This is a genomic window from Prescottella subtropica, from assembly GCF_005434945.1.
Classification (GTDB): Bacteria; Actinomycetota; Actinomycetes; order Mycobacteriales; family Mycobacteriaceae; genus Prescottella; species Prescottella subtropica.
Genome location: NZ_SKCH01000026.1, coordinates 1 through 52,004 on the forward strand (window position 1 = coordinate 1; position 52,004 = coordinate 52,004).

Annotated in this window: 47 protein-coding genes and 1 tRNA gene; 15 read left to right on the forward strand and 33 right to left on the reverse strand. The window is 69.4% G+C overall.

What is annotated here, in order from left to right; all coding sequences use genetic code 11:
- Positions 1-291 precede the first annotated feature (291 nt).
- Complete coding sequence (tyrS, locus tag E0497_RS17510; protein WP_137726080.1) at positions 292-1,569, reverse strand: tyrosine--tRNA ligase; 1,278 nt, start codon at positions 1,567-1,569, stop codon at positions 292-294.
- Positions 1,562-2,206 (reverse strand): DNA-3-methyladenine glycosylase, encoded by a 645-nt coding sequence (locus tag E0497_RS17515; RefSeq protein ID WP_241665949.1) that lies wholly within the window; start codon positions 2,204-2,206, stop codon positions 1,562-1,564. The genes tyrS and E0497_RS17515 overlap by 8 nt, the downstream gene beginning before the upstream one ends.
- A gap of 117 nt (positions 2,207-2,323) precedes the next feature.
- Here E0497_RS17515 and E0497_RS17520 point away from each other — a divergent pair, with 117 nt between their 5' ends.
- A complete protein-coding gene (locus E0497_RS17520) occupies positions 2,324-3,052 on the forward strand; it encodes an ABC transporter ATP-binding protein (protein ID WP_137726081.1) in 729 nt (242 codons plus the stop codon).
- Positions 3,049-3,810, forward strand: a complete 762-nt coding sequence (locus E0497_RS17525) for an ABC transporter permease (RefSeq protein ID WP_137726082.1) — start codon at positions 3,049-3,051, stop codon at positions 3,808-3,810. Before E0497_RS17520 ends, E0497_RS17525 begins: the two co-directional genes overlap by 4 nt.
- A gap of 4 nt (positions 3,811-3,814) precedes the next feature.
- On the opposite strand, the gene E0497_RS17530 is transcribed toward E0497_RS17525, so the two are convergent.
- The 10 genes from E0497_RS17530 to argC all read right to left on the reverse strand — a co-directional run bounded on the left by E0497_RS17530 (position 3,815) and on the right by argC (position 15,754).
- Entirely contained in the window at positions 3,815-4,030 is a 216-nt protein-coding gene (locus E0497_RS17530; protein ID WP_137726083.1) for a Trm112 family protein, read from the reverse strand.
- A 50-nt stretch (positions 4,031-4,080) separates the two neighbouring features.
- Positions 4,081-7,044, reverse strand: coding sequence for an acyl-CoA synthetase (locus E0497_RS17535; protein ID WP_170313005.1), 2,964 nt, complete (start codon positions 7,042-7,044; stop codon positions 4,081-4,083).
- 109 nt (positions 7,045-7,153) lie between these two features.
- Positions 7,154-8,578 carry an argininosuccinate lyase gene (gene argH, locus E0497_RS17540; protein WP_137726084.1) on the reverse strand — a complete coding sequence of 475 codons (1,425 nt, stop codon included), beginning with the start codon at positions 8,576-8,578 and terminating at the stop codon, positions 7,154-7,156.
- A 3-nt stretch (positions 8,579-8,581) separates the two neighbouring features.
- Positions 8,582-9,781 (reverse strand): argininosuccinate synthase, encoded by a 1,200-nt coding sequence (locus E0497_RS17545; protein ID WP_137726085.1) that lies wholly within the window; start codon positions 9,779-9,781, stop codon positions 8,582-8,584.
- Between the two features lie 51 nt (positions 9,782-9,832).
- Complete coding sequence (locus E0497_RS17550; protein WP_137726119.1) at positions 9,833-10,348, reverse strand: arginine repressor; 516 nt, start codon at positions 10,346-10,348, stop codon at positions 9,833-9,835.
- Positions 10,345-11,286 (reverse strand): ornithine carbamoyltransferase, encoded by a 942-nt coding sequence (argF, locus tag E0497_RS17555; protein WP_137726086.1) that lies wholly within the window; start codon positions 11,284-11,286, stop codon positions 10,345-10,347. Before argF ends, E0497_RS17550 begins: the two co-directional genes overlap by 4 nt.
- A gap of 4 nt (positions 11,287-11,290) precedes the next feature.
- A complete protein-coding gene (locus tag E0497_RS17560) occupies positions 11,291-12,508 on the reverse strand; it encodes an acetylornithine transaminase (protein ID WP_137726087.1) in 1,218 nt (405 codons plus the stop codon).
- On the reverse strand, positions 12,505-13,428 hold the full coding sequence (gene argB, locus E0497_RS17565) for an acetylglutamate kinase (protein WP_137726088.1): 924 nt from the start codon (positions 13,426-13,428) through the stop codon (positions 12,505-12,507). Before argB ends, E0497_RS17560 begins: the two co-directional genes overlap by 4 nt.
- A complete protein-coding gene (argJ, locus tag E0497_RS17570; protein ID WP_137726089.1) occupies positions 13,425-14,675 on the reverse strand; it encodes a bifunctional glutamate N-acetyltransferase/amino-acid acetyltransferase ArgJ in 1,251 nt (416 codons plus the stop codon). Before argJ ends, argB begins: the two co-directional genes overlap by 4 nt.
- Positions 14,672-15,754 (reverse strand): N-acetyl-gamma-glutamyl-phosphate reductase, encoded by a 1,083-nt coding sequence (gene argC, locus E0497_RS17575; RefSeq protein WP_137726090.1) that lies wholly within the window; start codon positions 15,752-15,754, stop codon positions 14,672-14,674. Before argC ends, argJ begins: the two co-directional genes overlap by 4 nt.
- 93 nt (positions 15,755-15,847) lie before the next feature.
- On the opposite strand from argC, the gene E0497_RS17580 reads away from it, so the two are divergent.
- Positions 15,848-17,488: an acyl-CoA dehydrogenase family protein gene (locus E0497_RS17580; protein ID WP_137726091.1), complete on the forward strand. Its 1,641-nt coding sequence runs from the start codon at positions 15,848-15,850 to the stop codon at positions 17,486-17,488.
- A gap of 4 nt (positions 17,489-17,492) precedes the next feature.
- Here the strand turns inward: E0497_RS17580 and E0497_RS17585 are convergent, their stop codons facing one another.
- Together E0497_RS17585 and E0497_RS17590 are read right to left on the reverse strand one after the other, a co-directional pair.
- Positions 17,493-17,828, reverse strand: coding sequence for a PspA/IM30 family protein (locus E0497_RS17585; protein ID WP_241665950.1), 336 nt, complete (start codon positions 17,826-17,828; stop codon positions 17,493-17,495).
- Between the two features lie 163 nt (positions 17,829-17,991).
- Positions 17,992-18,537 (reverse strand): MarR family winged helix-turn-helix transcriptional regulator, encoded by a 546-nt coding sequence (locus E0497_RS17590; protein WP_137726092.1) that lies wholly within the window; start codon positions 18,535-18,537, stop codon positions 17,992-17,994.
- A gap of 117 nt (positions 18,538-18,654) precedes the next feature.
- On the opposite strand from E0497_RS17590, the gene E0497_RS17595 reads away from it, so the two are divergent.
- Positions 18,655-20,142, forward strand: a complete 1,488-nt coding sequence (locus E0497_RS17595; protein WP_137726093.1) for an MFS transporter — start codon at positions 18,655-18,657, stop codon at positions 20,140-20,142.
- Positions 20,143-20,285: 143 nt separating this feature from the next.
- Here the strand turns inward: E0497_RS17595 and pheT are convergent, their stop codons facing one another.
- The 6 genes from pheT to infC form a co-directional block, all read right to left on the reverse strand.
- Entirely contained in the window at positions 20,286-22,775 is a 2,490-nt protein-coding gene (gene pheT, locus E0497_RS17600) for a phenylalanine--tRNA ligase subunit beta (protein WP_137726094.1), read from the reverse strand.
- A gap of 40 nt (positions 22,776-22,815) precedes the next feature.
- Positions 22,816-23,886 (reverse strand): phenylalanine--tRNA ligase subunit alpha, encoded by a 1,071-nt coding sequence (pheS, locus tag E0497_RS17605; RefSeq protein WP_137726095.1) that lies wholly within the window; start codon positions 23,884-23,886, stop codon positions 22,816-22,818.
- A 120-nt stretch (positions 23,887-24,006) separates the two neighbouring features.
- Positions 24,007-24,807: a TrmH family RNA methyltransferase gene (locus E0497_RS17610; RefSeq protein WP_137726096.1), complete on the reverse strand. Its 801-nt coding sequence runs from the start codon at positions 24,805-24,807 to the stop codon at positions 24,007-24,009.
- Between the two features lie 23 nt (positions 24,808-24,830).
- Positions 24,831-25,220 (reverse strand): 50S ribosomal protein L20, encoded by a 390-nt coding sequence (rplT, locus tag E0497_RS17615; protein WP_137726097.1) that lies wholly within the window; start codon positions 25,218-25,220, stop codon positions 24,831-24,833.
- 64 nt (positions 25,221-25,284) lie between these two features.
- Positions 25,285-25,479: a 50S ribosomal protein L35 gene (gene rpmI / locus E0497_RS17620; RefSeq protein WP_031938928.1), complete on the reverse strand. Its 195-nt coding sequence runs from the start codon at positions 25,477-25,479 to the stop codon at positions 25,285-25,287.
- Positions 25,480-25,534: 55 nt separating this feature from the next.
- Positions 25,535-26,179 carry a translation initiation factor IF-3 gene (infC, locus tag E0497_RS17625; protein WP_137726098.1) on the reverse strand — a complete coding sequence of 215 codons (645 nt, stop codon included), beginning with the start codon at positions 26,177-26,179 and terminating at the stop codon, positions 25,535-25,537.
- A 357-nt stretch (positions 26,180-26,536) separates the two neighbouring features.
- Here infC and E0497_RS17630 point away from each other — a divergent pair, with 357 nt between their 5' ends.
- Complete coding sequence (locus E0497_RS17630) at positions 26,537-26,911, forward strand: DUF1844 domain-containing protein (RefSeq protein WP_137726099.1); 375 nt, start codon at positions 26,537-26,539, stop codon at positions 26,909-26,911.
- A 331-nt stretch (positions 26,912-27,242) separates the two neighbouring features.
- Here E0497_RS17630 and uvrA read toward each other — a convergent pair whose 3' ends face one another.
- Positions 27,243-30,188, reverse strand: a complete 2,946-nt coding sequence (uvrA, locus tag E0497_RS17635; RefSeq protein ID WP_137726100.1) for an excinuclease ABC subunit UvrA — start codon at positions 30,186-30,188, stop codon at positions 27,243-27,245.
- A 182-nt stretch (positions 30,189-30,370) separates the two neighbouring features.
- Between uvrA and E0497_RS17640 the strand changes: the two genes are divergently transcribed.
- From E0497_RS17640 to E0497_RS17650, 3 genes are all read left to right on the forward strand, one after another.
- Positions 30,371-31,063 (forward strand): MBL fold metallo-hydrolase, encoded by a 693-nt coding sequence (locus E0497_RS17640; RefSeq protein WP_137726101.1) that lies wholly within the window; start codon positions 30,371-30,373, stop codon positions 31,061-31,063.
- Between the two features lie 95 nt (positions 31,064-31,158).
- Positions 31,159-31,884, forward strand: coding sequence for a DoxX family protein (locus E0497_RS17645; RefSeq protein WP_137726102.1), 726 nt, complete (start codon positions 31,159-31,161; stop codon positions 31,882-31,884).
- Between the two features lie 100 nt (positions 31,885-31,984).
- Positions 31,985-34,270, forward strand: a complete 2,286-nt coding sequence (locus E0497_RS17650; protein WP_137726103.1) for a HelD family protein — start codon at positions 31,985-31,987, stop codon at positions 34,268-34,270.
- A gap of 22 nt (positions 34,271-34,292) precedes the next feature.
- On the opposite strand, the gene E0497_RS17655 is transcribed toward E0497_RS17650, so the two are convergent.
- From E0497_RS17655 to uvrB, 3 genes are all read right to left on the reverse strand, one after another.
- On the reverse strand, positions 34,293-34,745 hold the full coding sequence (locus E0497_RS17655; RefSeq protein ID WP_137726104.1) for a universal stress protein: 453 nt from the start codon (positions 34,743-34,745) through the stop codon (positions 34,293-34,295).
- A gap of 104 nt (positions 34,746-34,849) precedes the next feature.
- Complete coding sequence (locus E0497_RS17660; protein WP_137726105.1) at positions 34,850-35,719, reverse strand: SCO6745 family protein; 870 nt, start codon at positions 35,717-35,719, stop codon at positions 34,850-34,852.
- A 31-nt stretch (positions 35,720-35,750) separates the two neighbouring features.
- Positions 35,751-37,907 (reverse strand): excinuclease ABC subunit UvrB, encoded by a 2,157-nt coding sequence (uvrB, locus tag E0497_RS17665; RefSeq protein ID WP_137726106.1) that lies wholly within the window; start codon positions 37,905-37,907, stop codon positions 35,751-35,753.
- A 73-nt stretch (positions 37,908-37,980) separates the two neighbouring features.
- Between uvrB and E0497_RS17670 the strand changes: the two genes are divergently transcribed.
- Positions 37,981-38,502 (forward strand): ribonuclease FAU-1 family protein, encoded by a 522-nt coding sequence (locus E0497_RS17670; RefSeq protein ID WP_137726107.1) that lies wholly within the window; start codon positions 37,981-37,983, stop codon positions 38,500-38,502.
- Positions 38,503-38,511: 9 nt separating this feature from the next.
- Here the strand turns inward: E0497_RS17670 and coaE are convergent, their stop codons facing one another.
- Entirely contained in the window at positions 38,512-39,738 is a 1,227-nt protein-coding gene (coaE, locus tag E0497_RS17675; RefSeq protein ID WP_194150332.1) for a dephospho-CoA kinase, read from the reverse strand.
- A 130-nt stretch (positions 39,739-39,868) separates the two neighbouring features.
- On the opposite strand from coaE, the gene E0497_RS17680 reads away from it, so the two are divergent.
- Positions 39,869-40,081, forward strand: coding sequence for a hypothetical protein (locus tag E0497_RS17680; RefSeq protein ID WP_137726108.1), 213 nt, complete (start codon positions 39,869-39,871; stop codon positions 40,079-40,081).
- A gap of 250 nt (positions 40,082-40,331) precedes the next feature.
- On the opposite strand, the gene rpsA is transcribed toward E0497_RS17680, so the two are convergent.
- A complete protein-coding gene (gene rpsA, locus E0497_RS17685) occupies positions 40,332-41,804 on the reverse strand; it encodes a 30S ribosomal protein S1 (protein ID WP_137726109.1) in 1,473 nt (490 codons plus the stop codon).
- Between the two features lie 280 nt (positions 41,805-42,084).
- Here rpsA and E0497_RS17690 point away from each other — a divergent pair, with 280 nt between their 5' ends.
- A complete protein-coding gene (locus tag E0497_RS17690) occupies positions 42,085-42,933 on the forward strand; it encodes a class I SAM-dependent methyltransferase (RefSeq protein ID WP_137726110.1) in 849 nt (282 codons plus the stop codon).
- A gap of 40 nt (positions 42,934-42,973) precedes the next feature.
- Here the strand turns inward: E0497_RS17690 and E0497_RS17695 are convergent, their stop codons facing one another.
- From E0497_RS17695 to E0497_RS17710, 4 genes are all read right to left on the reverse strand, one after another.
- Entirely contained in the window at positions 42,974-43,726 is a 753-nt protein-coding gene (locus E0497_RS17695; protein ID WP_137726121.1) for an amino acid ABC transporter ATP-binding protein, read from the reverse strand.
- 8 nt (positions 43,727-43,734) lie between these two features.
- Positions 43,735-44,679, reverse strand: a complete 945-nt coding sequence (locus E0497_RS17700) for an amino acid ABC transporter permease (protein WP_137726111.1) — start codon at positions 44,677-44,679, stop codon at positions 43,735-43,737.
- A 21-nt stretch (positions 44,680-44,700) separates the two neighbouring features.
- Complete coding sequence (locus tag E0497_RS17705; RefSeq protein ID WP_137726112.1) at positions 44,701-45,597, reverse strand: ABC transporter substrate-binding protein; 897 nt, start codon at positions 45,595-45,597, stop codon at positions 44,701-44,703.
- Between the two features lie 119 nt (positions 45,598-45,716).
- Positions 45,717-46,814 (reverse strand): isocitrate/isopropylmalate dehydrogenase family protein, encoded by a 1,098-nt coding sequence (locus tag E0497_RS17710; RefSeq protein ID WP_137726113.1) that lies wholly within the window; start codon positions 46,812-46,814, stop codon positions 45,717-45,719.
- Positions 46,815-46,833: 19 nt separating this feature from the next.
- On the opposite strand from E0497_RS17710, the gene E0497_RS17715 reads away from it, so the two are divergent.
- Both E0497_RS17715 and trxA read left to right on the forward strand, forming a co-directional pair.
- Positions 46,834-47,361, forward strand: a complete 528-nt coding sequence (locus E0497_RS17715; RefSeq protein ID WP_137726122.1) for a 2'-5' RNA ligase family protein — start codon at positions 46,834-46,836, stop codon at positions 47,359-47,361.
- Between the two features lie 76 nt (positions 47,362-47,437).
- Positions 47,438-47,803 (forward strand): thioredoxin, encoded by a 366-nt coding sequence (gene trxA / locus E0497_RS17720; RefSeq protein WP_137726114.1) that lies wholly within the window; start codon positions 47,438-47,440, stop codon positions 47,801-47,803.
- A gap of 46 nt (positions 47,804-47,849) precedes the next feature.
- Here the strand turns inward: trxA and polA are convergent, their stop codons facing one another.
- Both polA and E0497_RS17730 read right to left on the reverse strand, forming a co-directional pair.
- Complete coding sequence (gene polA, locus E0497_RS17725; RefSeq protein ID WP_137726115.1) at positions 47,850-50,591, reverse strand: DNA polymerase I; 2,742 nt, start codon at positions 50,589-50,591, stop codon at positions 47,850-47,852.
- 31 nt (positions 50,592-50,622) lie between these two features.
- Positions 50,623-51,246, reverse strand: a complete 624-nt coding sequence (locus E0497_RS17730; protein WP_137726123.1) for an ANTAR domain-containing response regulator — start codon at positions 51,244-51,246, stop codon at positions 50,623-50,625.
- A 97-nt stretch (positions 51,247-51,343) separates the two neighbouring features.
- Between E0497_RS17730 and E0497_RS17735 the strand changes: the two genes are divergently transcribed.
- Positions 51,344-51,420, forward strand: a tRNA-Leu gene (locus tag E0497_RS17735).
- 76 nt (positions 51,421-51,496) lie between these two features.
- Here the strand turns inward: E0497_RS17735 and E0497_RS17740 are convergent.
- A complete protein-coding gene (locus E0497_RS17740; protein ID WP_206663652.1) occupies positions 51,497-51,856 on the reverse strand; it encodes a tyrosine-type recombinase/integrase in 360 nt (119 codons plus the stop codon).
- Positions 51,857-51,897: 41 nt separating this feature from the next.
- Here E0497_RS17740 and E0497_RS17745 point away from each other — a divergent pair.
- Positions 51,898-52,004, forward strand: a 107-nt coding sequence (locus E0497_RS17745) for a transposase (RefSeq protein ID WP_137726116.1), incomplete at its 3' end; no start/stop codon positions are given.

Consider the following 52,004-nt stretch of genomic DNA (forward strand, 5'->3'; position numbering starts at 1 on the left):
GTGAACACCAGTCAAACTCGGAGACCGTCAGGCGCTCCCCGTACAACCTCGTTTTCCCTCGCTGACCTGTGAAGATCGCGTCCGGGTCGGTGTCCGTGTCGCTCTGACCTGGAATAAGTTACGGGGCCGATCACCGCTTTGCCAAATCGCCTGGTCAGAGATGTGAATGCGGACAGCGTCGCAGCAAAACCCCAGGTAGCGCGATGGGGGCGGGACGAATCCCGCCCCCATCGGGCCGATCTACTTCTTCGTGACGCCGGACACGTCAGCTGGCGGTGCCGGGATACCGGCTCAGCCGGCGAGGGTCTTGATGCCGGCGAAGTTCTTCCGCCCGCGCCGGACGACCAGCCACTGTCCGTGCAACAGGTCGCCGGCCGCGGGCTCCCAGTCGTCGGACTCGATCCGCTGGTTGTTCACGTACGCGCCGCCCTCCTTCACCGCACGGCGCGCGGCGCCCTTGCTGTCGCACAGTCCGCTCGCCACGAGCAGGTCGACGATCGTGCGGGGCTGTCCGGCCGCGATCTCGGCGATCGACGCCTCCTTCAGTGCCGAGGCGAGCGTCGACTCGTCGAGCTCCGTCAGCTCCGCGCGCCCGAACAGTGCCCGGCTCGCCAACTCGACCGCGTCGGTGTTCGCCTGGCCGTGGACGAGGGTCGTCATCTCGGCGGCGAGGCGTCGCTGCGCCTCCCGTGCCTGCGGACGCTCGGCAGTCGCCGTCTCGAGTTCGGCCAGTTCCTCCTGCGTGAGGAACGTGAACCAGCGCAGGTAACGCATGACATCGGCGTCGCCGGTGTTCACGAAGTACTGGTACCAGGCATAGGGACTCGTCATCTCCGGGTCGAGCCACAGGCTGCCGCCGCCGGTGGACTTACCGAACTTCTTGCCGTCGGCCGATGTCACCAGCGGCACCGTCATACCGTGCACGGAGGCCGCGTCGACCTTCCGGTTGAGGTCGACGCCGGCCACGATGTTGCCCCACTGGTCGGAGCCTCCGACCTGCAGCGCACAGCCGTAGTTGCGACGCAGGTGCACGTAGTCGTTGGCCTGCAGCAGCATGTAGCTGAACTCGGTGTAGGACATGCCGTCCGATTCGAGGCGACGCTTGACGGTGTCGCGGGCCAGCATGACGTTCACAGAGAAGTGCTTGCCGATGTCGCGCAGGAAGTCGATCGCGGACAGCTTCGACGTCCAGTTCGCGTTGTTCTCGATGATCGCGCCGGTCGGTGAATCGTCGAAGTCGACGAACCGCTCGAGCTGGGCGCGGATCCGCTGCGCCCACTCGGCGACCGTGTCGGCCGAGTTCATGACCCGCTCACCCACGTCGCGCGGGTCACCGATCATGCCGGTGGCGCCGCCGGCCAGGACGATCGGACGGTGGCCGGCCCGCTGGAAACGCTTGAGGGCGAGCAGGGGCACGAGGTGGCCGGCGTGCAGGCTCGGTCCGGTCGGGTCGAAGCCCGCATACAACGTGACTGGACCGGCCTCGGTCTCACGACGCAGCGCGTCCAGATCGGTCGACTGGGCGATGAGGCCCCGCCAGGAAAGTTCGTCAAGGATGTTCTCAGTCACGCACCCGATCATCCCACCGCCCGGTTGCGGCGGGTGCGCGTGGGCTGCGCCGGTACGCGGAGACGGCCGTCGAACCGGGTACCCACAATCGCCACGGCCGATCCGCGGCGACAGCGACCCCCACCCGCGGTCCACTGCGGACGTCGTCCACCGGATGCAGTTCGAGCGTCATACCCGGGTCGGGACCGAACAGGTCGATTCCGTTGCGGTCGAGGGACAGTCCGAGCGCACTGCCGAGATTGCCGGGGCCGCGGGCGGCGTCGGACAGGCGCCGGATCGCCGGCCGCCGGGTCGCCACGACATCGTGACCGGACAGGATCTCGGCGGCCCTCATGAGCACACCACCGGCGACCCCGTCCGGGCCGTAGGAGACGTTCGCACAGAAATGCATGCCGTAACTGCGGTACACGTACAGATGTCCGGCCTCACCGAACATGACCGCGTTGCGGGCGGTGCGGCCCCGATACGAGTGCGCGGCAGGGTCGGGCCACGGACCGTCCGGGTCACCGCCGTACGCCTCGACCTCGACGAGTCGGGCACGAACGGTGCCCACGGTCAACACCGCGCCCAGTACCGCCCGGGCGGCCGTCAGCGGATGGTCGGCGTCGCGCAGGATCGTTCGTCCGTTCGAGGTCACGCTGCCGATTCTGCACCGCGGCCCGTCCCTCGTGGACCGGTCGTTGACCGCGGCCCGCCCCCGGGACGACGATGTCCTCGTGCGATGAGTTCGTTCCCCCGAGGAATCGAGGCGACCATGACCGGCCCTCCCGCCGTGGACGCTCGCGGTCTGACGGTGCGCCGCGGGGACGTCCCCGCCTTGGACGACGTGTCCGTCTCGATCCCGTCCGGGTCGATCACCGGGCTGCTGGGGCCGTCCGGCTGCGGCAAGACCACCTTCATGCGGTCCGTCGTCGGAACGCAGATCGTCGAATCCGGGGCGGTCACGGTCCTCGGCAGCCCCGCCGGGGCGTCGTCGCTGCGTCGCCGGATCGGGTACGTCACCCAGGACCCGTGCGTCTACCTCGACCTGTCGGTGCGCGACAACGTCCGCTACTTCGCCGCGGCCTACGGCGCCGACTCCGCCGCCGTCGACGAGACGATCGACGCGGTCGGCCTGACGAGTCGCACACGGCATCGGGCGTCGGATCTGTCCGGGGGCCAGCTCGGACGCGTGTCGCTCGCGTGTGCCCTGGTCGGGAGGCCCGAACTCCTCGTCCTCGACGAACCCACCGTCGGCCTGGACCCGGTGCTGCGCGCCGACCTGTGGGAGCACTTCGACGCGCTCGCCGCGGCCGGCACGACACTGATCGTGTCCAGTCACGTCATGGACGAGGCCGACCACTGCGAGGGCCTGCTGCTGATGCGCGACGGGCGCCTGCTCGCGCACCTGGCCCCGGACGATCTGCGGGCCCGGACCGGGAAGACGAATCTCGAGGAGGCGTTCCTCTCCCTCATCCGCGGCCGGGTGGGGATCGACCGATGATCGTCACACCCCGCATCTACGCGGCGAGCACCGTCCGTATCCTCCGGCAGTTGCGCGGCGACCACCGGACGGTCGCGATGATCCTGCTGGTGCCGTCCCTCCTGATGATCCTGCTGTACTTCCTGTACCAGAACGTGCCGACCACCCCGGGCGAGGTCCCGCTGTTCGACCGGATCGCGATCACGATGCTCGGCATCATCCCGTTCATCGTGATGTTCCTGGTGACATCCATCGCGATGCAGCGGGAACGCAGCTCCGGCACCCTCGAACGGCTGCTCACCACTCCCCTGTCCAAGCTGGACCTGCTCGGCGGCTACGGCACCGCCTTCTCTCTGGCCGCGGCCGCGCAGGCCGCCCTCGCGTGCGGTGTCGCGTTCGGGTTCCTCGGACTGAGCACACAGGGATCGCTCGTGTGGGTGATCCTCATCGCCGTGGTCAACGCGGTCCTCGGGGTCGCCCTCGGACTGCTGTGCAGCGCGTTCGCCCGCACCGAGTTCCAGGCCGTGCAGTTCATGCCCGTCATCGTCATCCCGCAGCTGCTGCTCTGCGGGCTGCTCGTGCCGCGCGGCCAACTGCCGCAATGGCTCGAATGGGTCAGCAACGTCCTACCGCTGAGTTACGCCGTCGAGGCGCTGCAGCAGGTCGCGGCCCACCCCGGAACCACCGGGCTGATGTGGCGCGACATCGGTATCGTGGCCGGATTCGTCGTCGCCGCCCTGTGCCTGGCCGCGGCCACGCTGCGGCGCCGGACGCCGTGACCGGTCAGGCGTCGGCGGCGGTACCGCGGGCGAGGTAGTCCGCGTGCGCGGCGTCGTCCACGTCACGGGCCTCGTCGATCAGCAGCACCGGAATACCGTTCTCGATGGGGTAGGCGCGGCGCAGGCGCGGGTTGTAGAGCACCTCGTCGCCGACCAGCAGCAACGGGCCCTTGTCCTGCGGGCACGCCAGGATGCTGAGCAGGGTCGGATCAATGGACACGTGAAATCCTCTCGGGCCGTTCGTCGATCTCGGCCGGTCCAGGGTACAAGTCACGCCGACCGCTCCCCGTACCGCGCCGCGATCGCCTTCGTGAACCGCCGGTACCGGCCGGTCTCGGTGTCGAGATGCCACGACCGGGCACTCGGCGCAGGCAGGCCCGCCGCCTGCAGCGCCGCGGAATTCGGCCGGTACGACGCACCCAGCGGAATCGTGTCGACGACGTGCACGATGTCGGGACACTGCGCGATCGGCAACTGTCCGAGTGCGGCCGTGATCTCGGCGATGCTCGGGGTCCGGCCGCCGTCGACGGTGATCGCCGCGACCGGCACCCGGTGGTCTCCCGCCGGCACCCCGTAGGCGACGGCGAGACCGACCTGCGGCATCTCCCCGAGCGCATCGACAATCGGCTGTGTGTACACCGGACCACGTTCGGCGGCGACGACGGCACGCTTGTGGTCGACGAGCCAGAAGTCGCCGTCCGGATCGCGTCGGAACAGGTTCTCGGTGGGCACCCACGCGTCGCCCGCCGCGAACACCCCGCGCATCACGCCGGGCGCGAACTCGGCGCGCGTGCCGGGACGCCCGAGCAGCAGTCCCACCTCGTCGTCGGCGCATTCCCGGACGAACCCCTGCTCGTCCTCGAGCAGACGACCCTCGATCGGGTCGTACGCGCCGATCCGCACGTCCGCACTGCCCGGCAGCGGCCGCCCCTTCGACCCCACCTTGGCGCCGGACACGTTCACGAGCACGACCTCACCCTCGGTGGAGGCGTAGAACTCCAGGACTCGGGCCGGGGCGAACCGTTCGGTGGTCCGGCGCCACAGGCCCGGCGGCATACCGGATCCGATGAACAACCGGATCGGGTGACCGTCCTCGAGCGGCAGGGTTTCGGCGTCGAGGATCTCGCGCATCATCGTCCACGTGTAGCTGACGACGGTGACGCCGTACCGGTGCACCTCCTCCGCGAACCGCTCCGGATCCAGGCCCCGCGACAACGCGATCCGCGCGCCGCCGGCGATCGCACCGCCGAGTGTCGCCATGATCCCCGACGAATGATGCAACGGGGCAAGGCAGTACACGGTGTCGCCGCGGCTCAGCGACGCGGCCGACGCGGTACCGAACGCCGACAACGCCCAGCGGTAGTTGGTGATGTACTTGGCCTCGAGGCTGCCGCAGGCACCGCTGAACACGACGAACGCCAACTCACGGGCCAGCCCCGGATCCGGCCGGTACCAGCCGGGCAGCGTCACCGTGTCGGGGTCGATCTGCTCGAGATCGACGACGTCCGGCCCGAGATCGACCGGCAGGCCGCGGGATTCGCCACCGCCGAGGACGAGGACCTTCTTGCCGGTCGCGACCGCGTCCGCGACATGGTCGGGATCGGCGACGATCTTCTCGACCAACCCCAACCGCACGGCCTCGTCCAGGTCCCGACCCGGCGGCAGCAGCACCGCGACGGCACCGATCCGGGACAGTGCCGCGATCGTGACGAGCGCGCTGGGCCGGGTCGCCATGAGCACACCGATGTGGTTGGCCGGCCGCACCCCGGAATGGACCAGGCCGCGGACGACGTTGTCGATGCGGGTGTTGACGGCGACGTTGGTGTGGACCCGGTCGTCGAACAGGAAGCATTCGCCGCCCGGCGCGTGCCGGCCCTGCTCGGCGAGCAGCAGGCCCAGCGAGATCCGCGAATGCGACTGCAACTGCCCGAGGCGGACGAGCCGCGGCAGCGCCCGCGTCGCCTCGATCGAGAGTTCCTTCGTCCCACGCACCGTGCCGGCCGCGAAATCGGCGAGACCCTTACCGAACCCGACACCGACCTCCGCGATCGACGCGACCGTGTGGGTGATCCGGTTGGTGATGCTCACACCGGTGTCGTGGCCGGACGGCTCGTCGTGGATCATCACGTCCACCAACTCCGGGCGCGGTCCGATACCCTCCCGCCAGCGCACCCACTCGCCGGTCGTCGGCCACGTGTGCGACGCCGACGCCGACCCGACGACCAGCCCGAAATGGCCGGCCCGCAACGTGGATTCGAACACCTCGGCGCGCGGGGCGGCCCGTTTGATGCCGCGCACCGCGAGCGGCTGACCGATGTCGTCGACCTCGCCGACGAACGCCAGGATCGGGCAGGTCACCTCCGCGAGGCTCACCACGGTGTCCTTGATGACGAAACCACCGGTCATCATCCGGTTGTGGACGATGAACTGCTTGAGCAGTTCCGCGACCGCCGGACCCGACCACGCGACCCAGCCGTCCTGCGACAGGAACCGGCGCTGCTGCTCGCGCGGCAGCAACGCGTCCCGGTCGTGCAACTGCAGGAGGAAATCGATCCGCGACTTCGCGGTCTTCACCGGATCCAGCAACTGGAACCCGGTGCGGGCCATCCAGCCCGCGATGGAGAACCTGTTGAACAGGTGATCGGCCAGGATGTCGGCGCCTTTGCTGGCGATGCCGGCGGGGATGTTGAACGGCAACGCCGCCAACGTGTCCACGGGGGCGCCGAACGTGACGACACTCGCGATGTTGCGGCAGCGCCGGTACGCGGCCGCCTGATAGCAGAACATGCCGCCCTGCGAATACCCGGACAGGTGCACGTCCCGGCCGGTGTGCTCGTGGACGAGGTGGACGATCTCGTCGATCGCGAGGATGTGGTCGGTGAGCGTCCGGTTCCAGCCGCCCTCCTCCGAGTCCGGGGAGCCGAAATCGACGACCCACGGGTCGAGGCCCTGCCCGTGCAGGATGCCGACCGCCCCCTGATCACGGGTGACGTCGTACACGTCCGCCGACATCATCATCGGCGGGATCAACAGGATCGGCGCACCGGCCGCGGCCGGATCGGTGTCCGGGAAGTAGCGGCGCAGCCGGTACATCGGGGCCCGCTCGACGATCTGGAACGGGGACGGGGTCGCCCCCGTTTCCAGACCGCCGAGCCGAACCACTTCGAGGCCGTTCTGTGCCGTGGCGACGGCGCGCCGCAACGAACCCACCACGTAGTCGGTACTCGGACTCACCAGTGCACTCCCCCAGCAAACCGTCGTGACTCGCGTCACATACTGTTTCGATGAGCCTCCACCCTACTGCGTGGGTGAACTCGGGGTTACACCGACTCGCGGGTCACCGCTACGCGCGCGTCCACTCCCGCAGCGCACCGGCCGACCGGCGCACGCCGCCGAGCTGTTCGGCGACCCGCACGCCCGCGGTACCGCCGCGCGCATTACGGGACGCGATCGAACCGGGCACCGTCAGCACCTCCCGCACCGCCGGGGTGAGCGCCGGGTCGACCCCGGCCAGTTCCGCGTCGGTGAGCTCGTCCAGGCCCACGCCCCGCGCCTCGGCGACCCGCACGCACGCGCCCGCCGCTTCGTGCGCCACCCGGAACGGAACGCCCTGGCGGACCATCCATTCCGCGATGTCGGTGGCCAGAGTGAAGCCCGCCGGAGCCAGCTCCGCCATCCGGTCGGTGTGGAACTCGAGGGTGCCGACCAGACCGGTGATCGCCGGCAGCAGCAGCTCGAGCTGCGCCACCGAATCGAACACCGGCTCCTTGTCCTCCTGCAGGTCCCGGTTGTACGCCAGCGGCTGCGCCTTGAGCGTCGCCAGCAGACCGGTCACGTTGCCGATGAGGCGTCCGGCCTTGCCACGGGTGAGTTCGGAGACGTCCGGGTTCTTCTTCTGCGGCATGATCGACGACCCCGTCGACCAGGCGTCGGCCAGCGTGACATACCCGAATTCCGGGGTGCTCCAGATGATGACCTCTTCGGCCATCCGGGACAGGTCGACCGCGATCATCGCGAACACGAACGCCGCCTCGGCCGCGAAATCGCGGGACGACGTCGCGTCGATCGAGTTCTCCGCGGCCGCGTCGAACTTCAGTTCCGCCGCGATCGCGTCCGGATCCAGACCCAGCGACGACCCGGCGAGCGCACCGGACCCGTACGGGGACACCGCCGCCCGCTTGTCGAAGTCCTGCAGACGCTGCACGTCCCGCAGCAGCGGATGCGTGTGCGCCAGCAGATGATGCGCCAGCAGCACCGGCTGCGCCGCCTGCAGATGCGTCTTGCCCGGCATCACCGCGTCCGGATGCGCCGCCGCCTGGGTGGCGAGCGCGTCGACCACGTCCAGGACACCGTCGGCGACCCGACGGGCCGCGTCCCGCAGCCACATCCGGAACAGCGTCGCCACCTGGTCGTTGCGGGACCGTCCGGCCCGCAGCCGGCCACCGACCTCGGGGCCGACCCGCTCGATCAGGCCACGCTCGAGCGCGCCGTGCACGTCCTCGTCGGACTCGGCCGGCCCGAACGCACCCGAGGCGACGTCCGCGCCGAGCCGGGTGAGACCGTCGAGCATGGTGGCGAGGTCGGCGTCACTGAGCAGACCCGCCTTGTGCAGGACCTTGGCGTGCGCCTGCGAGGCCCGCACGTCGTACGGGGCCAGCACCCAGTCGAAGTGCGTCGACTTGCTCAGCGCCGCCATGGCGGCGGCCGGTCCGGACTCGAACCGGCCGCCCCACAGGGCGCCCTCGTTGGTTCCGTGAGCGTCGCTCATGGCCTAGAGACCCAGGTCCCGCTTCGCCGCGACCTTGGAGGACAGGCCGTGGATGTTGACGAAGCCCTTCGCGTACGACTGGTCGAACGTGTCGCCCTCGTCGTAGGTGGCCAGGTTGAAGTCGTACAGCGACTGCGGGCTGCGGCGGCCGTTGACGGTGATCGCGCCACCGTGCAGGAACAGGCGGATGTCGCCGGTGACCCGCTCCTGGGTCTTCGCGACGAACGAGTCCAGCGCGTCCTTGAGCGGCGAGAACCACAGGCCGTCGTAGACCAGCTCGGACCAGCGCTGCTCCATCTGGCGCTTGTAGCGGCCCAGCTCACGCTCGAGGGTGAGGTGCTCGAGTTCCTGGTGCGCGGTGATGAGGACCATCGCGCCCGGGGCCTCGTAGATCTCGCGGCTCTTGATGCCGACGAGACGGTCCTCGACGACGTCGAGGCGGCCGACGCCCTGCGCGCCCGCACGCTTGTTGAGCTCCTGGATGGCCTCGAGGACGGTGACCGGCTTGCCGTCGATCGCGACCGGCTTACCCGCCTCGAAGCTGATGATCAGCTCGTCCGGGGTGTTCCAGTTCAGGGTCGGGTCCTGCGTGTAGTCGTACACGTCCTTGGTCGGCGCGTTCCACAGGTCCTCGAGGAAGCCCGTCTCCACCGCGCGGCCCCACACGTTCTGGTCGATCGAGAACGGCGAACGCTTGGTGACGTTGATCGGGATGTTGTTCTCCTCGGCGAAGGCGATGGCCTTCTCGCGGGTCCACGCGTAGTCACGGACCGGTGCGATGACCTCGAGGTCGGGGGCGAGGGCGCCGAAACCGACCTCGAAACGGACCTGGTCGTTGCCCTTGCCGGTGCAGCCGTGCGAGACGACGGTGCCGCCGTGCGCCCGCGCGGCCTCGACGATGTGCTTGACGATCAGCGGACGGCTGATGGCCGACACCAGCGGGTACCGGTCCATGTACAGCGCGTTGGCCTGGATGGTCGGCAGGCAGTACTCGTCCGCGAACTCGTCACGCGCATCCACCACGACCGACTCGACGGCACCGCAGTCGAGGGCACGCTGACGCACGACGTCCATGTCCTCGCCGCCCTGGCCGAGATCGATGGCGACGGCGACAACTTCCTTGCCGGTCTCCTTGCCGATCCAGCTGATGGCCACAGAGGTGTCCAGCCCGCCCGAGTAGGCGAGTACGACGCGATCAGCCATGGTGTGTGTGCTCCTTAGAAATTCGATGTGTTCGAGGGAAGAGTCTAGTGCTCAGGCCAGGCGCTCGATCGCGGCGGCAAGCTCGGATCCGGTGAGCGGTTCACGAGCCACCACCACGATCGTGTCGTCGCCGGCGATCGTGCCGACGACGTCGGGCAGCGACGCCCGGTCGAGGGCGCTGGCCAGGTAGTGCGCGGCCCCCGGAGGTGTGCGCAGGACGGCGAGGTTGCCGCTGGCGTCGGTGGACACCAGCAGCTCCCCCAACAGCCGGGACAGGCGGTCGGTGCCGCCGGAGACGCCCCGCACGGGCGAGCCGTCCTCCGGCACCACGTACACGCCGGCGCCGCCGTCGGCCGCCCGCAGCTTCACCGCGCCGAGTTCCTCGAGGTCCCGCGACAGCGTCGCGTGCGACACCTCGATGCCCTCCTCGGCGAGGAGACCGGCAAGCTCGGCCTGGCTGCGGATGTGCCCCTCGGCGACGAGCGCGGTGATCCGCGCCTGCCGGCCGGCACGGGTGTGCGCGACCGCCGCCGACGGGGTACGTCCGGATCCGGGGGCGGAGGTCACGGCCGCGACCCGGTGCGCTGCGCGAGCAGCCACACGAGCAGGGCCTTCTGCGCGTGCAGCCGGTTCTCGGCCTCGTCCCACGCCCCGGACTGCGGGCCGTCGAGGACGTCGTCGGTGATCTCCTCGCCGCGGTGCGCGGGCAGGCAGTGCAGGACGACCGCGTCGTCGGCCGCCTTCCCCAGCAGGTCGGCATCGATCCGGTACGGCCGGAACGGTCCGATCCGGTCGAGGCCGTCCTCCTCCTGCCCCATCGACGTCCACGTGTCGGTGACGAGGACGTCGGCGCCGACGACCGCGGCCTGCGCGTCGTCGGTGAGGGTGATCATCGCCCCGGTCTGCTCGGCGCGCACCCGGGCGGCGTCGACGATCGTCGGGTCGGGGGTGAACCCGGCCGGTGCGGCGATCGTGACGTGCATGCCGGCGGTGACGCCGCCGAGCAGCAGCGAGTGCGCCATGTTGTTGGCACCGTCACCGAGGTACGTCAGCCGCAGGCCCTTCAGGTCGCCCTTGCGTTCGGCGATCGTCTGCAGATCGGCGAGCACCTGGCACGGGTGGAACTCGTCGGACAGGGCGTTGACGATCGGGATCGTCGCACCCTCGGCCATCTGCTCGAGCCGCTCCTGCCCGAACGTGCGCCACACGACGGCGTCGACGAACCGGGACAGCACGCGCCCCGTGTCCTGCAGGGTCTCGTCGCGGCCCAGCTGGGTGCTGCGGCCGTCGACGACGACGGCGTGCCCGCCGAGCTGCGCGATACCCACCTCGAACGAGAAGCGGGTGCGGGTCGAGTTCTTGTCGAAGATGACACCGACACCGCGCGGCCCCTCGAGGGGACGGTGGGAGAACGGGTTCGCCTTGAGCTCGGCGGCCAGCGCCAGCACCTCGGCCTGCTCGGCCGGGGTCAGATCGTCGTCGCGCAAGAAGTGACGAATCGTCATGGAGTTACTTACCTTCCGTCGGCATCGCTGCCGCGGCAGCATTCAGAATGGCGGGCAGGGCCGCGATGAAGCCTTCGGCCTGTTCCTCGGTGACGATCAGCGGCGGCGCGATCCGCACGACACCCGGCTGGGCGGCGTTGACGAGATACCCGGCGTCGCGGGCCGCAGTCTCCACGGCGGGCGCGACGTCGTCGGTGAGGACGACACCGAGCAGCAGGCCCGCGCCCCGGACGTGGTCGACGAGCGGATGCCCGAGCGCCTCGATACCGGTCCGGAACACCTTGCCGATCGCGTCGGCGTGCGACACCAGATCCTCGTCGGCGATCGTCTTCAGCACCGCGAGCGCGGCAGCCGCGCACACCGGGTTGCCGCCGAACGTGGTGCCGTGCTTACCGGGGCCGAACAGCTCGGCCGCCGCACCGGTCGCGATGCACGCACCGATCGGCATGCCGCCACCGAGGCCCTTCGCGAGGGTCATGACGTCGGGGACGATCCCGGCCGCCTGGTGCGCATAGAACCAGCCGGTGCGGCCGATACCGGTCTGCACCTCGTCGAGCATGAGCAGCGCGCCGCGCTCGGCGGTGATCTTCCGGGCACCGGCCAGGTAGCCCTCCGGCGGGACGACGACACCACCCTCACCCATGATCGGTTCGAGCAGGACCGCGGCGGTGTCCGAGTCGACGGCCCGGTCGAGGGCGTCGAGGTCGCCGTACGGCACGTGCTCGACACCGGCCGGCATCGGCTCGAACGGGGCCCGCTTGTCAGGCTGGCCGGTGAGCGCCAGCGCGCCCATCGTCCGGCCGTGGAACGCCTTCTCCGCGGCGATGATCTTGCGACGTCCGGTGAGCCGCGCCAGCTTGAACGCGGCCTCGTTGGCCTCGGTGCCCGAGTTGCACAGGAACACCCGTCCGGTGACGGTACCGGTCTCCCCCGCACCGAGCTGCGACAGGAGATGCTCGGCGAGCGCGACGGACGGTTCGGACGCGTACAGGTTCGACACGTGCCCGAGCGTGGACAGCTGCGCGGTGACGGCCTCGATGATCGCCGGATGCGCGTGGCCGAGCAGGTTGACGGCGATACCGGCGAGCAGATCCAGGTACTGCTTGCCGTCGGCGTCGGTGACGACCGCGCCCTCGCCGCGCACCAGCGCCACCCGCGGCACGCCGTAGGTGTTCATCAGGGCGCCGGACCAGCGCTGTTGGAGATCCGTGGTGGCGGTCATTGCGGTCCTTCCGGGGTAGTCGGGGTGTCGAGTGTTTCGGGGGTCACCATCGTGCCGATGCCCTCGCCGGTGAAGAGTTCGAGCAGCACGGCGTGCGCGACGCGGCCGTCGATGACGTGCGCGGTGGGCACGCCGCCGTCGACGGCGCGCAGGCAGGCCTCCATCTTGGGGACCATGCCGGCGTCGAGGCTCGGCAGCAGCCGGCGCAGGGCGGTGGCGTCGATCTCGGAGGCCAGCGAGCTGCGGTCGGGCCAGTCGGTGTAGAGGCCCTCGACGTCGGTGAGGACGACGAGTTTCTCCGCGCCGATCGCCTCGGCGAGGGCCGCGGCCGCGGTGTCGGCGTTGATGTTGTGGACGACGCCGTCCTCGTCGGGGGCGATCGTGGACACGACGGGGATGCGTCCGGCGTCGATGAGGTCGAGGACGGCCGCCGGGTCGACGCTGGTGACGTCGCCGACGAGACCGATGTCGGTGGGGGTGCCCTCGACCTGCACGGTGCGGCGGGTCGCGGTGAACAGGCGGGCGTCCTCACCGGAGATCCCGACGGCGAACGGGCCGTGCGCGTTGATCAGGCCGACGAGTTCCCGACCGACCTGCCCGAACAGCACCATCCGGACGACGTCCATGACCTCGGGGGTGGTGACCCGGAAGCCGCCCCGGAATTCGCCCTCCATGCCGAGTCGGGACAGCATCGCGTTGATCTGCGGTCCGCCGCCGTGCACGACGACCGGGTGGATGCCGACGGTCCGCAGGAACGCCATGTCCTTCGCGAACGCGGCCTTGAGATCGTCGTCGATCATGGCGTTGCCGCCGTACTTGATCACGACGGTCTTGCTGTGGAACCGCTGCAGCCACGGCAGCGCCTCGGCCAGGACGTACGCCTTCTGGTTCGAGGTGAGATTTTCGATGGCCCCGCTCACGACGAGTACGCCGAGTTCTCTTCGACGTACGCGTGCGACAGATCGGTGGTGCGGATGGCGACCTCCGCGTCACCGACACCGAGGTCGATACGCAGGGCGATGTCCTCGCCGGACAGGTCGACCTCCCGGGCGCCGGGCGCGCCGACGCCGTCGATGCAGACCGGATTGCCGTTGAAGGACACCGCGATCCGGTCCGGGTCGAGGGTGATCGGGGCGATGCCGACGGCGGCGAGGACGCGGCCCCAGTTGGGGTCGGAGCCGAACAGTGCCGTCTTGACGAGGCTGTCGCGGGCGACGGTGCGGGCGGCGATCAACGCGTCCTGCTCGGAGGCGGCGCCGGTGACGGTGACGGTGACCCGCTTGGTGACACCCTCGGCGTCGGCCATCATCTGGTCGGCGAGGTCGTCGCACACGGCGAGGACGGCGGCGTTCAGTTCGTCCTGGGCGGGGGTGACGCCGCTGGCGCCGGACGACAGCAGCAGCACGGTGTCGTTGGTGGAGGTGGCACCGTCGACGTCGAGGCGGTCGAACGTCATCCGGGTGGCGTGCCGCAGCGCCTGATCGAGCTGGGCGGCGGTGGCGACGGCGTCGGTGGTGACGACGCACAGCATCGTGGCGAGTGACGGGGCGAGCATGCCCGCCCCCTTGGCCATGCCGCCGACGTTCCACTTGCCGCCGTGGTGCAGGGCCGCCTGCTTGGGGACGGTGTCGGTGGTCATGATCGCGTACGCGGCGTCGGTGCCACCGGAGATGCCGCCGGCCAGTTCGTGCACGATCTCGGTGACGCCGGCGAGGATCTTGTCCATCGGCAGCCGGTCGCCGATCAGGCCGGTGGAGCACACCGCGACCTCACCGGCGCCGGTGTCGGTGCCCCAGTCGGACAAGGCGGCGGCGACGTGTTCGGCGGTGGCGTGGGCGTCCTGGAAGCCGGGGGCGCCGGTGCAGGCGTTGGCGCCGCCCGAGTTGAGGACGACGGCCCGCAGCGCCCCGGCCGTCAGCACCTGCTGCGACCACAGCACCGGCGCGGCCTTGACCTTGTTGGCGGTGAACACGCCGGCCGCCGCCAGATCGGGACCCTCGTTGAACACGAGCGCGAGGTCGGAGCGGCCGCTGGCCTTGATGCCGGCCTGGATGCCGGCGGCCCGGAACCCGGCGGGTGCGGTGACACCCTGGCTGCGGATCAGCCGGCCACCGGCGGTCTCGACGGCGTCGCTGAAGGCGGAATCGGTTGTCGGTTCGGTGGTCACGGGGCCACTCCCACGGTGCTCAGGCCGTCGGTCTCGGGGAGCCCGAGAGCGAGGTTCATGGATTGGACGGCACCGCCGGCGGTGCCCTTGGTGAGGTTGTCGATCGCGGCGATCGCCACGAGCAGTCCGGCGTCGGCATCGACGGTGACGGCGATCTGGACGGCGTTGGAGCCGACGACCGCACCGGTCTGCGGCAACTGCCCCTCGGGCAGCACGTGCACGAACGGCTCGTCCCGGTACGCCTTCTCGTAGACGGCGCGGACCTCGTCGGCGGTCGCGGTCGTCGGGGCGGTGCAGGTGGCGAGGATGCCGCGCGGCATCGGCGCGAGGACCGGCAGGAACGACACGGTCACGTCGGTGCCGGCCGCGGCGGACAGGTTCTGCCGGATCTCCGGGGTGTGCCGGTGGGCGCCGGCGACACCGTAGGCGCGCACCGACCCCATCACCTCGGAGCCGAGCAGGTCCGCCTTGGGCGCCTTGCCCGCACCGGACGTGCCGGACACCGCGACGACGTTGACCCGCGGCTCGACGATCCCGGCCGCGACGGCCGGGGCCAGCGCGAGCGACGACACCGTCGGGTAGCAGCCGGGCACCGCGATGCGGGTGGCGCCGACCAGCTTGTCGCGGCCGCCGGGCAGCTCGGGCAGGCCGTACGGCCAGCTGCCGGCGTGCGGGCTGCCGTAGTACTTCTCCCATGCGGCGGCGTCGGTGAGCCGGAAGTCGGCACCGCAGTCGATGATCACCGTCGATGCGGGGAGCTGCTGCGCGATCGCCGCCGAATGGCCGTGCGGCAGGCCGAGGAAGACGACGTCGTGGCCGGCGAGGGTCTCGACGTCGGTGGCCCCGAGGATCCGGTCGGCGAGCGGCAGCAGGTGCGGGTGGTGCGAGCCGAGGGTGCTGCCGGCGTTACCGCCCGCGGTGAGCGCACCGATGACGAGCGAGCCGTCACGGTAGGCGGGGTGCCCGAGGAGCAGGCGCAGGATCTCGCCGCCCGCGTACCCACTCGCTCCCGCGATCGCGACCTTGATCGGCGGCCGCTGCTCGGCCGTCGCTGCTCCAGCGTCTCCAGAAGTACCCATGCGGATGATTATGCACCATCATGCAAGAACATTCACAGTGGGTTTCGGGGGTACATCGGGCCGTCGGTTCTAGATTGGGCACAGGAGGTCACCATGCCACACGGTCACCGTACGCACGAGGTGTTCAACCAGGCCCCGCCACGGGCGGGAATCGACGAGTTCACGTCCAATATCCCCCTGGTCGACGCCGTCACCCGCTACGACGCCGACTGGGCGATCCCGCACCTGACCGAGGTCGGAACCCTCGTCGGGACGGCGGAGTTCCAGCATGCGGCCGACCTCGCGAACACCGAACTCCCCCGCCTGCGCACCCACGACCGGTACGGGAACCGCATCGACGAGGTCGACTACCACCCCGCCTACCACCGGGTGATCGCCGCGGCCGTCGAACACGGCGCGCACACCGCGGCATGGGCACAGCCGCGGGCCGGCGCCAACGTGGCCCGCGCCGCGACGTTCATGCTGTTCGCCCAGATCGAGGCCGGGCACGCGTGCCCGATCTCGATGACGCACTCGGCGGTGCCGTCACTGATGCTCGCCCCGGATCTCGCGGCGCGCTGGCTGCCCCGCGTGTACTCCCGCGGCTACTCCGGCGACCTCGCCGCGCCCGCCGACAAGCCCGGCGTCCTGTTCGGGATGGCGATGACCGAGAAGCAGGGCGGCTCGGACGTGCGCGCCAACACCACCGTCGCCCGTCCACTGGCCGACGGGACGTACGCGCTCACCGGGCACAAATGGTTCTGTTCGGCGCCGATGTCGGATGCGTTTCTGGTGCTGGCGAACTGTTCTGACGGCCTGTCCTGTTTCCTGGTGCCGCGGGTGCTCGAGGACGGCACCCGCAACGTGTTCCGCATCCAGCGACTCAAGGACAAGCTGGGGAACAAGTCGAATGCGTCGTCGGAGATCGAACTGGACGGCACTCTCGGGCATCTGGTCGGGGAGGCGGGCCGCGGGGTGCGCACGATCATCGAGATGGTGGCCCGCACCCGCCTGGACTGCGTGTACGGGTCGGCGGCCGGGATGCGGCAGTCGGTGGCCGAAGCGTTGTGGCACGTGCGGCACCGGTCGGCGTTCGGGGCGACGCTGATCGACCAGCCGGCGATGACGGCGGTCGTCGCGGATCTGGCGCTCGAATCGGAGGCGGCGACCGCGACGGCGCTGCGACTGGCCCGCGCGCACGACGACGACGCGTCCGACACGGAGAAGGCGCTGCGGCGGCTCGCGACGGCGGTGAGCAAGTACTGGATCTGCAAACGCGGACCGCACCACGCGTACGAGGCGCTCGAATGTCTCGGCGGCAACGGCTACACCGAGGACTTCCCACTGGCCCGCCGCTACCGGGAACAGCCGGTGATGGCGGTGTGGGAGGGCTCCGGCAACGTCATCGCGCTCGACGTGCTGCGGGCCATGACCCGGGAGCCGGAGTCGGTGGCCGCGTTCGACGCCGAACTGTCCCTCGCCCGCGGAGCCTCCGCACTGTTCGACGCCCACCACGACCGGATGCGGTCGCTGCTCGGCGAGCTGGCCGGACTCGACGCCGCGGCAGCCCAGTCCCGGGCGCGTCGGGTCGCGGCCGCGATGGCCCTCGCCCTGCAGGGGTCACTGCTGCTGCGGACCGCACCCACGCCCGTCGCCGAAGCATTCCTGGCCGCCCGACTCGGCCCCGACCGGGACCTCGAGTACGGCTCGCTGCCCGCCGGAACGGATCTCGCGGCGATCCTGAAGCGGCACTGAGCGGCTAGTCGTTCTTCATCGAGCGGCGGATCTCGTCGAGCTTGTCGCGGGCCGCTTTCTCCCGTGCCTCCCACTGCTCGTCGAGGTCCCGGCCGGAACGGCTGTCACGGCCCAATTCCTCGGCGCCTATCGCTGTTCCGAGGCGTTCCTCGATCTTGTCGCGGACCCGCTCGAACGTCGGCACACCGGCCTCCGTGTAGTCGGGGACGATCGTCAGCGGCGGCGGCACCTCCGGTGTCGCGGCCGGACGCGACGGGTCCGGCGGAACGTTCGTGGTGGCACGGCCATTCTCGTTCGACTCAGCCTGGTTCGGGTCCGAACTGCTGCCCGCCTCCACCATGAAGAACTCCTCTCGCCACCCCTGCCCAGAGTACCGAGAGGAGGCCTGCGGCGGCGAGGTCGATGCCGGTCTCGACTTCCCCTCCACCATCCGCGACACGGTCACCCGTTCCCGCACCGTCCGGCGAAAAGACCGGCCCAGCACGACACCTCGCTTCAGTGCGTCACCGGCCGTCGCGGGGAGGCTGCAGAGTCTGGTCACCGGGGTCCTGGAGGGAGCGCGGTATCGCCGAGTCCTGCTCCGAGAGGTAGGTGTCCAGAGCGGAGCTCAGGTCGGCCATGACCGACTCGAACTGTTCCAGGAGTTGCGGCGGGTAGTGCGACATCGCGGCGTCGAGGCGGCGGGCGATCGGGTCGAAGAACTCGTTCGCCCGCTCCTGGATGTGCCCGCCACCGCGCAGGGTGACGATGCGCCGGTCGGAGTGTTCGCGGACGCGGGTGATGTGCCCTGCGGCTTCGAGACGGTTCAGGAGCGCGGTGGTGGCCCCCGTGGACAGGGCGATGCGCTCACTCAGTCGCGTCGGCGACAGTGGGGTGCCGCGTTCTTCGGCGGCAGCGATCTCCAGCACCGCGGTCGCGTCGGTGGAGTGCAGGCCCAGCCAGACGGCGAAGCGCCGACCGAGCTCGGCGTAGTGGCCGCCGTAGATCCGCAGTGATTCCATCAGCCGTTCACGCTGCGCTGCGCCGTCGTCGTTCATCGCGTCCTCCACCGAAGCCCTCCGTCCGTCTCCCCTGCCGTGCGGTTCGCGTCGGCGGCTTGTTTTTGACAACTTACCGTCACCACTTTACCTTCATCGTGAAATTACTTCACGATGGAGGTATCTGGTATGCGTGATCCGTCCCGGACTCACGAGAAGACCACCGAGCCCTACCGGTGGCGGTGGCTGATCCTGGCGGTGATGCTCGTCGCGGAGATCATGGATCTCCTGGACGCCACGATCGTCAACGTGGCCGGTCCGGACCTGGAGAGATCCCTCGGCGCCAGTTCCGTCGGCCTGCAGTGGGTGATCGGTGGCTACGCCCTCACTCTGGGCGCAGGACTCGTGCTCGGCGGCAGACTCGGCGACCGCTACGGACGACGCCGCATGTTCCTGCTCGGCCTGACCGCCTTCACCGCCATCTCACTGATGTGCGCGCTGGCGCCGAACATCGAGTCACTGATCGTCTTCCGGCTGATGCAGGGCGCCGCCGGGGCGATGCTCCTACCGCAGGGTCTCGGCCTACTGCGGGAGAACTTCTCCGGTCCGGAACTCACCCGGGTCTTCGGGATCTTCGGCCCGGTCCTCGGGCTCGGCGGCATCATCGGCCCGGTCCTCGGCGGCTTCCTCATCGAGGGCGATTTCTTCGGCCTGGGCTGGCGGTCGGTGTTCCTGGTCAACGTGCCCATCGGCCTCGCGGCGCTGATCGTCGCCGCGCAGTGCGTGCCGAAGAAGGCCGGCGACCACACGGTGCGCGTCGACACGGCCGGCGCGGCGCTGGTCGTGGCGTCCTGCGCGCTCCTCGTCCTGCCACTGAACCAGGGGCAGGAGGACGGCTGGCCGCTGTGGACGTGGCTGTGCATGGCAGCCTCGACCATCGGGTTCGCCCTGTTCGCGCTGCACCAGCGCCGTACCGCCGCGTCGGGCCGTGAGCCGCTGGTCACCCCCGGCCTGCTGCGCAAGCCCGCCTTCACCGTCGGACTCGGCGGTATCGCCCTGTTCTTCGCCGGGCTCATCGGCATCCAACTCGTGCTGACCCTCTACCTCCAGATCGGCCGGCACTTCACCGCCGGCGAGGCGGGACTCGGCAACCTGCCGCTCGCGGTGGGCACGGCCATCGGCGGCGCGGTCAGCGGCGCTGTCCTCGCCGACAGGATCGGCCGCAAGGTCCTCCAGATCGGCCCGCTCGTCCAGCTCGCCGGCACGGCACTGCTCTGGTTCGAACTCGACGGCCTGTCCCCGGTCTCGTTCTCGATCTGGGACATCGCCCCCGGCGTGGCCGTCTCCGGCATCGGCGCGGGCATGGTCATCGCCGCCCTGTTCAGCTTCATGCTGGCCGCCGTCGACGACCACGAGATCGGCTCCGCCTCCGGAGTCCTGTCCGCCGTCCAGGCCCTCGGCGGCTCCATCGGCGTCGCCGTGTTCGGCTCCGTGTTCTTCGCCCAGGCCGAGACCGGCGACTTCACCAGCGGCTTCCACTACGCCCTCATCGTCCAGGCCTGCCTGCTGCTCACCTTCCTCGCCATCACCTTCCTGCTGCCCCGGCAGGGACGCCCCGAGGACGAGCAGCACGGCATCGCCGACGTTTCCTCCGACACCGCGCCGGCCGCCGTGTGAACCCGGGAGTATCGCCACAGGCACGTATCCGGATGTTTCGGCAGGCCGCGTGACGGTGGCGACCACGACGCCCGATTTTCCTTCCCACACGGCAGGAGCCCCCGGACCACGACGGTCCGGGGGCTCCTGCTGTCTACGTGCGCCTAGCCGCGCAGGACCGCGCCGACGGCCTCGGTCGCGGCAGCGACCGCGGCGTCCCGGGCAGCACTGGCCTCGTCCTCGGTGAGGGTGCGGTCGGCGGCGCGGAAGCGCAGCGCGAACGCCAGCGACTTGCGGCCCTCGCCGACCTGCGCGCCCTCGAACACGTCGAACAGGCGGATGTCCTCGAGCAGGTCGCCGCCACCGGACCGCAGCGCGGCCTCGACCGAGGCTGCCGGTACGGCCGCGTCGACGACCACGGCGACGTCCTGCAGGACGGCCGGGAACGGCGAGATCCTCGGCGCCGGAAGCACTTCGGTGACAGGGAGGGCGTCGAGGTCGATCTCGACCGCGCACGTGCGGGCCGGCAGACCGGCACGCTCGAGGACCGCCGGATGCAGTTCACCGGCATGACCGACGACGGTACCGTCGAACACAACCTCGGCGCAGCGACCCGGATGCCACGGCAGGTGCTGCGCGGCACGCAGTTCCACCGCCACCCCGGCGGCGTCGGCGATCGTCCGCACCGCGGCGAACGCGTCGGACGCGTCGGCGGCGCGTCCGGCACCCCACGGACCCGACGGCTCCCGCAGACCCGACAGCACCACCGCGACGTGCAGCGGCTGCGCGGGCAGCGACGTCAGCAGCCGCGTGATCTGCTCGTCGGTGGGGCGACGGTCCACCGGCAGCGCCTCGACCGTCGCGGTGTCCGGGCCGGGCTGCACGACCTGCGCGATGCCGTACAACGCCAGATCCCGCTGGCCACGGGACACGTTGCGGGCCAGCACCTCCAACATGCCGGGCAGCAGCGTCGTCCCGAGTTCGGGACGATCGGATTCGAGCGGATTGAGCACCGTGGTGGTGTTGCGGCGCGGATCGTCGGCGCCGAGACCCCACGTGTCGAACACGGCGTGCGGCAGGAACACCGGCGGCAGGATCTCGACGTGCCCGGTGGCGGCGAGCATCCGGCCGACGGCCCGGCGGCGACGCTGCTGCGGGGTCAGGCCGCGTCCGGCCGGGGCGTGCGGCAGCACCGACGGGATCTTCTCGAGCCCCTCGAGTCGCAGCACCTCCTCGACCAGGTCGGCGGGCTGCGTCAGGTCCGGGCGCCACGACGGCGGCGTCACGACCAACTGTCCGTGCCCGGTCTCGCTGACGCCGACCTCGACGGCGCAGCCGATCTGCGTCAGGCGGCGGGCCGCGGTGCCGTTCGGGTAGGCGACGCCCGCCACCCGGTCCGGCAGATCGATGTCCATCCGGATCTGCCCCGACGGCACGACACCGCCGACATCGGTGAGGGTCGGTGCGATCGTGCCACCCGCGATCTCGACGAGCAGCGCGGCCGCCCGGTCGAGCGCCGGCAACGCCACCGCGGGGTCGACGACGCGCTCGTACCGCTTGCCGGCCTCGCTGGTCAGCTTGTGCCGGCGCGCCGTCCGGAAGACGGCCAGCGGATCCCACGTGGCAGCCTCGAGCAGGATCTCGGTGGTCCCGGCGTGCACCTCGGTGGAGGCACCACCCATCACACCGGCGAGCGAGACGACCCCGGAATCGTCGGCGATGACGACGTCCTCGGGATCGAGGGTGCGCTCGACCTCGTCGAGCGTGGTCAGCGTCTCCCCCGCCTGCGCGCGGCGCACGACGAGCCCGCCGGACACCTTCGCGGCGTCGAACGCGTGCAGCGGCTGACCGAGTTCGAGCATCACGTAGTTGGTGACGTCGACGGCCGGCGAGATCGGGCGCACACCCGAGAGCAGCAGCCGCCGCTGCAGCCACCACGGGCTGACGGCGTTCGGGTCGATACCGGTGATCGTGCGGGCCGTGAACCGGGTCGCCTTCGACTCCGGGTCGAGCCGCACCGGCCACGCCTCGCCGTCCCCGGCGGGCAACGGCGCCGCGTCCGCGGGATCGGCGAACGGCAGGTCGAAGCCGCAGGCCAGTTCGCGGGTGAGGCCGCGGACCGAGAAGCAGTAGCCGCGGTCCGGGGTGATGTTCAGTTCGATGACGGTGTCGTCCAGCCCCAGCAGGACGTTCGCGTCGGTGCCCGGCTCCGCGGTGCCCGGCTCGAGCACCATGATGCCCGAGTGGTCCTTGCCGATGCCCAGCTCGGACGCCGAGCACATCATGCCGTTGGACACCTTGCCGTACGTCTTGCGGGACGCGATCGCGAACCCGCCCGGCAGCACCGCACCCGGCAGGGCCGCGACGACCAGGTCACCCACGGCGAAGTTGCGGGCACCACACACGATCTCCTGCAGCGCGTCGGCGCCGACGTCGACCTTGCAGAAGCGGATCGGCTTCTTGAACTCGGTGAGTTCCTCGACCTCGGCGACCCGGGCCACGACCAGCGGACCGGTCACCGGCTCCAGCCGGTCGACCTCCTCGACCTCGAGCCCGACACGGACGAACCCGGCATCGAGTTCGTCGGCGGTCACCCCCCAGTCGGGCGTCGCCCGCTGCAGGATCTCGGTCAGCCACGATTGCGCTACTCGCACGTCTACTCAGCTCTCTCGTTCTCGTCGATCGTCGCGGCGATCAGGCCTGGACACCGAAGGGCTGCGTGAACCGCACGTCGCCCTCCACGATGTCGCGCATGTCGGGGATACCGTTGCGGAACTGCAGCGTCCGCTCGAGGCCCATACCGAACGCGAAACCCGAGTACTCGTCGGGGTCGATACCGGACGCACGCAGCACGTTCGGGTTCACCATGCCGCAGCCGCCCCACTCGACCCAGCCGGCGCCGCCCTTCTTGTTCGGGAACCACACGTCCACCTCGGCGGACGGCTCGGTGAACGGGAAGTAGTTGGGGCGCATACGGGTACGCGTCTCGGGACCGAACAGGGCGCGGGCGAATGCGTCGAGCGTGCCACGCAGATGCGCCATCGTCAGACCCTTGTCGATCGCGAGACCCTCGATCTGGGAGAACACCGGGGTGTGGGTGGCGTCGAGCTCGTCGGTGCGGAACGTCCGGCCCGGGCAGACCACGTAGATCGGGATCTCCCGCGACAGCATCGTGCGGACCTGCACCGGCGAGGTGTGGGTGCGCAGCACCTGCCGCGACCCCTCCGGCGCGATGTGGAAGGTGTCCTGCATGGTGCGTGCCGGATGGTCCGGCAGGAAGTTGAGGGCGTCGAAGTTGAAGTGCTCGGTCTCGACCTCCGGCCCCTCCGCGATCTCCCAGCCCATCGCGACGAACACGTCCGCGGTCTGCTCGGAGATGATCGTGATCGGGTGCCGGGCACCGGCGGGACGACGACCCGACGGCAACGTCACGTCGATGGCCTCGGCGACCAGCACGGCCGCGTCGCGTTCCGCGAGCAGCACCTCACGACGCGCCTCGAACGCCGCGGCGACACGGGTACGAGCCACATTGACCCGCTTACCGGCGTCGGCACGATCCGTCTTGGGCAACGCCCCCAGACCCCGCTTCGCGAGCGCGATGGGCGCCTTGTCACCGAGATGCTCGATCTTGGCCTGGGCGAGTTCGTCCAGATCCGCGGCCGCCGCGAACGCCTTCTCCGCCACGTCGGCCGCAGCGGTCAACGCCTCCTCGGTGAGCGCATCCGTATCGACAGTCGGCGGTCCGCCGCCCTCATTGTTAGCCACGACCGGTGCAACTCCTTCTCTGTCCGACACTGTCCGTCGACGTCCACCCGCGCGCAGGAAACGCCTGCCGGAAATCCTAGGCGATGCGCCGCCGCGGCCTCGCACGCGTTCGCGCGAGTCTCACCCGCCGCGATGCTGGACGCGGGCGCTGGCGTACAGGCAGATCGACGCGGCCGTCGCGAGATTGAGGCTCTCGGCACGGCCGCGGATCGGGATGCGCACCCGGCGGTCGGCGCGCGCCGCGGTCCCCGCGTCGAGTCCGTGCGCCTCGTTGCCGAACAGCCAGGCGGTCGGCCGCGCCAGCAGATCGTCGGCGTCGTCGAGGTCCACCTCGCCGTCCGCGGCGGTCGCGAGGATCTGGATACCGGCGTCGGCGAGGGCGTCGAGGACGGTGCCGGTGTCGCGTTCCCGCACGATCGGCAGGTGGAAGAGGCTGCCGGCGGACGAGCGGACACACTTGCCGTTGTGGGGGTCGACGCTGTCCCCGGCCAGGATCGCGGCATCCGCGCCGACCGCGTCGGCGACCCGGATGACGGTGCCGGCGTTACCCGGTTCGGAGATCGCCACGGGAACCGCGAGCAGACGACTGCCGCCGCCGATCGCCCGATCCAGCGGCACGTCGAGCAGATCGCACACCGCGATCACCCCGGGTGGGGTGACGGTGTCGCTGAGCGCGGTCATCGCGCGGTCGGTGACGAGCGAGACCCGGATTCCGGCGCCGTCCGCGGCGTCGATCAGGTCGCGGTAGCGCTCACCGGCCGACTCGGTGACGAACACCTCGTGCACGGCAGCGGTCGCGAGCGCCTCGGTGACCGAATTCTCCCCCTCGGCGAGGAAGCGGCCGGTCTTCCTGCGCTCTGCGCCGCGCAGGAGCTTGACAGCAGAAACGACCCGCGGAGTCCGTTCGGTGAACGGATCCACGGGTCGATTCCGGAACTGCTGGCTCAGGCCGCTTCTCCGGCCGGAGCGTTGACGTCTGCAGGCAGCGCAGCCTTGGCGACAGCGACCAGACCGGCGAACGCGGCGGCGTCGGAGACGGCCAGCTCGGCGAGGATCTTGCGGTCGACCTCGACACCCGCAGCCTTCAGGCCCTGGATGAAGCGGTTGTAGGTGATGTCGTTGGCGCGAGCCGCAGCGTTGATGCGGGCGATCCACAGCTTCCGGAAGTCACCCTTGCGCGCGCGACGGTCCCGGTAGGCGTAGGTCATCGAGTGGAGCTGCTGCTCCTTGGCCTTGCGGTACAGGCGCGAACGCTGTCCGCGGTAGCCCTTCGATGCCTCGAGAATCGAACGACGCTTCTTCTGGGCGTTGACGGCCCTCTTTACGCGTGCCACTGCAAAATCCTGTCAATCTGTCGGGGCGCGGACGCACCCCGTGTGGTCAAGTAGGGGGAAGAACTCAGATGCCGAGCAGGCGCTTGATGCGGGGAGCATCCGCGTCGGCGACGACGGCCTTGCCGTCCAGACGGCGGGTCACACGCGAGCTCTTGTGCTCGAGCAGGTGGCGACGTCCGGCCTTCTGGCGCAGGATCTTTCCGCTACCGGACACCTTGAATCGCTTCGCGGTGCCACTGTGGGTCTTCGACTTGGGCATGGAGTCCTCAGTTCTTGTGTATTGCGTACTTCGGTCTTGCGTGAAGTGGTCTGCGTCAGGCGCTCGGCGCCGCGCCGGCCTCACCGGCGGCCGGCTTCGACTGTGCCGCCTGCACGCCTTCCTGAGCCTTCGCGCGCGTCTTCGCACCCTTGTGGGGAGCGAGCACCATCGTCATGTTGCGACCGTCCTGCTTCGCGGAGGTCTCCACGAATCCGAGGTCCGCGACATCGGCACCGAGGCGCTGCAGCAGCCGGAACCCGAGTTCGGGGCGGGACTGCTCGCGACCGCGGAACATGATCGTGACCTTGACCTTCGACCCGGCCTCGAGGAAGCGAACGACGTTGCGCTTCTTGGTCTCGTAGTCGTGGTCGTCGATCTTCGGCCGGAGCTTCTGCTCCTTGATCACGGTCTGCTGCTGGTTCTTCCGCGACTCGCGCGCCTTCTGCGCCGTCTCGTACTTGAACTTGCCGTAGTCCATGATCTTGCAGACCGGTGGACGGGCATCGGGAGCGACCTCGACCAGGTCGAGATCGGCCTCGAGGGCGACGCGAAGCGCATCCTCGACACGCACGATCCCAACCTGCTCGCCACCGGGTCCGATGAGGCGAACCTCGGGGACGCGGATGCGCTCGTTGATGCGGGTCTCAGTGCTGATGGGGCCTCCTAGGTAGTGCGGTGCAGTCCGTTGACCGCGCCGCAGCCCGTGCGCCCTGCCTCCTCAACAAGAAAGCCCCGCGTCGGCGAGAAACTCGCCGTGCGGGGCCCGATGTCGACCGGTGCGATGAGGATCCGAATCGTCGGATCACCACCCCTTCGTTGACCGAAGGAGCCGCTGACGGACGATCGTCGAAAAGATCTCCGTCGGCGGCGACCGGACCACTGAACTGCACCGAGGGTGCCGCGCAGAGGTGGGAGTCGGACTCCACTTTGCTGCCCTGGCCGAAACCGAGGGCGGTCGTGGCGCAAAGCTTAGCACCACCGGGCCCGCCGATCGAATCGTGCCCGCTCACACCACCCGAACGACCCCGCGACCGTGCGCGGTGGAATCCTGGACGCCATGACGCAGAACCCCGATCCGGCCGATTCCGTGCCCGCCCCGGACGATCTCGACGACGTACGCGACCTCGCCGACGTCCCCGCCATCGAGGTGATCAGCCGCGCCGCCGTGATGCTGATGAGCTCGGCCGCCGAGAAGCTGGGCCTGTCCGACCCCGACCCGGTCAACAGCCCCCACCTCGACCTCGACGAGGCCCGGCGCCTCATCACCGCCCTCGCCGGCCTCGTCACGTCGTCCGTCGAATACCTCGGCCCGCACGCCGGACCGATCCGGGAGGGCCTGCAGGCCCTGCAGCGGGCATTCCGGGAATCGTCGTCGCATCCGGACGAACCGGGCAACGGCCCTGGTGAGAAGTACACCGGCCCCGTCTACTGATCCGACACGCCCGAAAAAACGGGTGAGCGAAAACCGTCCGTTACGACCGTCACAGTGTGTAGCGTCCTCCTCGCACGGCAGAAACCGCGCAATCCCCACCATGGGTTCCGCATCGCGGAACCAGATCTGAAGGAGTTTGGAATGGGTTCTCTCACCGACATCCTCGGCGATTTCGACATCAAGGCGCTGTTCGAGAAGCTGCTGGGCGCCGGCTCGGCCACGCAGCAGCAGGGTCAGGACACCCCGGCTCAGTAGTAGCCGCGCCAGACTTCGAACGGCGGTGGAGACTTCGGTCTCCACCGCCGTTCGCGTTTTCCTGCAGTCCTCGTGTCTACCCGACCACGGCCGCCTTGCGAGTCCTCTTCCGCGGCGCGGCTTTCACCGGCGCCTTCACGGGGACGGGATCGGTCACCTGCGCCGCCGCCGCGAGTGCTTCCTTCAGGAACCGTCCCGTATAGCTGTCCGGGACGGCCGCGACGTCTTCCGGGGTGCCCTGCGCAACGACGGTGCCGCCGCCGGAGCCGCCTTCCGGGCCCATGTCGATGATCCAGTCGGACGTCTTGATGACGTCGAGGTTGTGTTCGATGACGATGACGGTGTTGCCTTTGTCGACGAGTCCGCCCACGACCGCGAGGAGTTTACGGATGTCCTCGAAGTGCAGACCGGTGGTGGGTTCGTCGAGGACGTAGACGGTGCGTCCGGTGGACCGCTTCTGCAGTTCGGCGGCGAGTTTGACGCGCTGCGCCTCGCCCCCGGACAGGGTCGGTGCCGGCTGTCCGAGCCGGACGTAGCCGAGACCGACCTCGACGAGCGTCTTCAGATAGCGGTGGATGGAGGTGACGGGCTCGAAGAACCCGGCGGCCTCCTCGATCGGCATGTCGAGGACCTCGGCGATCGTCTTGCCCTTGTAGTGCACCTCGAGGGTTTCCCGGTTGTACCGGGCGCCGTGGCACACCTCGCACGGCACGTACACGTCGGGCAGGAAGTTCATCTCGATCTTGAGGGTGCCGTCGCCCGAGCAGGCCTCGCAGCGTCCACCCTTGACGTTGAACGAGAACCGGCCCGGCTGGTAGCCGCGGACCTTGGCCTCGGTGGTGGCGGCGAACAGGGTGCGGATCTTGTCGAACACGCCGGTGTAGGTGGCCGGGTTGGAGCGGGGGGTCCGGCCGATCGGTGACTGGTCGACCTGTACGAGCTTGTCGAGCTGATCGAGTCCGTTGATCCGGGTGTGCCGGCCCGGCACCTGCCGGGCGCCGTTGAGTTTGTTGGCCATCACGGTCGCGAGGATGTCGTTGACGAGCGTCGACTTGCCGGAGCCGGAGACACCGGTGACCGCGGTGAGCACTCCGAGCGGGAAGCTGACGTCGATGCCGCGGAGGTTGTTCTCGCGGGCGCCGACGACGGTGACCTGCCGTTTGCGGTCGATCACGCGGCGTTCGGCGGGCACCTCGATGACGGAGCGTCCCGACAGGTAGGCGCCGGTGAGGGATTCGGTGTTGGTGAGCAGTTGCTCGTACGGTCCGCTGTGCACCACCCGGCCGCCGTGCTCGCCCGCGAGCGGGCCGATGTCGACGACCCAGTCCGATGTGCGGATGGTGTCCTCGTCGTGTTCGACGACGATGAGGGTGTTCCCGAGGTCCCGCAGCCGGGTGAGGGTCTCGATGAGCCGGCGGTTGTCGCGCTGGTGCAGGCCGATGGACGGCTCGTCGAGCACGTACAGGACACCGACCAGACCGGACCCGATCTGGGTGGCGAGCCGGATGCGTTGCGCCTCACCGCCGGACAGGGTGCCGGCGGCACGTGCGAGGGACAGGTAGTCGAGGCCGACGTCGAGCAGGAACCCGAGCCGGGCCTGGACCTCCTTGAGGACCTGGCCGGCGATCGCCTCCTCCCGCGCGCCGAGGGTGAGGCTGTTCAGGAACGCCGAGCAGTCCGCAATGGACAGCTCGCACACCTGGGCGATGGACTTGCGTCCGAACTCGTCCGACGAGATCGTCACCGACAGGATCTCCGGGCGCAGCCGCGACCCGTTGCACGCGGGACACGGGATGTCGCGCATGTAGCCGTCGTAGCGTTCCTTCATCTGCTCCGACTCGGTCTGTTCGAGGCGGCGGTGCAGGAACGGCATGACGCCCTCGAACTCGGCGTAGTAGGAGCGGGTGCGCCCGTACCGGTTCTTGTACTTGACGTGGACCTGGTCGGTGCTGCCCTCGAGGATCGCCTTACGGGCCTTGGCGGGCAACTTGTTCCACGGGGTGTCCATGTCGAAGCCCATGATGTCGCCGAGCCCGGACAGCAGGCGTCCGAAGTATTCGGAGCTCTGCCCCATCGACCACGGGGCGATCGCCCCACCCTCGAGGGTGAGTTCCGGGTCCGGGACGACGAGGTCGGGGTCGACTTCCTTGCGGATGCCCAGGCCGGTGCATTCGGGGCAGGCACCGTACGGCGAGTTGAACGAGAACGAGCGCGGCTCGAGGTCGTCGATGGCCAGGGGGTGCGCGTTGGGGCACGCGAGTTTCTCGGAGAAGCGGCGCTCCCGGTCGGGGGCGTCCTCGTCGCGGTCGACGAAGTCGAGGACGACGATGCCCTCGGCGAGCCGCAGTGCCGTCTCGATCGAATCGGTGAGCCGCTGCTTGGCGGACGCCTTGACGGCGAGGCGGTCGACGACCACCTCGATGTCGTGCTTCTCCTGCTTCTTGAGCTTGGGCGGGTCGGTGAGCGGGTGCACGACGCCGTCGACTCGGACCCGGGAGTAGCCCTGCGTGTTGAGTTGCTCGAACAGGTCGACGAACTCGCCCTTGCGGGTGCGCACGACCGGGGCGAGGACCTGAAACTTGGTGCCCTGCTCCATCTCGAGGACCTGGTCGACGATCTGCTGCGGCGTCTGCCGGGCGATCGGTTCCTCGCACACCGGGCAGTGGGCGCTGCCGGCGCGGGCGTACAGCAACCGCAGATAGTCGTACACCTCGGTGATGGTGCCGACGGTCGAGCGCGGGTTCCGGTTGGTGGACTTCTGGTCGATCGACACCGCCGGGGACAGGCCTTCGATGAAGTCGACGTCCGGCTTGTCCATCTGCCCGAGGAACTGGCGCGCGTACGCGGACAGCGATTCGACGTAGCGCCGCTGTCCCTCCGCGAAGATCGTGTCGAACGCGAGACTCGACTTGCCCGACCCGGACAGTCCGGTGAACACGATCAGGCTGTCCCGGGGCAGATCCAGATCGATTCCTCGCAGGTTGTGCTCCCGTGCACCTTGCACGATCAGGCGATCCGCCACACGTAGTCCCTTCTCGGTTCGGCCCCGGGTTCGACACCGGCCGGTGTCCTACCGGTGTCCGGCACGCCGCGGACAGCAGTCCGGGCCCGACCCATGGTAGGCGTGGGGTCCGACAAACACGTCGACCAGCAGTTTCCGTCGTCGGACGGTCACTGTCGGTCCGCACCGGTAGCCTCCCGATCATGGAGCAGCACATCACCGTCGACGACGACTACACCGGCGACCTGTCGGGGAGCACCGGCGCGCAGCGGCGCACGGTCCCCGGCGCCACGATCGTCAAGATGTCCGTCGGCCCCATGGACAACAACACGTACCTGGTCACGTGTTCCGCGACGGGGAAGTCGCTGCTCGTCGACGCCGCCAACGACGCCGAACGGATCCTGGCGCTGCTCGCCGAGCAGGCCCCGCAGCTCGAACTGATCGTCACCACCCACCAGCACCACGATCACTGGTTCGCGCTCGCCGAGGTCGCCGGTAAGACCGGGGTGCCCACCGCGGCACACCCGCTGGATTCGGAGATCCTGTCCGTCACCCCGGCCCGCGGCCTGTCCGACGGGGACACCGTCACGGTCGGCGACCTCGACCTCGAGGTGATCCATCTGAGCGGGCACACCCCGGGCGGCATCACGCTCGCGCTCACCGAACGCGGTGACGGCCCGGGTCGGGTGCATCTGTTCACGGGTGACTCACTGTTCCCCGGCGGGGTCGGCAAGACCCCGGACGCGGAGCGGTTCGCGTCGCTCCTGGACGACGTCGAATCGAAGCTGTTCGCCCGGTTCGGCGACGACACCGTCTTCTATCCCGGACACGGCAAGGACTCCACGCTCGGCGCCGAACGCCCGCACCTGAGCGAATGGCGTGAGCGCGGCTGGTGACCACCCGGCCGGATCGTGTCCTGCCGAATCGCCTCGTCGTCGTTACCGTGGAACCACGTCACGACCGAACCACACCACGATGTCGGGAGGCTGCCATGATCGTTCGCCGTATCGCCCGTCCGCTGCTTGCCACGGTGTTCCTCGCCGGTGGGATCGACTCGCTGCGCAACGCGGCTCCGAAGGCACAGGCGGCGGCGCCGTTCCTGGAGAAGACCGCGGCAGTCCTTCCCGGATCCGTGTCCGGGAAGCTGCCGGCGCACCCCGAGACCCTCGTCCGGATCAATGCGGTGGTGCAGGTCGGCGCCGGCACTCTCCTGGCGCTCGGTAAGGCGCCGCGGGCGGCGTCCCTGGTACTGGCGGGCACACTCGTGCCGACCACCCTCGCCGGCCACGATTTCTGGAACGTGCCCGATCCGCAGCAGCGGGCCGCGCAACGCATGCAGTTCTTCAAGAACATGACGATGCTCGGCGGTCTGATGATCGCCGCGGTCGACACCGAGGGCCGCCCGTCCCTCGGGTGGCGTGGCCGCCGCGCCGCACGACACGCGCAGGAGTCGATCGCCGACGTCTTCTCCCACACCGACCACCCCGACACCGACCGGCTGCACGACGTTGCCGAGCAGGTGCAGTCCCGTGCCGTCGAATGGGCGCACGTGGCGCGGGAACGCGGCGTCGAACTGGGAGAAATCGCACGGGAGCGTGGCAGCGACTGGGCCGAGGCGGCCGGCGAGCAGGGCGAGATCCTGGGACGCAAGGCCCGGAAGCAGGCCGAACGGGCGTTGGCGACCGCACGCGAGAAGGCCGCGGAACTGCAGGACTGATCGGTGGAACACCGGGCCGGACCTGCACGTCTGCGCGGTGCCGTCGGATCGCACTAGACTGCTCGGGCGCTTTTCCGCCGCTACCGACAGAGGAGTCCTGTTGCCCGACGAGGCCCGTGTGCATCCCGATCTCGAGCACGAGCAGGGGTACGTGTCGACGCTGTACACACGACTGGACGGTCTGCGTTCGTACGCGCAGAACCGTTTGTCCCAGGTGCTCCTGCAGACCGGCGGCACGCCGCAGGCACGCAGTGAACGGGAGTCGTTCACGCAGATGTACAGCGAGGATCTCGCGCGCTACGACGCCGCCGAGAACGGCCTGTGTTTCGGCCGGATCGACGTCACCGACGACGATCCCCGCTATATCGGTCGGATCGGCATCCTCGACGAGGACCACGACTACGAGACGCTGCTGCTGGATTGGCGGGCGCCGCTCGCGCGTCCGTTCTACCTGGCGACCCCGGCCGCCCCGGACGGGGTGACGCGGCGCCGGCACATCCGTACCCGTAGTCGCACGGTCACCGCCCTCAACGACGAATATCTGGATCTGGCGGCCGCCGATACACACGGCCGCGCGCCCGCCTCCGGTGGTGTCGCCGGGGAGAGCGCACTGCTCGACGCCCTCAATGCGGCCCGCACCGGGCAGATGCACGACATCGTCGAGACGATCCAGAGCGAGCAGGACACGATCATCCGCTCGAACCACAAGAGTGTGCTGGTGGTGCAGGGCGGGCCGGGTACCGGGAAGACGGCGGTGGCCCTGCACCGGGCCGCGTTCCTGCTGTACACGTACCGGCAGCAGTTGGAAAAGGCCGGTGTCCTCATCATCGGCCCGAACGAGACGTTCCTCGACTACATCGGGCAGGTGCTGCCGTCGCTCGGCGAGACCGGGGTGCTGCTGTCCACGATCGGCGACCTGTATCCGGGGGTGCGCGCCACCCGGGAGGATTCGCTGGCCGCGGGCGAACTCAAGGGGTCGCTCGCGATGATCGACATCCTGAAGAAGGCGGTGCGGGATCGGCAGGAGGTGCCGCGGAAACCGATCCAGCTCCGCTTCGACACCTACCCGATCGTCCTGGACCGCAAGGTCGTCACACGGGCCCGAGGCCGGGCCCGGTCGTCACGCCGCCCGCACAACCTGGCGCGGCCGATCTTCGTGTCGGCCGCGATCGAGGCCCTCGCCGACCAGTTGGCGGCGACCCTCGGCGCGAACGTCGTCGACGGCGGCAACCTGCTCAGCCGCGACGACATCGCCGACATGCGCGACGAGATGCGGGAGGATCCGTCGATCATGGCGGCCCTCGACGGCCTGTGGCCGGATCTGACGCCGCAGCAGGTGCTCACCGATCTGCTGCGCTCCCCCGACCGGTTGACGAACGCGGCCCCCGATCTGACCGCCGACGAGCGGGCGGCGCTGCTGAGGACCCGCGGGATCGGTTTCAGCGCCGCCGACGCGCCCCTGCTCGACGAGCTCGCCGAACTCCTCGGCGTCGACGATGCCGCGGAACGTGAACGCGCGCAGCGTCGCTGGCGGAAGCAGATCGCCGACGCGCAGGGGGCCCTCGACATCCTCACCGGCTCGGCACCGCAGGATCTCGAGGACGACCTCGACCCCGAGATCCTCATGGCGTACGACCTGATCGACGCGAGTCAGCTCGCCGAGCGGCACGAGATGGGCCGACGCGGCACCACCGCCGAGCGCGCCGCCGGTGACCGGACGTGGACGTACGGGCACGTGATCGTCGACGAGGCGCAGGAACTGTCGGAGATGGCGTGGCGGATGCTGATGCGGCGCATCCCGAACCGATGGATGACCCTGGTCGGCGACACCGCCCAGACCGGGGATCCGGCGGGCAGCTCGTCGTGGCAGGACGTGCTGGGGCCGTATGTGGCGCGGCGCTGGAAGCTCACCGAGCTGACCGTCAACTACCGCACCCCGGCGGAGATCATGGAACTCGCGCACCGGGTGCTCGCCGAGATCGACCCGGAGCAGACGGTGCCCCGGTCGGTCCGCGCATCCGGGCACGCACCGTGGGCGCACCGGGTGGAGACGGCCGAACTCCTCGACGAGGTGCGCCGACAGGTCGCCGCCGAGACCGGTCCCGGGCTGACCGCGGTCCTCGCCGGGCACGACCTGGTCGAGCAGTTGGCGGATCTGCGGTCGGAGTCGGTGAGTGTGCTCACCGTCAAGGACGCGAAGGGCCTCGAGTTCGACACGGTACTCATCGTCGAACCGCAGGATCTGCTCGACGAGTCGCCGCGCGGCATGAACGACCTGTACGTGGCGCTGACCCGTGCCACCCAGCGACTCGGGATCGTGCACGCCCGCCCACTGCCGGCGGTGCTCGACGGTGTGGACGCTGCGACGGTGCCGGCCGGGAACTGATCCCGGCCGGCCCCGGCCGGTGTCAGCGGACGGTGTGCACGATCAGCACGTCGCAGTGCGACTTGCGTGCCGCATCCGACGGCACCGACCCGAGTAGGCGCCCGGTGAGCGTGTTCAGGCCACGGTTGCCGACGACCAGCAGATCGGCCTCGACCTCGTCGACGAGTTCGAGGAGCGAGTCGACCGGGGCGCCGACGATCGCGCGTTCGACGATGCTCGTGGCACCGGATGCGGTGGCCCGCTCCCGGGCGGTCCGCAGGATCTCGTACGTCGGGGCCGACCCGGTCACCTGGTAGGCGTCGGCTCCGAGCGTGTCCTGTGCGGCCTCGGTGTCCTTCGGGTCCGCCGGGTAGTACGCGCACGCGAGCACGAGCTTGGCACCGGCGTCACCGGCGATGGCCGCAGCCTTCTCCACCGCCCGATACGACGAGTCCGATCCGTCGGTTCCGACGACGACAGTCCGGTAGGCGCTCATTCATTCCTCCATGGGTACGGTTCGATCCAGGGTCGGTGGCCAGCGTGGAGAAGAGGCCCCATTACCACCATTTCACCACGAGCATCGCCCACTGATGCACCGCATCAGCGTGATTCGCCGTACCTCGGCCCGAACAGCGATGCCGGAAACAGCCCCGATGCGCGCACCGTCGCCCGCCACGGCGCGGTGAGTTCGGACAGGCGTGCGGCCCCGTCCTCGCCGAGTTCCGTCCACGGCGGCGACGCCAACTCGTCGGTGAGATCCTCGACGACCTCCCGCAATTCCCGTCCGTCCGTGGTGAGTTCACCGCGCCCGTCGAGCAGTTCCCGGTCCTGCAGGCCGCCCACTGCGGCATCCCAGTCGGCGGTCGACCAGCCGCGCCGGGCCTGCGCAAAGGCCTTCCGGAACCCGATCCCGGCCGCGGTGTGTGTGATCAACGCCTCGAGACCGCTGAGCCCCGCGGTCTGCAGCGCGGCGACGTGGCCGTCGCCGCGGTACTCCCGCAGCAGTGTCAGCGCGTGCCACAACACCAGGTGCGGCTGTTCGGGCCACTCGAGGTCGGCGTACCCGGCGTACAGGGGGCGGCCGTCCACACCGGGAACCCTCTGGGCCGCAATGGCCGCCAACTGCGCAGCCTCCACCATCTCGGGTGACGCCACCGCGTCCCCGAGCAGCGTCCGGTAGGCGGCGTCGACACCCCGGTAACGGGCGGCGACGATGTCGCCGGGGGCGGCGAGGGTCCAGGCGCGCGGCACGACGTCCGCGATCAGTTCCGGGGCGAAGTTGTAGAACGCGGCCGCCACCACACTGCCGGTGACCGCGCCCATCGGCGCCGCACGGCCCGCGAAGTACGGCATCCGACCCGGTTCCAGTCCGACACCGACGAATTCGGCCTCCACCTCGGGCGCGAAGTAGCAGAGCGAGTGCAGCAGTTCGTGCGCGCGGGCGGTGCGTCCGGCGAGTTGAGCGTCCATGGTCGACGACGTTAGCCGGTTCCCGCCGTCGTCACTGCAGCCCGGCCGCATCCATCCCCCGCAGTTCCTTCTTCAGGTCGGCGATCTCGTCCCGCAACCGGCCCGCCAACTCGAACTGCAGGTCGCGGGCCGCGTTCATCATCTGCTCGGTGAGCGAGGAGATCAGGTCGGCCAGTTCCGCACGCGGCATCGCCTTCACGTCGCGGCCCTCGTAGACACCGGCGCTGACGGCGCGCCCGGCCTCGCCCTGGGCACGCCGACCGCGGCTGGCGTTGCGACCCGACCCACCGACCTCGACCGCGGTGTCCTCGGCCTCCTCGTACACCTGGTCGAGGATGTCGGCGATCTTCTTGCGCAGCGGCTGCGGGTCGACGCCCTTCTCCAGGTTGTAGGCGATCTGCTTCTCCCGGCGACGGTCGGTCTCCTCGATGGCCCGGGCCATCGAATCGGTGATCCTGTCGGCGTACATGTGGACCTGGCCGGAGACGTTGCGGGCGGCGCGGCCGATGGTCTGGATCAGGCTGCGGGTGCTGCGCAGGAACCCTTCCTTGTCGGCGTCGAGGATCGCGACGAGCGACACCTCCGGCAGGTCGAGGCCCTCCCGGAGCAGATTGATGCCGACGAGGACGTCGTACTCACCGAGCCGCAGCTGCCGCAGCAACTCGACCCGTCGCAGCGTGTCGATGTCCGAGTGCAGGTACCGCACCCGGATCCCGAGCTCGAGGAGGTAGTCGGTGAGGTCCTCGGCCATCTTCTTCGTCAGCGTCGTCACCAGGATGCGTTCGTCCCGTTCGGTGCGCTGCCGGATCTCGTGGATCAGATCGTCGATCTGCCCCTTCGTCGGTTTGACGATCACCTCCGGGTCGACGAGACCGGTGGGGCGGATGACCTGTTCGACGAATTCGCCACCGGCCTGCCCCATCTCGTAGTCGCCCGGGGTCGCGGACAGGTACACCGTCTGCCCGATCCGGCCCGCGAACTCCTCCCACGTGAGCGGCCGGTTGTCGGTGGCCGACGGCAGCCGGAACCCGAACTCGACGAGGTTGCGTTTACGGGACATGTCCCCCTCGTACATAGCCCCGATCTGCGGGACCGTCACGTGCGACTCGTCGATGACGAGCAGGAAGTCCTCGGGGAAGTAGTCGATGAGGGTGGCCGGCGCGGACCCGGCGGGGCGGCCGTCGATGTGCCGCGAATAGTTCTCGATACCGGAGCAGAAACCGACCTGCTTGATCATCTCCAGGTCGTACCGGGTGCGCATCCGCAGCCGCTGCGCCTCGAGCAGTTTGCCGCGGTTCTCCAGGTCGGCGAGACGCTCCTCGAGTTCGGCCTCGATGTCCTTGACCGCCCGTTCCAGGCGTTCCGGGCCGGCGACGTAGTGGGTAGCCGGGAAGATCCGCACCGTGTCGACCTGCCGCACCACGTCCCCGGTGAGCGGGTGCAGGTAGTACAGCGCCTCCACCTCGTCACCGAAGAACTCGATCCGGACCGCGAGTTCCTCGTAGGACGGGATGATCTCGACGGTGTCGCCGCGGACCCGGAACGAGCCGCGGGTGAACGCCAGGTCGTTGCGGTTGTACTGCACGTCGACCAGCAGTCGCAGCAACGCGTCCCGGTCCACCTCCGTGCCCACCTCGAGCTGGACGGACCGGTCCAGGTACGACTGCGGGGTGCCGAGACCGTAGATGCACGACACCGACGCCACCACCACGACGTCCCGCCTCGACAGCAGACTGGACGTCGCCGAATGCCGCAGCCGTTCCACGTCGTCGTTGATCGACGAATCCTTCTCGATGTAGGTGTCGGTCTGCGCGATGTACGCCTCGGGCTGGTAGTAGTCGTAGTACGACACGAAGTATTCGACAGCGTTGTGCGGCAACATCTCCCGCAACTCGTTGGCGAGCTGCGCGGCAAGCGTCTTGTTGGGTGCCATCACCAGCGTGGGCCGCTGGACCCGCTCGATGAGCCACGCGGTCGTCGCCGACTTGCCGGTGCCCGTCGCACCGAGCAGGACGACGTCCTTCTCCCCGGCCCGCAGCCGGCGTTCCAGTTCGTCGATGGCCGCCGGCTGGTCGCCCGCCGGCTCGTACTCACTGACGACCTGGAACCTGCTGTCGGACCGTTCGATCTCGCTGACCGGCCGGAACTCGGAATGTGCCACCACGGGGTGCTCGGATGCGAACGCCATGGCACCAGGGTAGGCGTCGGCACCGACACGTTCGCACGACACCACCGCCGCCGCGGCGGTACCTTCTCACGGTATGGAGAATCTCGAGCCGATCGCCGTGCACCGCCCCAAAGTGGAGTCGTTCGACATCGTCGAACGCACCAACACCGACCCCAAGGGGTTCGTACGTCCGGTCGAGCACTACCGGCTCGAGCCGTGGGGCCTGTACATGGCCCGCACCGCCGACCACCCCACCTTCCACTATCTGGAATCGTGGATCCTGCCCGATCTGGGGATCCGGGCGTCGATCTTCCACTTCCACCCGTACCACGAGCGCGACCAGGACCATTACGTCGACATCGGCGACTTCACCCCGGGTCCGGACGTGTGGCGCTCCGAGGACCACTACCTGGATCTGGTGGTCCGGACCGGGCGGGACACCGAACTGCTCGACGTCGACGAACTGCTCGCCGCCACTGCCCACGGCTACCTGTCGCCGGGTGCCGCCGAACGGGCCGTCCAGCGGGCGGTCACGGCCGTGGACGGCATCGCCGCCCACGGTCACGACCTGGACGCATGGCTGGCCGCGCAGGGCATGCCGGTCAGCTGGCGCTGACCCGCCCCGTCAACCCTGCGGGGACCAGTCGGTCGTCTCCGCCCAGTCCCACGCCCGCCGGTAGCCCCGGTCGAACCAGGGCTCTGTGGTCTGCACGTACGCCCGCACGGCCGCAGCGTCGTCGTGGGCGACGGTCGCGGCCTCGGCGGCAGCCCGCTGTTTCACGTCGAGGAACTCGTTCCGGGCCACGGCGTCCGCACGCAGCCAGTCCCGCAGCAGCAGCGCGAACCGCTGCCCGGGACGGCCGTCGACCCGCAGGTCGATCCGGACCGGCCGGCCAGGGTCGGCGCTGCCGTGGGTGCGTTTCGCCCACAGGGCCGGATCGGCCTCCCCGCCGACGCCGTACTCGGGTTTCGGCGGTTCGACCGTCTCCTCGAGGATCGGGGGGAAACCCGCCGCCGCGAGCGGTGCACGCAGGGCGTCGGCCGCGTCCAGGTCGGCGACGGTGATCTGGATGTCGACGATGTCGCGGGCATCGAGTCCCGGAACCGCCGTCGAGCCGACGTGGTCGATCCGGATCGCCCGCTCCCCGCACACGGCGCGGAGTCGGTCGACGAGCCGTCGTCCCTGCGCCGGCCACTGCGGGTCGTCGGCGCGCAGGATCGGCGGCGCGGTCACGACGGCCCCGTCGCGCAGGTTCCGGTCGAACGGCAACAACCGATCGGTGACCAGTGCCCGCACCTGCGCCTCGAGGGCGTCGGGGGTGCCGTTGTTGTCGAGCCACACGTCCGCGGCTGCGCGGCGCTGCTCGTCGGTGGCCTGCGCGGCGATCCGGGCCCGCGCATCCGCTTCCGGCATCCCGCGCAACTCGACGAGCCGGCGCAGCCGTTCGGTCTCCTCGACGTACACGACGAGCACCAGGTGGAAGATCGGACCCATCCGGCCCTCGACCAGCAGCGGAATGTCCTGCACGACGACCGCATCCGTCGGGGCGCCGTCGACGAGTTCGGTGGTGCGCTGCCCGATCCGCGGATGCAGGATCGAGTTGAGCAGCAGTCGGGACTCCTCCGACGCGAATGCCGTCGCCGCGAGCGCGGGCCGGTTCAGGGAGCCGTCGGACTGCAGGATGCCGTCCCCGAACGCGTCGACGAGCGCCGCGAGCCCAGGGGTGCCCGGTTCGACGACCTCGCGGGCGATGACGTCCGCATCCACGATGACCGCACCCAGTTCCGCGAGAACACGCGACACGGTCGACTTGCCGGCTCCGATGCCTCCGGTGAGGCCCACTCTCAACACGCCGACCAGTCTCTCACCGAACACGCCGAAGATCATCAAGCGGCGAAATGCACGATTCGGTGACCGGTTCGGATAGCCTTGCAGGCAGCCGTTCGACCAGCCGAATTCGAGAAACGACCAGGAGCCGCTCATGCGCAGCACGTCCACGCGACTCGGCCGGCACCGTCTCGGCATGGAGAACGGCGTCCACGCGATCCTCATTCCCGAGGTCGCCTCGGCGCTCGCGGAGCATCGACGCACCTGGTTCACCAGCGTGCTGACGCCCGCCCGCCACAGCTTCGCGAGCATTCGTAAGCAGACGGCGACCATGCCGGCCCGATGGGCGCCCGCCGTAGCGAACTGACCGATATACGAATCGACGCCGGTGGCCCCGGTCCCACCCACGGGACCGGGGCCACCGGCGTTTCCGGGCACCCGTCGGGCTCTCCCCCACCCGCGTTTTGCGCACTTGGCGCGCGTTCTCGGCGCCGATCCCCGCGCCAAGTGCGCGAAACGCGGGCAGCGGCATCCGGACATGCAGAAGACCCCGGTCCTCGGGGTACGAGGACCGGGGTCTTCCGGTGGATCACGCCTGACGTGTCAGGCGGTTGCTATCAGGCGCCGCCCGACAGCTTCTCGCGCAGAGCGGCGAGCTGGGCATCGCTGGCCAGCGAGCCACCAGCGGACTCCGACGGGGCAGCGCCCTCGTCGTCCGAGTCCGACTCCGAGGAGTAGTTGGTGCCGGCCGCACCGGCCGCCGCCTCGGCAGCCTCGTCGGCAGCCATCTTCTCCATCTGAGCGGTGTGCATCTTGTGGCGACGCTCGGCCTCCGCGTAGCGGGACTCCCACTCCTCACGCTGCTTATCGAAGCCTTCGAGCCATTCGTTGGTCTCGGCGTCGAAGCCCTCGGGGAAGATGTAGTTGCCCTGCTCGTCGTAGCTGTCGGCCATGCCGTACTTCGACGGATCGAACTCGGCGTTGTAGTCCTCGTTGGCCTGCTTCAGCGACAGCGAGATGCGGCGACGCTCCAGGTCGATGTCGATGACCTTGACGAGTGCATCGTCGCCGACGGCGACAACCTGGTCCGGAACCTCCACGTGGCGCTCGGCCAGCTCGGAGATGTGCACCAGGCCCTCGATGCCCTCCTCGACGCGAACGAACGCGCCGAACGGAACCAGCTTGGTGACCTTGCCCGGAACGATCTGGCCGATCGCGTGGGTGCGGGCGAACTGACGCCACGGGTCCTCCTGCGTCGCCTTCAGCGACAGGGAGACACGCTCGCGGTCCAGGTCGACGTCGAGGACCTCGACGGTGACCTCGTTGCCGACCTCGACAACCTCGGACGGGTGGTCGATGTGCTTCCAGGACAGCTCGGAAACGTGGACCAGACCGTCGACGCCGCCGAGATCGACGAACGCACCGAAGTTGACGATCGAGGACACGACGCCCTTGCGGACCTGGCCCTTCTGCAGCTGGTGCAGGAACTCGCTGCGGACCTCGGACTGGGTCTGCTCGAGCCATGCGCGACGCGACAGGACCACGTTGTTGCGGTTCTTGTCGAGCTCGATGATCTTGGCCTCGATCTCCTTGCCGACGTACGGCTGGAGGTCGCGGACACGACGCATCTCGACGAGCGATGCGGGCAGGAAGCCGCGCAGACCGATGTCGAGGATGAGGCCGCCCTTGACGACCTCGATGACGGTGCCCTTGACGGCCTCGTCCTTCTCCTTGAGCTCCTCGATGGTGCCCCACGCGCGCTCGTACTGCGCACGCTTCTTCGACAGGATCAGACGGCCTTCCTTGTCCTCCTTGGTGAGGACCAGGGCTTCGACCTCATCGCCCACGGAGACGACCTCGTTGGGGTCGACGTCGTGCTTGATGGAGAGCTCACGGGAAGGGATGACGCCTTCGGTCTTGTAACCGATGTCGAGAAGGACCTCGTCGCGGTCGACCTTGACGATCGTGCCTTCGACGATGTCGCCATCGTTGAAGTACTTGATCGTGGCGTCGATGGCGGCGAGGAAGTCCTCGGCGGAGCCGATGTCGTTGACGGCTACCTGCGGCGAGGTCACGGTGTTGGAGGGCATGTGTTGAGTTGCTCCGGACGGGTCGTAAGTCGGTTGATGATGTTCTGTCGGGCAGGCGGACCGAAAGGCGTCGGATCACGACTCGCACTTGATGATTCGAGGTCGAAGTCGTCCGGTCTCCCGGACCGCCGCGAGAACTCCACCCGCATACCGGAAACCAGAAAACGTACCGGAGAGAAAATGCGGCGGAGACACTCGCGAGCAACAGCCTACTCGACCTCGAGTTAGCTGGGCAAACCCGGGCGGAGAGTGTCGCATACGCCCTCTACGCTTGACCACCATGTCCGACGATCGCCATGCCGCCGCCAACTCCATCCTCGGGACGAGCGGGGTGAGTCGCACCCGCATCGGTACCGAGGCCAGTGAACGCGCCAGCCGCGCCTGGTGGGACGCCGACGCCGACGACTACCACCGCACGCACGGTGAGTTCCTGGGCGTCGACTCCGATGCCGGCGAGTTCGTGTGGTGCCCGGAGGGCCTGCACGAGGGTGACGTGCACCTACTCGGCGAGGTCGCCGGCACGCGAATCCTCGAGGTGGGCTGCGGGTCGGCGCCGTGTGCCCGCTGGCTGGCCGGGCAGGGCGCGGACGTCGTCGGCCTCGACATCTCGATGGGCATGCTGGACAAGGGTGTCGCGGCGATGGAGCGGAGTGGGGCGCGGGTTCCCCTCGTCCAGGCCGGCGCGGAAGCGCTGCCGTTCGCCGACGAGAGTTTCGACCTTGCCTGTTCGGCTTTCGGTGCGGTTCCGTTCGTTGCGGATTCCGCCCTGGTGATGCGGGAGGTGGCGCGGGTGCTGCGGCCGGGTGGGTTGTGGGTGTTCGCGGTGAACCATCCGATCCGCTGGATCTTCCCGGACGATCCGGGCCCCGGCGGACTGACCGCGACGATCCCCTACTTCGACCGCACCCCGTACGTAGAGGTCGACGACGACGGCGTCCCCACGTACGTCGAGCATCATCGGACGATCGGCGACCGGGTCCGGGAGGCCGTCGCGGCCGGTCTCGAGGTGCGCGACATCGTCGAACCCGAGTGGCCGGAGTGGCTGGACCGGGAGTGGGGGCAGTGGAGCCCGCTGCGCGGCCAGGTGTTCCCCGGCACCGCGATCTTCGTGACCCGCAAGCCCGCCTGAGTCGACCGCCCGGAGCAGCCCGAGGCTGCTCGGGGCCGGCTCAGAGCAGCTTCGACAGGAAGGCGCGGGTGCGCTCGTGCTGCGGGTCGGACAGCAGCTGCCGCGGCTCCCCCGCCTCCACGACGACGCCGCCGTCCATGAACACGAGTTTGTCGGCGACCTCGCGGGCAAAGCCCATCTCGTGGGTGACGACGACCATCGTCATGCCGTCGCGGGCGAGGTCCTTCATGACACCGAGGACCTCGCCGACGAGTTCGGGGTCGAGCGCGGAGGTGGGCTCGTCGAACAGCATCAGTTTCGGTTCCATCGCCAGCGCCCGGGCGATCGCGACCCGCTGCTGCTGGCCGCCGGACAGTTGCACCGGGTAGGCGTCGGCCTTCGCGGCGAGCCCGACCCGGTCGAGCAGTTCCCGGGCTTTCGCGACGGCCTTGTCGCGGGACACCTTCTTCACCAGAACCGGTGCCTCGACGACGTTCTCGAGGACGGTGCGGTGCGGGAACAGGTTGAAGTGCTGGAACACCATGCCGATGTCGCGGCGCTGCCGGGCCGCGGCGCGGGGGCTCAGTTCGTGGAGTTTTCCGCCGCGTTCGGCGTAGCCGACGAGTTCTCCGTCGACGTAGAGACGGCCGGCGTCGACGCGTTCGAGGTGGTTGATGCACCGCAGGAACGTGGACTTGCCGGAGCCGGACGGGCCGATCAGGCACAGCACCTGTCCGGCCTCGATGTCGAGGGTGATGCCGCGCAGCACCTGGAGGGCGCCGTAGTTCTTGCACACGCGGTCGGCGCGGACCATGGGTGTCGTCACGCGGTGCCTCCTTCGTCCCGGCGCTGCGCGTCGGCGAGTCCCTGCAGTTGCGTCGCTGTCAGGGTGCGGGAGGCGCCCTTCGAGTAGTGCTTCTCGATGTAGTACTGGCCGATCATGAGGATGCTGGTGATCGCCAGGTACCAGGTGGACGCGACGAGCAGCAGCGGCACCGGATAGAAGTTGGCGCCGGAGATGTCGCGGGCCCGGCCGTACAGTTCGAGCGAGTAGGGCACGGCCGCGACCAGCGACGTGGTCTTGAGCATGCTGATGAGCTCGTTGCCGGTGGGCGGAATGATCACCCGCATGGCCTGCGGCAGCACGGTGCGGCGCATGGTCTGTGTCCACGACATGCCGAGCGCGGTGGACGCCTCGATCTGTCCCTCGTTGACCGAGCCGATGCCGGCGCGGACGATCTCGGCCATGTAGGCGGCCTCGTTGAGGGCCAGGCCGATCATCGCGAAGAGGAATGCCGCCTCGAGCGACACGATGTCGAAGTGCACGAACTGCGGCCCGAACGGAACCCCGAGGTCGATCGACTTGTAGATGGCCGGGAACAGACCCCACAGCACCAACTGGACGTAGACCGGGGTGCCGCGGAACACCCACAGGTACAGCCACGCCGCGGAGCGCAGTACCGGGTTCGGGGAGAGTCGCATGACGGCGAGCAGCACGCCGAGCACGATCGCGATGGCCATCGACAGCACGGTGAGCTGGAGGGTCTTCCAGGCGCCGGAGACGATGCGCTCGTCGAACAGGTACTGCCCGTAGATGTCCCAGTGGAACTCCGGGTTGGTCGCGGCTCCGTAGACGAACAGGCCGAACAGTCCCAGCACGACGACGGCGGCGACCCAGCGGCCGGGATGCCGCAGCGGGACCGCTCTGATCGGCTCCGGTTCGGAGGCCGACGACGCGGTCGGTGGCCGGCTCTCGTTGGCTGGCATGACTGTTCCCTCTCTGGTGTTCTAGCTGGTCGCGCCGTTGACGACGGACGTCTCGATCATGCCCGCCTCGACGCCCCACGCCTCGGAGATCGTGCGGTACTGGCCGCCGTCGACGAGGTACTGCATGGCCTGCTGCAGCACGGGTGCAAGCGGGGAGCCCTTGGCGACGACCCAGCCGTAGGGGGTGGCGTCGTACAGTCCGCCGGCGGGCACGAGCCGGCCGTCGCTGCGCTTGATCGCGTACGCGGTGACCGGGGAGTCGGCCGACAGGGCGTCGGCCCGGCCGAGGATCAGGGCGTTCGCGGCATCGGCCTGCGTCCCGTACTTGATCTTCTTGATGGGCGGCTTGCCGGCCGCGACGCACGCGTCGCTCTTGGCCGGGACCTCTTCGATGTCCTCGATCGTGGTGGTCTGGACGGCGACCCGCAGGCCGCACGCGTCGTCGGGGTCGATGTCGTCGCCGGCGCGCTGCGCCCACTGGACACCCGCCCGGTAATACGTGACGAAGTCCACGGCTTTTTCGCGTTCGAACGTGTCGGTGAATCCGGATACGCCGACGTCGAGGGTGCCGGCCTGCACCGCGGGAATGATCTTGTCGAAGTCGGTCTGCTTGACGTCGACCTCGAGGCCCAGAACAGCGCCGGCGGCGCGGATGAGGTCGATGTCGTAGCCGACGATGGTGCCGTCGTCGTCCTTGAACTCGTTGGGCGCGAACGGCGGGTTGGTACCGATCCGCAGCCGCCCGGACGCCGCGACCTGCGGTGGCAGCTGGTCGGCGATCGCGTCGACGCGCTCGATGTTCAGGGGCGGGACGGTGGGGACGAGTCCCTCGTTGTTCTTGACGCATCCGGCGGCACCGACGGCGACGGCAGCGGTCAGGAACGCGGCTACGACGCGGGTCGCGCCTCGTGCGAACATCGCGTAATCCATCCTTTCCCCGAACCTTCCCGGACCGCCGAACAACCCGAAGAACACTACTGGCTCGGTGTCCCCGGAAACGAACCGCGTCGAACTGTTGACAAAACGGGCATCGCGCCTCAGCGGCGCAGCACGCGCGCGACGACGGTTTCGGTGAACGCCTGTGTCGAGGCGAGCCCGCCGAGGTCGGCGGTGGCGACACCCGCCTCGATCGTGCGTTCGACGCCGCTGTGGATGCGGCCGGCGGCGTCGGCGAGCAGTCGGTCGCCGCGGGTGACGGCGAGCCGGTCGAGGAGCATCGCCGCCGACAGGATCAGTGCGGTCGGGTTGGCCCGGTTGCGGCCGGCGATGTCGGGGGCGGCGCCGTGGGCGGCCTGCGCCATCGCCTTCGTGGCCGACGCGTTGAGCGACGCGGCGGTACCCAGCGACCCGGACAGCTCCCCCGCCAGGTCGGAGAGGATGTCGCCGAACATGTTCTCGGTGACGATCACGTCGTACTCGTCGCCGCGGCGCACCAGGTGGGCGGCCATCGCGTCGACGTGCTCGTCGTCGAGCGTCACGTCCGGATACTGCCGGCCGATGTCCCGGCACACGTCGCGGAACAGGCCGGTGGTCGCGGACAGCACGTTCGCCTTGTGGACGATCGTGACGCGTCGGCGGCGGTGCAGGGCGAGCCCGAACGCGGTGTGGGCGATGCGCTCGCACGCGGGACGGGTGACGACGCCGACGGCCATCGCGATGTCCGGGGTCGGCATGAATTCGCCCACCCCGGCGAACATGTTGCGGTCGGCGTAGAAGCCTTCGGTGTTCTCCCGGACGATCACCAGATCCATGTGCGGGGACACGGCCCGCACCCCGGGCAGGGCGCGGGCGGGCCGGATGTTGGCGTACAGGTCGAACCGTTTGCGGATCGTGCCGCCCGGGGTGAGCTGGCTGCAGAACGGTTCGGGGTAGGCGGCGCTGTCGTGTGGGCCGAGGACCCAGGCGTCGAGGTCGGCGAGCGCGACGAGCGTGCTCTCCGGGGCGGGGGTGCCGTGCTCGGCGATGGCGTCGAATCCGATCGGGAGCGGCACCCAGTCGACGGCGGGCGCCCCGACCGCACCGATCGCGGCGTCGACGACGTCCCGGGCGGCGGGAACGATCTCGTGTCCGATGCCGTCGCCGCGGAGCAGACCGATCCGCGTGTTCGGGGAATCTCCTGTACTCGCGGCCCTCATCGGACCATCATGGCCGATGATGGTGCAGTCCGTGGAGTTGCTGCTGAGCGAGGATCTCGACGTCGCGGTGCGGGCCGAGTGGCGTCGGCTCACGGCCGCACGCCTGCCGAGTCAGGGCCGGATCAGCGCCGAATCGAACCGTCCGCACGTCACGCTCGGAGTGGCGACCGCGATCCCCGACGCCGTCGAGGACGCCCTCGCCCGGGAGATACCGTCGGCGCCGCTGCCGGTCCGGCTGGGCGGGGTGATCGTGTTCGGCGGCCGGCGGCTCACCCTCGCCCGCCTCGTGGTGCCGACACCGGAACTGCTGGCCCTGCAGCACCTCGTCCACGATCTGATCGCCGACTGCGACGGCGTGCCCTCCCACATCGTGCCCGGCGAGTGGACGCCGCACGTGACCCTCGCCCGCCGCATCCCGGCCCCCGATCTGGGCACCGCCGTGTCGGTGACCCGCGCCGCCGCCGGCGACGTCACCGGCGTCTCGGACGGGGTGCGGCGCTGGGATTCGGAGCACAAGCGGGAGTGGCGGATCGGCGGCCCCGGATAGCCGTGCGGAAGAATCCCGGACACGACGGTGTTGCACCGAGCAACGTTCGACGATCCGCTTCCCCGAAAGGACCCTCGTGGCCACTCAGACGCTGACCCAGCAGAACTTCCAGCAGACCCTCACCGACAACGACATCGTGCTCGTCGATTTCTGGGCGTCGTGGTGCGGCCCGTGCCGGAACTTCGCGCCGACGTTCGAGGCGTCGTCGGACAAGCACGCCGACGTCGTCCACGGCAAGGTGGACACGGAGGCCGAGCAGGAGTTCGCGGCGGGCGCCGGGATCCGTTCGATCCCCACGATCATGGCGTTCCGTGAGGGCGTGCTCGTGTTCAATCAGGCGGGCGCGCTGCCCCCGGCCGCGCTCGAGGATCTGATCACGCAGGTCAAGAGCCTCGACATGGACGACGTGCGTAAGCAGATCGCCGAGCAGCAGACCAACTGACCTTCCGTTCTGCCGCAACACCTTCCGGGGCGCCGCCCGCGCACGATCAGTGCGCGGCGGCGTCCCAACTGCGTCCGGTGCCGACGGACACCTCGAGCGGCACCGACAGTTCGATGGCGGACGCCATCTTCTCCCGCACCAGCGCCTCGACCTGCTCGCGTTCCCCGGACGCCACCTCGAGGACGAGTTCGTCGTGGACCTGCAGCAGCATCCGCGACGCCAGTCCCGCCTCCTGCAGTCCCTTCTGCACGTCGATCATGGCGACCTTGATGATGTCGGCGGCCGTGCCCTGGATGGGGGCGTTGAGGGCGGCGCGTTCGGCGACCTCGCGGCGCTGCCTGTTGTCGCTGATCAGGTCGGGCAGGTAGCGACGGCGTCCGAACAGGGTTTCGGTGTAGCCGACCTTGCGGGCCTGCTCGACGACCTCGTGGAGGTAGTCGCGCACCCCGCCGAAGCGGGCGAAGTAGGCGTCCATCTGCTGGCGGGCCTCGTCGGTGGAGATCTTGAGCTGCGCGGCGAGACCGAACGCGCTGAGCCCGTACGCGAGCCCGTACGACATCGCCTTGACGCGGCGCCGCAGTTCGGGGGTGACCTCCTCGATGGGCACCCCGAACGCGCGGGAACCGACGAAACTGTGCAGGTCCTCGCCGGTGTTGAACGCCTCGATGAGGCCCTCGTCGCGGGACAGGTGTGCCATGATCCGCATCTCGATCTGGCTGTAGTCGGCGGTGAGCAGCGTCTCGTAGCCGGCGCCGACGACGAAGCCGTCGCGGATCTGCCGTCCCGCATCGGTGCGGACCGGAATGTTCTGCAGGTTCGGTTCGGTCGACGACAGCCGGCCGGTGGCGGCGACGGTCTGGTTGAACGTGGTGTGGATGCGGCCGTCGTCGGCGACGGTCTTGAGCAGGCCGTCGACGGTGACCTTGAGCCGGGTGGCGTCGCGGTGCGCGAGAAGGTGTTCGAGGAACGGATGCTGCGTCTTCTCGAACAGCGACTCGAGCGCGGCGGCGTCGGTGGTGTAGCCGGTCTTGGTCTTCTTCGTCTTGGGCATCTCGAGCTCGTCGAACAGCACCACCTGCAGTTGCTTCGGGGAGCCGAGGTTGATCTGCTTGCCGATCACCTCGTACGCCGATTCCGCGGCGTCGGCGACACGGGCCGCGAACGTGGACTGCAGGTCGTGCAGGTGGTCGGTGTCGACGGCGATGCCGGTGGACTCCAGTTCGGCGAGCACCGCGAGTAGCGGCAGTTCCATGTCGGCGAGCAGGCCGACGCCCTCGATGCCGGCGAGTTCGACATCCAGTGCGGCGGCGAGGTCGACGACGGCGCGGGCCCGCAGGTTCTCCGACTCGGCCGCCTCGGCGTCGGCCGCATCGGTGTCGTCGAGCAGCGACAGCTGTTGCTGCCCCGACTCTTCCACCCGCAGCTCCCGCTTGAGGTAGCGCAGCGACAGGTCGTCGAGGGCGAAGCTGCGCTGCCCGGGACGCACGAGGTAGGCGGCGAGCGCGGTGTCGCTGGTGACGCCGGCGAGGGTCCAGCCGCGGCCGCGCAGCGCATGCACGGCCCGCTTGGCCTCGTGCAGCGCCTTGGGCTGCTGCGGGTCGGCGAGCCACGCGGCGAGCGCCGCCTCGTCGTCCGGCGTCACCGTGGTGGTGGAGATGTAGGCACCCTCACCGTCGGACGCGGCGACCGCGATCGCGGTGACGTCCCCGCCGTACGGGGCGGACGTGCCGACGATCGACAGGCCATGCCGCAGACCGGTGGACGCGTGCTCGGCGAGCCACGCCGTCACCTCGCCCGGTTCCAGGGCCCGCCCCCGGACCTCGAAGCCCTCCTCGGCCTCGGGTTCGGCGGAACTCAGGGTCGCGAACAGCCGGTCGCGGAGCACCTTGAACTCGAGGTCGTCGAACAGGGCGTGGATACGGTCGCGGTCCCACGGGGCGAGTGCCAGCTGGTCCGGGGTGTACGGCAGCGCGACGTCGCGGACCATCTCGGTGAGGTGCCGGTTGAGCAGGACACTGTTGACGTTGGCGCGCAACGAGTCGCCGACCTTGCCGCGCACCTTGTCGATGTCGGTGACGAGGTTCTCGAGCGACCCGTACTCGCGGATCCACTTGGCGGCGGTCTTCTCCCCCACCCCGGGGATGCCGGGCAGGTTGTCGGACGGGTCGCCGCGCAGCGCCGCATAGTCGGGGTACTGGCGCGGGGTGAGCCCGTACTTCTCCTCGACGGCCTCCGGGGTGAACCGGGTCAGCTCGGAGACCCCCTTGCGCGGGTAGAGCACGGTGACGTCGTCGGTGACGAGTTGCAGTGCGTCCCGGTCGCCGGTGACGACGAGGACCCGGTAGCCGAGCGCGGCGGCCTGCGTGGTGAGGGTGGCGATGACGTCGTCGGCCTCGAAACCCTCGATCGCCATCACCGGGATGCCCATCGCGGCGAGGACGTCCTTGGCGATCTCCACCTGCCCCTTGAACTCGTCGGGCGTCTTGGAGCGGTTGGCCTTGTACTCGGGGAACGCCTCGGACCGGAACGTCTGCCGGGACACGTCGAACGCGGCCGCCACATGGCTGGGCTGTTCGTCGCGCAGCAGGTTGATGAGCATCGACGTGAACCCGTACACCGCGTTGGTGGGCTGCCCGCTCTGCGTCTTGAAGTTCTCGGCCGGCAGCGCGAAGAACGCCCGGTAGGCGAGGGAATGCCCGTCGAGGAGCATCAGCGTCGGCTTCTCCGACGCCGAGACTGTCGCGTCGGCGGAGGTCGTGGCGGGCGAGGGTGTGGTTGCGGGGCTCACGGTGACACAGTCTAGGGAGGCCCGCCGACACTCACGCGGTGGCGCTGTCCCCACCGAGCGTGTCGACGACGATCTCGGCGACGGCCTTCATGGTGGAGCGGCGGTCCATCGCGGCCCGCTGGATCCACTTGAACGCCTCCGGCTCACTGAGCCCCTGCGATGCCATGAGCATGCCCTTGGCGCGGTCGACGACCTTGCGGGTCTCGAGCCGGTCCGACAGGTTCGCCACCTCCTGTTCGAGCAGGGCCACCTCAGCGAACCGGGAGGCCGCCAACTCGACGGCCGGCACCAGGTCGGCCTTGGAGAACGGCTTGACGAGGTACGCCATCGCACCGGCGTCGCGGGCCTTCTCCACCAGTTCCCGCTGACTGAACGCCGTCAGGATCACCACCGGCGCAATCTTTTTCGCGGCGATCTCGGATGCCGCATCGATACCGTCGCGGCGCGGCATCTTCACGTCCATGATGACCAGATCGGGACGCAACTCCTCCGCGAGCTCGACGGCCCGCTGCCCGTCCCCGGCCTCCCCGACCACGTCGTAGCCCTCCTCGCGGAGCATCTCGACCAGGTCCAGACGGATCAACGCCTCGTCCTCCGCCACCACCACACGCCGAGCCGGTCGATCCTGTGCGGGGGTCGCGTTCACGGTCACCATCCTCCTCGAGTCGACGCCCACCACTCGGTGCGCGAACGGTTCGAGGGTACCGGTGGTTTGACTGAATCCCACGAACCTCTACAGTGGTATCCCGCACGCCCTCGTATCCCAATTGGCAGAGGAAACGGATTCAAAACCCGTGCAGTGTGAGTTCGAGTCTCACCGAGGGCACCAGTTAGACGCAGGTAGAAGGCTTGCTTGCGGTTCCAAACCCCACTTTGGTTCCGCCAGTGGTTCTTACGGGCCGAATCTACGTCCCCAGCAGGGCCGCGAACGTATCCGCCGCCGCAGCCTGCATCCCCGGCAACACGTGCTGATAGACGCGCATCGTCGTCATCACGTCCGTGTGCCCCAGCCGCTCCGATACGACCTTCACGGGCTGGCCGGCCCGCAACAGTGCAGAGGCGTGTGTGTGACGGATGTCGTGCACCCGGATCGTCGGCACGGCCTCCTCCCCCAGCGCGCTCTGTGCCGACTCCAGGTGCCGCAGGAACCGTGCACTGAGGGTGTCGGGGTCCATGTGCCCACCGTCGAGCACACCGAACACGTAGGCGTCTCGCTGCACCAGCGGTAGCCCGATGGTCTGAGGTTCCCCCCGAACAGCGGACACCGAGATAGCGGGATCGAAACCCCCACTGGAAGGATGTCCGTATGTCCCGCACCCGCCGGTCGTTCACGACCGAATACAAGGTCGAGGCCGCCCATCGTGTGATCGATTCGGGCCGCACGATCGCCGAGGTCGCCCGCGAGCTCGGATT

Coding starts and splice junctions, on each gene's coding strand:
- E0497_RS17520 (WP_137726081.1), top strand. CDS start 2,324: ATGACCGGCCCTCCCGCCGTGGACGCTCGCGGTCTGACGGTGCGCCGC.
- E0497_RS17525 (WP_137726082.1), top strand. CDS start 3,049: ATGATCGTCACACCCCGCATCTACGCGGCGAGCACCGTCCGTATCCTC.
- argH (WP_137726084.1), bottom strand. CDS start 8,578: ATGAGCGACGCTCACGGAACCAACGAGGGCGCCCTGTGGGGCGGCCGG.
- E0497_RS17545 (WP_137726085.1), bottom strand. CDS start 9,781: ATGGCTGATCGCGTCGTACTCGCCTACTCGGGCGGGCTGGACACCTCT.
- argF (WP_137726086.1), bottom strand. CDS start 11,286: ATGACGATTCGTCACTTCTTGCGCGACGACGATCTGACCCCGGCCGAG.
- E0497_RS17560 (WP_137726087.1), bottom strand. CDS start 12,508: ATGACCGCCACCACGGATCTCCAACAGCGCTGGTCCGGCGCCCTGATG.
- argC (WP_137726090.1), bottom strand. CDS start 15,754: ATGGGTACTTCTGGAGACGCTGGAGCAGCGACGGCCGAGCAGCGGCCG.
- E0497_RS17580 (WP_137726091.1), top strand. CDS start 15,848: ATGCCACACGGTCACCGTACGCACGAGGTGTTCAACCAGGCCCCGCCA.
- E0497_RS17585 (WP_241665950.1), bottom strand. CDS start 17,828: ATGGTGGAGGCGGGCAGCAGTTCGGACCCGAACCAGGCTGAGTCGAAC.
- E0497_RS17595 (WP_137726093.1), top strand. CDS start 18,655: ATGCGTGATCCGTCCCGGACTCACGAGAAGACCACCGAGCCCTACCGG.
- rpmI (WP_031938928.1), bottom strand. CDS start 25,479: ATGCCCAAGTCGAAGACCCACAGTGGCACCGCGAAGCGATTCAAGGTG.
- E0497_RS17630 (WP_137726099.1), top strand. CDS start 26,537: ATGACGCAGAACCCCGATCCGGCCGATTCCGTGCCCGCCCCGGACGAT.
- E0497_RS17640 (WP_137726101.1), top strand. CDS start 30,371: ATGGAGCAGCACATCACCGTCGACGACGACTACACCGGCGACCTGTCG.
- E0497_RS17645 (WP_137726102.1), top strand. CDS start 31,159: ATGATCGTTCGCCGTATCGCCCGTCCGCTGCTTGCCACGGTGTTCCTC.
- E0497_RS17655 (WP_137726104.1), bottom strand. CDS start 34,745: ATGAGCGCCTACCGGACTGTCGTCGTCGGAACCGACGGATCGGACTCG.
- E0497_RS17660 (WP_137726105.1), bottom strand. CDS start 35,719: ATGGACGCTCAACTCGCCGGACGCACCGCCCGCGCGCACGAACTGCTG.
- uvrB (WP_137726106.1), bottom strand. CDS start 37,907: ATGGCGTTCGCATCCGAGCACCCCGTGGTGGCACATTCCGAGTTCCGG.
- E0497_RS17670 (WP_137726107.1), top strand. CDS start 37,981: ATGGAGAATCTCGAGCCGATCGCCGTGCACCGCCCCAAAGTGGAGTCG.
- E0497_RS17680 (WP_137726108.1), top strand. CDS start 39,869: ATGCGCAGCACGTCCACGCGACTCGGCCGGCACCGTCTCGGCATGGAG.
- rpsA (WP_137726109.1), bottom strand. CDS start 41,804: ATGCCCTCCAACACCGTGACCTCGCCGCAGGTAGCCGTCAACGACATC.
- E0497_RS17690 (WP_137726110.1), top strand. CDS start 42,085: ATGTCCGACGATCGCCATGCCGCCGCCAACTCCATCCTCGGGACGAGC.
- E0497_RS17695 (WP_137726121.1), bottom strand. CDS start 43,726: ATGGTCCGCGCCGACCGCGTGTGCAAGAACTACGGCGCCCTCCAGGTG.
- E0497_RS17700 (WP_137726111.1), bottom strand. CDS start 44,679: ATGCCAGCCAACGAGAGCCGGCCACCGACCGCGTCGTCGGCCTCCGAA.
- E0497_RS17705 (WP_137726112.1), bottom strand. CDS start 45,597: ATGTTCGCACGAGGCGCGACCCGCGTCGTAGCCGCGTTCCTGACCGCT.
- E0497_RS17710 (WP_137726113.1), bottom strand. CDS start 46,814: ATGAGGGCCGCGAGTACAGGAGATTCCCCGAACACGCGGATCGGTCTG.
- E0497_RS17715 (WP_137726122.1), top strand. CDS start 46,834: ATGGTGCAGTCCGTGGAGTTGCTGCTGAGCGAGGATCTCGACGTCGCG.
- E0497_RS17730 (WP_137726123.1), bottom strand. CDS start 51,246: ATGGTGACCGTGAACGCGACCCCCGCACAGGATCGACCGGCTCGGCGT.